45 protein-coding genes (1 of these 45 running past the window's edge) are annotated in these 57,671 nt (G+C 63.6%); 12 read left to right on the top strand and 33 right to left on the bottom strand.

Annotated features, from left to right (window positions below; translation table 11 throughout):
- From trbB to ACQR1X_RS24995, 11 genes are all read right to left on the bottom strand, one after another.
- Positions 1–749, bottom strand: partial view of a P-type conjugative transfer ATPase TrbB gene (gene trbB, locus ACQR1X_RS25045; RefSeq protein WP_434899791.1) — the 5' portion only. It extends 223 nt beyond the left edge of the window; only the first 749 of its 972 coding nucleotides appear in the window; the start codon lies at positions 747–749; its stop codon lies beyond the left edge, outside the window.
- Positions 750–1,024: 275 nt separating this feature from the next.
- A complete protein-coding gene (locus ACQR1X_RS25040) occupies positions 1,025–2,398 on the bottom strand; it encodes an MFS transporter (protein ID WP_434899790.1) in 1,374 nt (457 codons plus the stop codon).
- A 34-nt stretch (positions 2,399–2,432) separates the two neighbouring features.
- Entirely contained in the window at positions 2,433–2,972 is a 540-nt protein-coding gene (locus tag ACQR1X_RS25035) for a hypothetical protein (protein WP_434899789.1), read from the bottom strand.
- Positions 2,973–3,133: 161 nt separating this feature from the next.
- Positions 3,134–3,562: a CopG family transcriptional regulator gene (locus ACQR1X_RS25030; RefSeq protein ID WP_315716450.1), complete on the bottom strand. Its 429-nt coding sequence runs from the start codon at positions 3,560–3,562 to the stop codon at positions 3,134–3,136.
- Positions 3,563–3,572: 10 nt separating this feature from the next.
- Entirely contained in the window at positions 3,573–5,567 is a 1,995-nt protein-coding gene (locus ACQR1X_RS25025; RefSeq protein ID WP_434899866.1) for a conjugal transfer protein TraG, read from the bottom strand.
- A gap of 16 nt (positions 5,568–5,583) precedes the next feature.
- Entirely contained in the window at positions 5,584–7,344 is a 1,761-nt protein-coding gene (locus tag ACQR1X_RS25020; protein ID WP_434899788.1) for a relaxase/mobilization nuclease domain-containing protein, read from the bottom strand.
- 463 nt (positions 7,345–7,807) lie between these two features.
- On the bottom strand, positions 7,808–8,320 hold the full coding sequence (locus tag ACQR1X_RS25015; protein ID WP_434899787.1) for a S26 family signal peptidase: 513 nt from the start codon (positions 8,318–8,320) through the stop codon (positions 7,808–7,810).
- Positions 8,317–8,781: a DUF2840 domain-containing protein gene (locus ACQR1X_RS25010; RefSeq protein WP_434899786.1), complete on the bottom strand. Its 465-nt coding sequence runs from the start codon at positions 8,779–8,781 to the stop codon at positions 8,317–8,319. The genes ACQR1X_RS25015 and ACQR1X_RS25010 overlap by 4 nt, the downstream gene beginning before the upstream one ends.
- A 289-nt stretch (positions 8,782–9,070) precedes the next feature.
- The gene (locus ACQR1X_RS25005) at positions 9,071–9,952 is read right to left on the bottom strand and encodes a replication initiator protein A (RefSeq protein ID WP_434899785.1); all 882 of its coding nucleotides are present in this window, start codon (positions 9,950–9,952) and stop codon (positions 9,071–9,073) included.
- 2 nt (positions 9,953–9,954) lie between these two features.
- Positions 9,955–10,257 (bottom strand): helix-turn-helix transcriptional regulator, encoded by a 303-nt coding sequence (locus tag ACQR1X_RS25000; RefSeq protein ID WP_015664043.1) that lies wholly within the window; start codon positions 10,255–10,257, stop codon positions 9,955–9,957.
- A gap of 654 nt (positions 10,258–10,911) precedes the next feature.
- The gene (locus tag ACQR1X_RS24995; RefSeq protein WP_434899784.1) at positions 10,912–11,190 is read right to left on the bottom strand and encodes a DNA -binding domain-containing protein; all 279 of its coding nucleotides are present in this window, start codon (positions 11,188–11,190) and stop codon (positions 10,912–10,914) included.
- A gap of 1,318 nt (positions 11,191–12,508) precedes the next feature.
- Here ACQR1X_RS24995 and ACQR1X_RS24990 point away from each other — a divergent pair.
- Positions 12,509–12,802, top strand: coding sequence for a hypothetical protein (locus ACQR1X_RS24990; protein WP_434899783.1), 294 nt, complete (start codon positions 12,509–12,511; stop codon positions 12,800–12,802).
- Positions 12,803–12,921: 119 nt separating this feature from the next.
- On the opposite strand, the gene ACQR1X_RS24985 is transcribed toward ACQR1X_RS24990, so the two are convergent.
- A complete protein-coding gene (locus tag ACQR1X_RS24985) occupies positions 12,922–14,475 on the bottom strand; it encodes a winged helix-turn-helix domain-containing tetratricopeptide repeat protein (protein ID WP_434899782.1) in 1,554 nt (517 codons plus the stop codon).
- A gap of 109 nt (positions 14,476–14,584) precedes the next feature.
- On the opposite strand from ACQR1X_RS24985, the gene ACQR1X_RS24980 reads away from it, so the two are divergent.
- The gene (locus ACQR1X_RS24980; RefSeq protein WP_434899781.1) at positions 14,585–15,046 is read left to right on the top strand and encodes a cupin domain-containing protein; all 462 of its coding nucleotides are present in this window, start codon (positions 14,585–14,587) and stop codon (positions 15,044–15,046) included.
- Between the two features lie 293 nt (positions 15,047–15,339).
- Here the strand turns inward: ACQR1X_RS24980 and ACQR1X_RS24975 are convergent, their stop codons facing one another.
- Positions 15,340–15,861: a MarR family winged helix-turn-helix transcriptional regulator gene (locus ACQR1X_RS24975; RefSeq protein WP_434899865.1), complete on the bottom strand. Its 522-nt coding sequence runs from the start codon at positions 15,859–15,861 to the stop codon at positions 15,340–15,342.
- Between the two features lie 124 nt (positions 15,862–15,985).
- Here ACQR1X_RS24975 and badH point away from each other — a divergent pair, with 124 nt between their 5' ends.
- From badH to ACQR1X_RS24940, 7 genes are all read left to right on the top strand, one after another.
- Entirely contained in the window at positions 15,986–16,753 is a 768-nt protein-coding gene (gene badH, locus ACQR1X_RS24970) for a 2-hydroxycyclohexanecarboxyl-CoA dehydrogenase (protein ID WP_434899780.1), read from the top strand.
- Positions 16,754–16,777: 24 nt separating this feature from the next.
- Complete coding sequence (gene badI / locus ACQR1X_RS24965; protein ID WP_434899779.1) at positions 16,778–17,560, top strand: 2-ketocyclohexanecarboxyl-CoA hydrolase; 783 nt, start codon at positions 16,778–16,780, stop codon at positions 17,558–17,560.
- A 104-nt stretch (positions 17,561–17,664) separates the two neighbouring features.
- The gene (gene aliB, locus ACQR1X_RS24960) at positions 17,665–18,816 is read left to right on the top strand and encodes a cyclohexanecarboxyl-CoA dehydrogenase (protein ID WP_315801464.1); all 1,152 of its coding nucleotides are present in this window, start codon (positions 17,665–17,667) and stop codon (positions 18,814–18,816) included.
- Between the two features lie 32 nt (positions 18,817–18,848).
- Positions 18,849–20,498, top strand: coding sequence for a cyclohexanecarboxylate-CoA ligase (gene aliA, locus ACQR1X_RS24955; protein ID WP_434899778.1), 1,650 nt, complete (start codon positions 18,849–18,851; stop codon positions 20,496–20,498).
- Between the two features lie 84 nt (positions 20,499–20,582).
- On the top strand, positions 20,583–21,359 hold the full coding sequence (locus ACQR1X_RS24950; protein WP_315801466.1) for an enoyl-CoA hydratase: 777 nt from the start codon (positions 20,583–20,585) through the stop codon (positions 21,357–21,359).
- A 52-nt stretch (positions 21,360–21,411) separates the two neighbouring features.
- Positions 21,412–22,593, top strand: coding sequence for an acyl-CoA dehydrogenase (locus tag ACQR1X_RS24945; RefSeq protein WP_434899864.1), 1,182 nt, complete (start codon positions 21,412–21,414; stop codon positions 22,591–22,593).
- 61 nt (positions 22,594–22,654) lie between these two features.
- Positions 22,655–23,863 carry an ABC transporter substrate-binding protein gene (locus tag ACQR1X_RS24940; protein ID WP_434899777.1) on the top strand — a complete coding sequence of 403 codons (1,209 nt, stop codon included), beginning with the start codon at positions 22,655–22,657 and terminating at the stop codon, positions 23,861–23,863.
- A gap of 111 nt (positions 23,864–23,974) precedes the next feature.
- Here the strand turns inward: ACQR1X_RS24940 and ACQR1X_RS24935 are convergent, their stop codons facing one another.
- From ACQR1X_RS24935 to ACQR1X_RS24905, 7 genes are all read right to left on the bottom strand, one after another.
- The gene (locus ACQR1X_RS24935) at positions 23,975–24,295 is read right to left on the bottom strand and encodes a DUF736 domain-containing protein (protein ID WP_006611602.1); all 321 of its coding nucleotides are present in this window, start codon (positions 24,293–24,295) and stop codon (positions 23,975–23,977) included.
- A gap of 846 nt (positions 24,296–25,141) precedes the next feature.
- Positions 25,142–26,638, bottom strand: a complete 1,497-nt coding sequence (locus ACQR1X_RS24930; protein ID WP_434899776.1) for a sugar ABC transporter ATP-binding protein — start codon at positions 26,636–26,638, stop codon at positions 25,142–25,144.
- Positions 26,635–27,729, bottom strand: coding sequence for a hypothetical protein (locus tag ACQR1X_RS24925; protein ID WP_434899775.1), 1,095 nt, complete (start codon positions 27,727–27,729; stop codon positions 26,635–26,637). Before ACQR1X_RS24925 ends, ACQR1X_RS24930 begins: the two co-directional genes overlap by 4 nt.
- A complete protein-coding gene (locus ACQR1X_RS24920; RefSeq protein WP_315801471.1) occupies positions 27,726–29,843 on the bottom strand; it encodes an ABC transporter permease in 2,118 nt (705 codons plus the stop codon). Before ACQR1X_RS24920 ends, ACQR1X_RS24925 begins: the two co-directional genes overlap by 4 nt.
- Positions 29,844–29,922: 79 nt before the next feature.
- Entirely contained in the window at positions 29,923–30,936 is a 1,014-nt protein-coding gene (locus tag ACQR1X_RS24915; RefSeq protein ID WP_015663990.1) for a sugar ABC transporter substrate-binding protein, read from the bottom strand.
- A 42-nt stretch (positions 30,937–30,978) separates the two neighbouring features.
- The gene (locus tag ACQR1X_RS24910) at positions 30,979–31,950 is read right to left on the bottom strand and encodes an ABC transporter permease (RefSeq protein ID WP_434899774.1); all 972 of its coding nucleotides are present in this window, start codon (positions 31,948–31,950) and stop codon (positions 30,979–30,981) included.
- A gap of 23 nt (positions 31,951–31,973) precedes the next feature.
- Positions 31,974–33,851 (bottom strand): AMP-binding protein, encoded by a 1,878-nt coding sequence (locus ACQR1X_RS24905; protein ID WP_434899773.1) that lies wholly within the window; start codon positions 33,849–33,851, stop codon positions 31,974–31,976.
- Between the two features lie 255 nt (positions 33,852–34,106).
- On the opposite strand from ACQR1X_RS24905, the gene ACQR1X_RS24900 reads away from it, so the two are divergent.
- Positions 34,107–35,051 carry an AraC family transcriptional regulator gene (locus tag ACQR1X_RS24900; protein ID WP_315718536.1) on the top strand — a complete coding sequence of 315 codons (945 nt, stop codon included), beginning with the start codon at positions 34,107–34,109 and terminating at the stop codon, positions 35,049–35,051.
- A 405-nt stretch (positions 35,052–35,456) separates the two neighbouring features.
- On the opposite strand, the gene ACQR1X_RS24895 is transcribed toward ACQR1X_RS24900, so the two are convergent.
- The 7 genes from ACQR1X_RS24895 to ACQR1X_RS24865 all read right to left on the bottom strand — a co-directional run bounded on the left by ACQR1X_RS24895 (position 35,457) and on the right by ACQR1X_RS24865 (position 48,407).
- On the bottom strand, positions 35,457–36,392 hold the full coding sequence (locus ACQR1X_RS24895) for a DUF2493 domain-containing protein (RefSeq protein WP_434899772.1): 936 nt from the start codon (positions 36,390–36,392) through the stop codon (positions 35,457–35,459).
- A gap of 322 nt (positions 36,393–36,714) precedes the next feature.
- Positions 36,715–37,785: a DUF7146 domain-containing protein gene (locus ACQR1X_RS24890; protein ID WP_434899771.1), complete on the bottom strand. Its 1,071-nt coding sequence runs from the start codon at positions 37,783–37,785 to the stop codon at positions 36,715–36,717.
- Complete coding sequence (locus tag ACQR1X_RS24885; RefSeq protein WP_434899770.1) at positions 37,785–42,098, bottom strand: strawberry notch-like NTP hydrolase domain-containing protein; 4,314 nt, start codon at positions 42,096–42,098, stop codon at positions 37,785–37,787. The genes ACQR1X_RS24890 and ACQR1X_RS24885 overlap by 1 nt, the downstream gene beginning before the upstream one ends.
- Positions 42,099–42,309: 211 nt before the next feature.
- A complete protein-coding gene (locus ACQR1X_RS24880) occupies positions 42,310–44,433 on the bottom strand; it encodes a ParB N-terminal domain-containing protein (protein ID WP_434899769.1) in 2,124 nt (707 codons plus the stop codon).
- A 110-nt stretch (positions 44,434–44,543) separates the two neighbouring features.
- Entirely contained in the window at positions 44,544–45,500 is a 957-nt protein-coding gene (locus ACQR1X_RS24875) for an ArdC family protein (RefSeq protein WP_434899768.1), read from the bottom strand.
- Between the two features lie 219 nt (positions 45,501–45,719).
- Entirely contained in the window at positions 45,720–47,879 is a 2,160-nt protein-coding gene (locus ACQR1X_RS24870; protein ID WP_434899767.1) for an exonuclease domain-containing protein, read from the bottom strand.
- Positions 47,880–48,080: 201 nt separating this feature from the next.
- Positions 48,081–48,407 (bottom strand): SecDF P1 head subdomain-containing protein, encoded by a 327-nt coding sequence (locus ACQR1X_RS24865; protein ID WP_434899766.1) that lies wholly within the window; start codon positions 48,405–48,407, stop codon positions 48,081–48,083.
- A 363-nt stretch (positions 48,408–48,770) separates the two neighbouring features.
- On the opposite strand from ACQR1X_RS24865, the gene ACQR1X_RS24860 reads away from it, so the two are divergent.
- Positions 48,771–49,412, top strand: coding sequence for a hypothetical protein (locus tag ACQR1X_RS24860; RefSeq protein ID WP_434899765.1), 642 nt, complete (start codon positions 48,771–48,773; stop codon positions 49,410–49,412).
- Between the two features lie 223 nt (positions 49,413–49,635).
- Here the strand turns inward: ACQR1X_RS24860 and ACQR1X_RS24855 are convergent, their stop codons facing one another.
- The 5 genes from ACQR1X_RS24855 to ACQR1X_RS24835 all read right to left on the bottom strand — a co-directional run bounded on the left by ACQR1X_RS24855 (position 49,636) and on the right by ACQR1X_RS24835 (position 54,723).
- Positions 49,636–50,553 carry an MBL fold metallo-hydrolase gene (locus tag ACQR1X_RS24855; protein WP_434899764.1) on the bottom strand — a complete coding sequence of 306 codons (918 nt, stop codon included), beginning with the start codon at positions 50,551–50,553 and terminating at the stop codon, positions 49,636–49,638.
- Between the two features lie 72 nt (positions 50,554–50,625).
- Positions 50,626–51,831, bottom strand: coding sequence for an NAD(P)/FAD-dependent oxidoreductase (locus ACQR1X_RS24850; protein WP_316237289.1), 1,206 nt, complete (start codon positions 51,829–51,831; stop codon positions 50,626–50,628).
- Between the two features lie 38 nt (positions 51,832–51,869).
- Positions 51,870–52,859, bottom strand: a complete 990-nt coding sequence (locus ACQR1X_RS24845; protein ID WP_434899763.1) for an alpha/beta fold hydrolase — start codon at positions 52,857–52,859, stop codon at positions 51,870–51,872.
- Between the two features lie 99 nt (positions 52,860–52,958).
- On the bottom strand, positions 52,959–53,912 hold the full coding sequence (locus tag ACQR1X_RS24840) for a helix-turn-helix transcriptional regulator (RefSeq protein WP_434899762.1): 954 nt from the start codon (positions 53,910–53,912) through the stop codon (positions 52,959–52,961).
- 61 nt (positions 53,913–53,973) lie between these two features.
- Positions 53,974–54,723, bottom strand: a complete 750-nt coding sequence (locus ACQR1X_RS24835) for an SDR family oxidoreductase (RefSeq protein WP_434899761.1) — start codon at positions 54,721–54,723, stop codon at positions 53,974–53,976.
- A 138-nt stretch (positions 54,724–54,861) separates the two neighbouring features.
- Between ACQR1X_RS24835 and ACQR1X_RS24830 the strand changes: the two genes are divergently transcribed.
- Entirely contained in the window at positions 54,862–56,436 is a 1,575-nt protein-coding gene (locus ACQR1X_RS24830) for a winged helix-turn-helix domain-containing tetratricopeptide repeat protein (RefSeq protein ID WP_316237293.1), read from the top strand.
- A 388-nt stretch (positions 56,437–56,824) separates the two neighbouring features.
- Here the strand turns inward: ACQR1X_RS24830 and ACQR1X_RS24825 are convergent.
- Positions 56,825–57,671 (bottom strand): IS91 family transposase (locus ACQR1X_RS24825; RefSeq protein ID WP_434899760.1); only part of this gene is annotated, 847 nt, incomplete at its 5' end.

Below are 57,671 nucleotides of genomic sequence, written 5' to 3'. Positions count from 1 at the left end.
CCGATGCCGCCGGGATGGCCGGTGCCCCAGGCCTTGACGAGATCGAGCGCCTCGGGCCCGCGGACCTCGCCGATCGGAATGCGATCTGGGCGCAGCCGAAGCGCGGCGCGCACCAGATCCGAAAGCGACGCGACACCCTGCTTGGTTCGAAGCGTCACGAGGTTGGGCGCCGAGCATTGCAGCTCGAGCGTATCCTCGATCAGTACGATGCGATCGCCGGTCATCGCCACTTCAGCCAGCAAGGCATTGACCAGCGTGGTCTTGCCGGTCGAGGTGCCGCCGGCCACCAGAATGTTGCAGCGGTTGGCAACAGCCCGCCGCAACACGCCGGCCTGTTCTGCGGTCGCAATCCCGCAAGCCACGTAGTCGTCGAGCGTGAAGACGGCGATGGCCGGCTTGCGGATGGCGAATGTCGGGCCTGCAACGAGCGGCGGCAGCAGGCCTTCGAAACGTTCGCCCGTCGTCGGCAGCTCCGCCGACACGCGCGGAGAGCCCGCGTGGACCTCGAGCCCGACGTGGTGCGCGACCAGCCGGACGACGCGCTCGCCATCACCGGCAGCGAGGCTCTCACCGGTATCGGCCAAGCCAGACGCGAGCCGATCGACCCAGAGCCGGCCATCCGGATTGAGCATGATCTCCACGACGGATCGATCGTCGAGATGACGCGCGATGGCAGGCCCCAATGCCGTCCGCAGCATGCGGGCGCCACGCGTGATGCGCTGTGTCTGGACGAAGCCGGTCACTCTCATCTCCGATCATTGAAGCGCGGTCAGCAACGCTTGTGATGATCAAAGATGCAGACCTCCTGCAGCAGCAAGACCAACGGAGCTTCGGGTGTAGCCTGGCGCAGGAAAGCGTAGAGACAGGAGGGCTCTTTCGGGCGGGACAAGCAGATCACCAAGGCGGGGCAGCAGCTTTCAGAGCGCGGGTCGTGGGCCCGCAGCACCGCCCCCTCGCTGCCGAGAGCGACGGCGAACTCTGCTCTAGCGAAGGCGGAGGTCGCCACCGGCGCCGCGGCGTCGGCTCACCATCTGGCATGGCTTGGCGGCTCGCGGGAGAGAGCCGGGCGATCGCTTGAGGTCGCGGCGAGGTCGGCCATGACAAATTCGGTCCCGCTGCTCGCCTCCGATGATCGCGGCCTCTGCTCTCGTGGAGCGGCAAACCAAATCAGTGCTGCTGCCTGCAGCGCGAGGTTCACTCCGAAGGCAACCTGATAGGCGACGACAGGATAGTGCCCATTGGATTGCGGCCATTGGGCCAGCAAGACACCGATCCCGTACTGGGCCAGAAACCCCCACCCGAAATGCACCACGTTCAAGGCCCCGTTGGCGCGGCCAGCCAATTCCTTTGGGTAATAGTCCGAGATGATCGCAAAGCTGAGCACGGTGGCGGCGCCGACGATCGCGATGATCAGCCATGGCGCGATCGCCGGCAATGGCAGCCGCCATACCAGGGCCAGCTGCGCCGCCATGGAGAGCACTGCGATCAAAGCCAGCAAATGCTCTGGACCTACTCCCCTGCGTCGTGTCCAGTTGGCCAGCGCACCGAGCATCCACGCACCGACGCTGAGCATCAGGGCGGTCAGACACAGCGCTGTCACGACTTGGGCGCGGGTCATGCCCTCCACGTCGGCCAGCCACGCCGATGCCCATAAGCCCTGGAGCGACCACGCCGATCCGATGCAGGCACCGGATAGCGGCGCGACCCTCCAGAACCGGAGGTCGCGAAGAATGCTCCGCAAGCCACCTGCTTCCGACGCGGACGAGCCCTGCGTTTCGCGCTCCGGCACCAGGCAATAGATCAGGATCGCCGCTGCAGCTGTCGCGATCGCCAGAATGTCAAACAGGCCGCGCCATCCGGTCTTCACCAGGATCGCTTCGGCGGGCAGCGTCGCGCTGACAGCGCCAAGCGCCCCGAGCATGACCATGTACCCATTGACCAATGCCACCCGCTCGCGCGGAAACCACAGAACAATGGCCTTCAGGCCCGCCGTCAGAGCCGCAGCGACCCCGAGCCCGATCAGAGCGCGTGAGAGGAGCAGCGAGAGCGGCCCCGACGACCTTGCGAAGGCCTCCGCGCCAAAGGCCGCGACGACAAGAAGCGCGCTCTGAACCCGGCGCGGGCCATAGCGGTCGAGCATCATGCCGACCGGGATCTGGGCAGCCGCAAGGACCAGGAAGTAGGCCGCCGTGATCAGACCAAGATCGGCCGCGTTCAACCCGAGCTCTGAGGCAAGACTGGCAGAGACGAGTCCATTGATGGTGCGAAACAGATAGGACAGGAAATAGCCCATTGCGAAGGGCACAAACACCAGGGCGGCGAGCCGCCAGCCTGCGATCTCGGGATGGCCTTGGTCTCCGGCTTGGGTGCCCTTTCGGCCGAACGCATAGGCCGACAACGAACTGCCGTGATCTGCGTGCTCGCGGGATCGCTCAACGGCTTGATTGAGCCGGGAGGCGAAAGGGATCCTCGCCGCCCTCCCCGGCGGCAGGCACGCCCCAAGACACCTCGGCGATTGGAGGCTCGGCACGGCGAAGTTGAGCCGGAGATGGCTGGCTCACCTGACTGGCTCGCGCAGCGCCGTCGGGTCGCGTCTGTCGCTGCCTTTCCGACAAGTCACGCTGCAGCTGTTGGATCGCGCCAATCCGCATCGCCTGGTCGAAATCACGATCGCCGCCCCTTGCTGCGGCCGTGCTCTCCTGATCCGCCAGCGACGTCAACGCCAGATGGTATCGTGCATGAAGGGCGACCGTCTCATTGAGGGCCGCAATGTCGCGCTGAATCGTCTGCAGCTGCTGTTCCAGGCCCTGCAGGCGATCTTGCGCCGGCATCGGTCCGTCCAGCGGCTGGGCCAGAAAGCGTTCGAGCGCCTTTTCCACGACGATCGCGCGGTTCACGCATCTTTCCTCGGCCGCGCCGGCGAGGCGAGCGAGAATTTCGCTGGAGAGCTGGAAAGTGACTTTGTTCTTCATCGTTCGGACCTCATCTGGTCCGCCGATTAGGTCAGCTTCCCTGGCCTGGCACGCGCAAGATTCGATCGTTCGCAGCCCAGCGCGCGAAAAGAAACTCTGGCGTAGATTCCAAGCTCAGCCCCCCGCGCGCTGGAACGGTCCCGATCGACGCTTCCTCCGCGTCAGGAGCCGGGCTCGCTCGACGGCGGTCTGACGAAATCCTCCGGGATTTCGCGCAGGAAGCTCTGCCCCTTCTGCAGCCGGCGGCCGAGCGCCTCCACAAAGCCTTCGAAACGCTCGCGTCCCTTGACCTGCGCTGTGGCCTGCGCTTCGGATGGCAGCGGGGGCGTCACGGTCAGCCAGAAGCGAACGAACAATGCGTGCGTCTCGGCAAGGATGCCGACATCACGTTCGAGCCGCTGCATCTGCCGCGACAGCCTGTCGAGCCGGCGTGTGAGCGCCGCCTCGCGCCGATCAGCCGCATCCGGCGACAGGAACGACTGAACCGCCGCCTCGACGATGGCCGAGCGCGAAAGCTTCCTGCGATCGGCGAGCTCTACGATCTGCCGCAGCAGCTCCGGCGGGAAGTAGACATTCATTCGATCCCGCATTGGTCTGTCCTCACAAGCCCATGTCATCGCGCGGGTCGAGCGCAGCCTGACGCGCAATCCTCGTCGTGCTGGCATCGCGTAAGCCGACCAGCTGCGGCGTCCCATCATCGTCATCGAACACGACAGAAAACTCGTCCGTCGGATCTACGCTCGTGGTTTCGCTCGCGATCGCTTCGTGCGGCGGCAGCTCCGGCTCGCGTCGCAAGCCGCCATTGGCCTGCTCGTCCCTTGTCTCGGTGGGCACCGTCAGCCGGGATCCGGCGAGCACGGGCGTCAGGGGCGCAAGCGATGACCAGTCATCCGCACCCACAGACGCTCTGGTCCTGGCGATGTCCGGCGGCGGCAGGATGCGCGAGACCAGTCTCTCATCCTCGAAATATCGCACCTTCCTGGCGCGGATCGGTGGTGCGCCGGCGACCATCACGATCTCATCAGCCGCCGGCAATTGCATCACCTCGCCCGGCGTCAGGAGCGGACGCGGCGTCTCCTGGCGCGACACCATGAGGTGACCCAACCATGGCGCCAGGCGATGCCCGGCATAATTCTTCACGGCCCGCATTTCGGTTGCGGTGCCGAGCGCGTCCGAGACGCGCTTGGCGGTTCGCTCGTCGTTGGTCGCGAAGCTGACGCGGACGTGGCAGTTGTCCAGAATGGCATTGTTCTGCCCATAGGCCTTCTCGATCTGATTGAGCGATTGCGCAATCAGGAAGCTCTTGATGCCGTACCCAGCCATGAAGGCGAGAGCGGATTCGAAGAAGTCGAGCCGGCCTAACGCCGGAAACTCGTCCAGCATCATCAGGACGCGATGACGGCTCTGCTTTGCCTTGAGATCCTCGGTCAGACGCCGGCCGATCTGGTTCAGAACCAGACGAATGAGCGGCTTCGTACGTGAGATGTCGGATGGCGGCACGACGAGATACAGCGTCGCGGGCTCCTCCCCTGCAACCAGATCAGCAATGTGCCAATCACATCTCCCCGTGACAGCAGCCACCACCGGATCCCGGTAAAGACCGAGGAATGACATCGCGGTTGAAAGGACGCCCGAGCGCTCATTCTCGGATTTGTTCAGAAGCTCGCGCGCTGTCGATGCCACCACCGGGTGCGGCCCGGCTGCGCCCAGATGATGCGTCGCCATCATCGCCATCAACGTCGCCTCGATCGTGCGCCGGGGGTCGGAGAGGAACGCGGCAACGCCGGCCAAGGTCTTGTCGGGCTCGGCATAGAGAACGTGCAGGATGGCACCGACCAGAAGCGAATGGCTGGTCTTTTCCCAATGATTGCGCTTGTCGAGGGATCCCTCGGGGTCCACCAGCACGTCGGCGACATTCTGGACGTCACGCACCTCGGAGGGCCCTCGCCTGACCTCGAGCAGCGGATTGTAGGCTGAGGCACTCGGGTTGGTCGGGTCGAACAGAAATATGCGGCCGTGCCGCGCGCGGAATCCCGCCGTGAGCTGCCAGTTCTCGCCCTTGATGTCGTGAACGATGGCCGAGCCCGGCCATGTCAGAAGCGAAGGGACCACGAGACCGACGCCCTTGCCCGACCGCGTCGGCGCAAAGCAGAGCACATGCTCGGGTCCGTCATGGCGCAGGTAGCGCGTTCCCAAGCGTCCCAGGACCACGCCATCCGCACCGAGCAGCCCCGCCTTGCGCACCTCGCCCAGCTCGGCCCAGCGCGCGGACCCGTAGGTGGCTGCGGCTTTCGCCTCCCGTGATCGCCAGAGCGACATGCTGATCGCAACCGCGATGGACACGAGGCTGCCACCGACCGCGATAGCCGCACCTTCGGCAAAGATGGAGGGCGCATAGGCATCGTAGATGAACCACCACCAGAAGAACGTCGGTGGGAAGTAGATTGGCCAGCCGGCCAGCATGAACCACGGCATCCCCAATCGCGGTTGGAAGGCGAGTCGCCAGGCCGTCCACTCGGTCGCCGCCCAGATCGCGAGCAGGTTGATCAGCAAGACAGTGAGCAATTGGGTCCATTGGATTCGCGTCGCTGGCATGTGGTGTCTCCGACTGCTAAAGACCGAGATCGCGCTTGCGACCAAGCTGCCATTCGATGCCACCGGCTTTGCCGAGGCCCGTGACCTTCTGACCGAGGCGATGATCGATGTCGCGCGACCACGGGACGAGGTAGAAACCGAGACCATTGTCGATCATGGCGAAGCGGCCGGAGGCCAGGACAAGCCGCTGGCGGTAGATGCCCGCAATCTGTTGGCCGGGGTCGACCTTCAGCTGCGGCGCGCCGTTGGTCGCCGACAGCCGCGCGCCCACGGATTCAAGCTCCTGCCTGCGCAGCGTCTTCAGAAGATCGCGTTGCGGGACGATCTGCTGGCCATGTCTCTGCGCCAGTCCCCGGTCCGCGAGATACTCTGCCCGGCTGCGCAGCGCGCTCCTCACCTCCGCGCCAAATCCGCCGAGGGCCAGGGAGACAGGTTCACGCTCGACCAGCCGATGATCGAGCCAGGTCGCTCCCTCGGCCTTGATCTGATCGACCAGGGCCAGGTCCGAGCGCGTCGCCAGGACCAGGGTCGGCCGCGCCTCGTCCGCAGCGCCAAAGCGCCTGATCTCGACAATGCCGCCAAGCTGAGGCGCCTGCGCAAAGGCCTCGAGCCCGCGGAAGCGAACGTGGTGGGCGCGGCCGTCGATGCCATCGATCACGGCATAGGCTTCGCCGGTCAGCTCGTCGTGGAGTCCACGGTCGACCAACCGCCCCATGATCGATGATGAACCGTTGATCCCATCGATGACGTAGTCCGCAGCGCTCCGCTCCTCACCACGGCGAGCGAACGCCTGATGCATGGTCCTGATGATATCACCACGCGTGCCGAGCTCGCGAAGCTGTCGCTCTGCGCCAAGCTCGACCATCCACTCGTTGGGTCCGGCCGCCGCTGCCAGTCCCAGGCGCTCGAGATATTGCAGGCGCCCTCGCATCAGGCGGTGGACCTCGGGATCTGGACGGCCTGCCACGTGCTGACGGAGATCGATGGCACCCACCTCATCGGACGCCATGCGGATTTCACGATCGAGCCGTGTCCAGCGATCTGCCGTGATCTCTCGTTCGAGGACGTTGCGGATGTCATGCTCCGGCTTCGGACCGAGCTCGAGCGCCACCAGCTCCTCGGCCCGAGAGCGCAGGCCACGGGCGATATAGTCGCGGGCGATGACGAGATCAGCACCGGTCTCATCGACGCCACGGACGAGCAGATGAACGTGCGGATGGTCCGTATTCCAATGATCAACCGCGATCCACTCGAGACGCGTCGACAGATCAGCTTCCATCTGTCGCATCAGATCGCGCGTGAACGCTCTGAGGTCCACCATGTCGGCTGCATCCTCCGGCGAGACGATGAACCGGAAATGATGCCGGTCGTCGCTGCTCCGCGCCCCAAAGGCGGCCTCGTCGGCGTGATCAGCTCGCGCATCGAACATCCTTGCCGGCTCGCCGTCGCGGGTGACCCCCTCCCGCCTGAGATAGGTCAGATGCATCGCCAGCGGCGCCGACCGAAACGCGTGGCCCTTGTGCCTTGCGATGCGGGCCTTCACCGTGACGCGGCGGCCCGAGGCAAAGAGGCGCTCGCGACTGAAGCCGAGACGGCCGCGGCCGAAGGTCGAATGGGTGCGGGCCGGCCGGCGTCCGTCGATCACCGAGGGCAGTGTGACGTGCCCCGCGGCGTTCGCCGCGCGCAGGACGCGATTGATGAAGCTCCTGGCCTTCCTCTCACGCGCCTGGCGTATGCGCCCCGGGCGGATGCGGAATTCGCGCTCTCTGGTGCTCATGCGCGGCATCCCGCGGCAAGGATTGAGGCTATAGTGCCGAAGGCAGCATTGATGTTGTTGAGAAAGAGCATCAGCGCGACACGCGCTCCGACCGGACGGCACGGTTGAACGCGAGCCATGTCAATGGCTTGCTGATCAACAGGCGAGCCGCTTTTATCTTGCGATCGACCGTCGGCAGCTTGCGGCTGACTTTGGACCCTCGCCTCGGCTCTTGGTTTCACGCCCCGCGCCGGCGTGCCGGAAACAACAGCGAAGCAGCGGCGGCCGTGAGGACTGCGACGGACAATCATCATCGAGGCCGACGCATCGCACCGCACGACAACGTCACGAGGAACTCCGCTGCGGTCGGCTTTGTCATTCAAAGCCTCTCGTGCCAACCTCAATGACGACCGTTTCCGATCGCAGCGGCTGCTCATCAAAGTCGGCATGACGTTCGCAGGTCGTGCGCAGAATGCGTGCATCATCACGGCTGCCTCGTCCACACGGGAATGGCACGCCCGATGACGTCCGATGTCGCCGTCGGACCGAAATAGCGTCCATCCAGCGAACTATCCGATTGCCTGTTCATCAGAAAGAGCTCGTCCCCGCCGATGATGCGGCAGCCACGCCAATCCGGCAGCGGCCGGCCCCGTCTGTCGCTCTCTTGCGCGATGCCGACTTCGACTCCATCGATCAGGATGACATGCTCGCGACGACAAACGGCCTGGCCTGGAAGAGCAAGAATGCGCTTCAGCATCGGTACGCCCCTGGGCAGGTAGCCTTCATCCGCAAGCCATCCGGCCAACACGCCGTGGGGCAGGACAACGACGATCTCGTTGGTGACCCATTGCCGGACCGGCCGAACCAGATAGAGGCCGATCGGAACGCTGCCGGAGACATTCCAGATGAGCAGCGGACGCAACCTTGGTCGCCCGACCTCCGTCACGAGCCAAACCCCAGCGAGCATCGCGACGCCAATGGCAAGCCCTTTCGTCATGGCATGATCGTCCTTCGATGCAGCCAGGCCCGATGGCGCAAATCCGTGTAGGGACGCGGCGGTTGTCCGGCGGCCATGCGGTTCTGAACGTGCCACCAATGATCCGGTGCGACATCCGCCGGATCGATGCCGAGCGCCTCGATCGCGTCGATCTGCTTCAGCACCCGCTCGACCTTCGGCCAGCCAAACACCTGCAAAAGGATCGCTGCTCCCGGAGCGACGAAGGGCACGGTCGCACAGGCTTCTCCGGGGCCAACGGCCTGCAGAACGTTGATCCGCGACAGAACCGTGCCGTAGTCGTTCGACGACCAGCGCACGAAGGCAAAGATGCTTCCCGGCGTGAACGCGACCTCCCGGCGATACTGGTCGAGGCGGAGCTCCCGCACGGTTCGACCGAAGCGTATGCGGTTTTCGATCTTTCCCTGCAGCCATAGCAATTGGACACGCGTCAGCTCGCTCATTGGCAAACTCTGAGGTTGACGAAATCTGGACGGCTCTGCGGGCCGGGAATGAGGAACCCGGAGGCGTGTTGAGCGGTCTCCGCTGTCGACAGCAGGAGAAGCCAGCGTGCACCGGCGCCCCAAAGCGCGGGCCCGTTAGACAAAATCCGAAGGATTTTGCAGTTAGGTAAGTTAGAAGGCGGAAAGGACGCGCCAGAGCAAAGGCTTAGGGTCGATTTCGGTCCCCGATGGCACGATGATCCGGTCCTCGATGGCACGCGTCCTCCAGTCCCCGATAGCACGAGACAATTCACAGCTTGTCCCCTGCGGAGCTCGACGGGCGATGCCTGGCGAAACGCCTCGCGACCGGGTCAGTAACGGCGGCTGCGAAGTTCAGCCGTTCGGTGCCGTTTGGATCGCGGGTGAGGACCAGCTCGTAGCCCGGCAGGCGCTGGCGGCGGACGATTTCGCGAAGGTCGTAGGCGAAATGCTTCAGCGGCGAGAGGCTGCCGGACTTGGCATGCAGATAGCCGAGATCGAAGCTCCAACCGCCATCCTGATGACCGCCATGCTTGCGCACGAGCCGATAAAGCCAGCGCTCCAGCCCGCCTGTCAGCGCGAAATAAGCCCGATCGATCGTCAGCACGAGCGCATCGTCAATGACGCCCGAATAGAACCAGTCCGGCAGGATCAGCTGCAATCCGGACGGCCTGCCATGGGCATCCGCCGTCTCCTTCCACTCGTTGATCCAGGAGAAGCGGTGCCGCCGCCGCTCAGCCGGCTGACGAATCGAGGTGAGCACGGTCGTCGACTGCAGCCGATCGAGTCCTGCCTTCAGACGGTCGTAGTCACGCACGCCGGTGCCGCGACCGACAAACGTCAGGATCTCATACGGCGTGGCGGCCATCAGGCGCGACGTCTTCAGTCCGGCGTCGCGAGCCTCGACGATCTGTGACGCCGCCCAGATCAGAACATCCGCATCCCAGATCGTCGCCATGCCATGTTCGGCGACGGCCTCGACCCGAATGGCGACAGGCCCCGCGCGGAAGTCGATCGGCACGACTCGCTTGCTCTTGGCCAGTGAGAAGAACGGATAGGCCATCAGATCCTGCGCATCGCGCGGCGCCAGGTCGCCAGGCAGCGCGCGAAACAGATCGAGCTGATCGCGCTCGGATTTGCGCAAACCTCGCACGTTCAAGCCCGCCCAGCCCGCGACGCGCGACGCTCCTGCCCTGCATAGGGAATGAGACCTGGATGTCGCTTCGCCGGCAGAACGGTGCCCTGGCCAGGATCAGCCGTCGACGTCTTGGTACCGCGATCGGCCCAGGCCTTCAGATCGTCGAGCGCGTACACGACGCGGCCGCCGATCTTGCGATATAAGGGGCCGGTGCCGTAGGTGCGGTGCTTTTCCAGGGTGCGGCCGGACAGTCCAAGGTAACGCGCAGCTTCGGGTGTACGAAGAAAGCGCGGCGGGGGACCGGCTATCTGATCGGGCATCGAGCATCCTCCGGGACAGGTTCGCGCCCTCACGGGTCGTTCGGCGCGTCGACGGACATGATCGACGCGCAGGGGAGCCAGGGGGGATGCCGGAGATCGAGGGGCACGATTTCGGCACCCCCTCGCCTCAAGGAAGCGACTCGTCTTTGCCGCGGCGGGCACAGCCTCAGTGACAGCCCCTATCGGCCACGAGCCGTCTTTTCACCGGTGACTGGTGCGGCTGGGCATAGGAGGCCGATCGGTGGCATGCTGAATGCCGCGCTCAAGGGCAGTTCCGAAAATTCTTTGTTAGCGATCGCCCGCCCGCTGCCATTGGGCGAACTCGCAGACCACCGGCAGGATCAAGTGCGAGCGGCAGCCAGATGACGCCTCAGGCGCGGCCCAGGAACGCTCCGCGTGCGGCTTCCGCCCTGATCTCTTGTCCACGCCCTCAGTCGCCTGGAGAACGATCTGAGTGACGGCCAAGACCGTGGATCGCGGCGCATGCCGCAAGGCGGCTTCGAAGCTTGCTAAAGCTGCGCCGCATATTCGATCGCTTCTACCGCAACTTGAGTTCGGTTGCCTGATCTCGCAAGCCCGCTCAATCCATGCTCGCGACGGACCGCGGCTCGTTTCCAAGCCAAGCGGGACTGCCGTAGTCTCAGGAGCTCAGAGCTACGTCTGATCCGATCCGCGTAGCAAATGATGATAACCCTTCTCAGACATCCACCTCGCCCGCGCCAGATGGCTATCGAAGGCGCGGCGGGCACGCTGGGGTTCGTTGACCGGATCGATGTGCAAGACGAGGCGGGCAACCTCCTCCCAGTCCGCCCCCTCGGATGCTGCATCCAGAAGGCGGAGATAGGTCACAGCATGTTCTTCATCGTAGGCTGTCAGAACGGAATCAGTCGGCGCGAGGTCGGCGACAGTGGGATCGAGCGGCGGAATGGGCATTGGTCAGAACCTGTTCGGAGCGAACACAACCTGTCGACCTGAAAAAGCCGCACGGACCCCGTCGAGATCCGGGCCCGAGACCGCTTTCCAAACGTCTTCAGCTGTCGCTCCCGCATGAGAGAAAGATGTCCGTGTTGAAATGCCGGCAAAGCCGGAGCTGTTTGAGAAGACAATTCGACGCGTCTTTGCCGCCACCATGAAGCGCTTGCGTCTAATTCAAGGCGTTTTGCTGCAAGCGCTCGCTCACGCTTGGCTCGTAGCCTGCATTCGTGTAGCCGACGCAGGTCCAGATTTCATCCCGAGAATAGTACTCACGGCCGATGGTGCCAAAGCGCGCGGGACGCTCGCGTCGAATTCCCACACCACAGAGGACTGGCGATCGGTATCTGAGAACCGCAAACCCAAGTGCGAGTTCCGTGAGCGGCAGAATAGCCCGGATCTCTCGCCGCCGGGCAGGAATGCACACCGCCGTGCAATCCAAGCTATCGATCGAGCTCAAGACCAAGCGCTGCCATTCAGGTTCCCGAACCGCCCGGCCCAGAGATTGAGGACGGCGATGTAGTTGCACCCAAGGCGTAGCGGCTTTCCTTTCAGCCACCGGACTGGAATCAATGCGCCATGCCCATACTCACCCGTCGCCGCGATCCGCGCTCGCCAAACGAGACCTGGCGCATATGCTTCGGCGAAGCCGAGGCAGGAACGATCGCGGAGCGGCCAGAAGCCCCTCCGGTTCGCCCGTCTGGCAGGGTTCTGCGGCTTCTATCCAGGCAGTCATCCAGGCGAGCAACAACTCGGCCGCGCCGGCACCTATGAGCAGGCGCGCGACGCGTTCCAGGCCGCATGGAACGTCTTCCTATCGAATCGGTCACAGCAAGAATTTCGACGAATGGCGCCAGCATCAGGCCTTCGTCGCCTGGAAGGATCAGATGTGGGAGGCCGGATGTCCTCTGCCCACCCAGACCAAGTCAGGCCGCTCGCGCTGCTTCTGCGGCGCGATGATTGACCTGAAGACAAGTCCCGAGCACATCTCCACTCGTCAGATGCCAGCCGCGAGACCGCCTATTCCGGGATCATCATGATGATGAGCGATCTCTTGTCTGATTGCGAAATTCGGTGCAACCCTATCAGGATCCATTTTCGACCGATGAGTCTATATGCATACGTTGATCGAGCACTACCGATGCCGGTTGATTGGCTTGGATCTGGCCCACGTGTGGCGCGGCTACGGCTCGGCGATCTTTCTCGAGTTCGGCGAACTCCGGGAGCGGACACATAGAAACGGCGAACCACGTAGCCCAGGCGGGGCGAGTTTGGCGTCATGATCCAGTGGAGTTGGAGGATTGAACGGGGCAACTCTATCCTGTGCGGAAGTTCGAATGACGACTCCCTTTGGGAACCGATCTTCTTCGGCCTCAAGAATGCCAAGGCAATCGAACTTCAGCTGTTTGGACAGCTTGCCGAGATAGCGATCGGTCTTTCAAATGGGCATAGAATCGTTTCCTTCATGACCGCCGACGGAGATCCGCAATGGACGCTATTTGATCGGAGCTCTAAACCAGATCGCCGGCTCTGTGTCCGCGATGGGAAGGTACTGGAAGAAAGATCGACCTGACGCCCGCAAGGCCCGCTCTTGTCTACGAGGTCGGCTTGCTTGCCGTTCCCTGGCGATGGTTCGATGTCGAGCAGGCATTTACATGCTTGTCGATCAGAATGGTGAGCGTCAACGTCGCACTACTCAGGCAGCCCTACGGCCCGCAATGCAGCGCCAAGAACGTCCGCCAGCTCTGGTGCACAGTTCACGCCGGAAAACTGGCGGCTGTAGCGAAAGGTCGGATGAAGTTCGAGCACTCGCGCAGCAGCGACCCTCGCCTGCTCTAGTTGACCGAGTCTGACGAGCGCAGCAGCCAACTGCACATAGGTGATGCTGTGTGCTGGATTGGCCTGAACGGATTTGTAGGCAGCGCGACAAGCCTCCTGGTGGTGGCCCCGCAATAGATAACTCATCGCCTGCGCATCGAAGGCGGCGAAAGCCCATGGATCGAACGGACTAAGCCGCATGCCCTGCTCGCTCCACTCGATGGCCCGCTCTGCCTCTCCGCTCCATCCGAGAATCACGCTACCGAGAATGTAGGTCAGCGCCGATGACGGACTGATGGCAAGCGCGGCTTCGAAGGCGGCGAAAGCAGCGCCTCGATCATGCCCATCCATGCCGATCGAAAATCCTGCAAGCGTCAGCGCTGTCGCATCATCCTGACCGTGGAGGATCGCGGAACGAGCATGGCGTATTGAGGCGGCACGATTTGTTTCTTGCAGGCCGGCACGTAGGAAGAGGCAATGGTGGCACATTGCCGCGTTACCGTATGCCAGTGCGTACGCAGGATCGAGTTCGATTGCACGTTCGAGCGGCACGAGCGCACGCGTCACCCGCTCGGGCATCCCGGAATCGACGTCCAACTGGGCCCGCAATACGAGGTCATAGGCATCGAGGTTCTCGGGACGCTTGCGCTTCACTCGATCAATTTCGGCACGCCGCACACTCGGTGCGATCGCCCCAACAACCGACAGCGCGATCTCGTCTTGCAGCGCGAAAATATCGATGAAGCGGCGGTCGTAGCGCTCGGACCACAGATGCGCGCCGGTCGATGCGTCGATCATCTGAGCGGTCACGCGCAAGCTGCCGCCGGCCCTCCGCACGCTGCCTTCGAGCACATAGCGCACGCCGAGCTCGCGCCCAACCCGCTCGATGTCGACTGCTTGCCCCCGATAGGTGAAGCTTGAATTACGAGCGACCACGAACAGCGATTTGATGCGCGACAAACCGCTGATGATGTCGTCGACCATGCCATCTGCGAAATATCCCTGTTCGGGGTCGCCGCTCAGGTTCGAAAATGGAAGCACGGCCACGGATGCCTTCTCGGGCGGCACGAGCGCCGGACCTATCTGCCCACCGCGCGGGTCGCTGCGTGTGACCGCGGGACCGATATAGCGATAGCCACGGCGCGGTAGCGTTTCGATCCAGCTCTCGGCGTCCGCCGCCTCGGCCAACACCCGGCGTAGGGCCGCGATCTGAACCGTGAGGTTGTTGTCGGCAACCGCTCGTCCGCCCCAGCCGGCTTCGATCAGCGCATCCTTGGACACAGGCGCGCCCGCCAGGTCGAGCAGCAGCCGCAGCAGCGCGACGGAGCGCTGCCCGAGCATGATCGGCTCGCTTCCATACGAGAGGATGCCAGCCTCCGGATCGAGGCGGAACGGACCGAATTTGTAGACGTCGTCGCTCACTGCCATGCGAAGCTTTTAGCAAATTTTTGGCAGCTGTTTCACGACTCCGGGGCAGACCCGGCAGATTGTCGCGGCGGTTGCCGGCGCAAGGGCGCGGCCCGCGGAGGGAGCACAAATGAGCGCGAAACCAGTCATCCGCATGGTCGGCGAGACCAAGGGCGTCATGTTGCGTGGCCATCCGATGGTATTCCTCGTCACCGGCGAGGATACAAAACACACGAGCATGTTTGACTGGACAATCCCGGCGGGGTTCGCCACCGGGCTGCATGTTCACCGAGTGCAGGAGGAGACCTTCTACTTGCTTGAAGGTGAATGCGAGTGGCATGCCGGTGAAAATACCATCCGTGCAACGCCGGGAACCTATCTGTTCATCCCTCCGGGCGTACCGCACAATATCACCAATGTGAGCGACAAACCGGCCCGGGTGCTGATGACCGTCTCTCCGCCTGGTCACGAGCGCTATTTCGAAGAGCTTGCGAAGCTCACTGCTCACGGCGCCCCCGATCCGAAGGCGCTTTCCGAGCTGCGAGACCGCTACGATACCGACCAGTTATCGACGCTGACAACACGAACCTAAACCTGGTCCTGCGGCGCAATGGCCGCTTGTGCCTCGATACGGACCCGTAGGGTATGGCCAGGGCGTCCGATCCCGGATTTCAAGCGCAATTGAGTGGTGCGAGAGCAGGAAGGTCGCTCTGCCCCATCGCGGAATTGAGGACCGGAAGCTGGGTGCTATGAGCAGACCCAGCCGAATGACTACTAGCAGCTTCGCTCAGAGGTTCCGCGTTCCTAGCGAGGCTCATCGTTTTTTCTCCGCATTTGTCTCCGACGGGCTCTGAAGGATAGCGCAGCGGTTCGATCCATGTTGTCTCAGGCCTGCTCGTCTTCGGATTGATTGTCGCCCTCATCGAGCCTTTTCATGCTTTCAAGAATCTTCAGCAGATAGTGCAGAGCGTGCACCGTATCGTTGACGGAAAAATCCGCCAGCACGTGATCGTAATAGGTATGAATCTTCGGCAGCGCGAGCGTCTGCCAGACATGGCGCCCGGTCTCCGTCATCGTGACGAGCCTTGATCTACGGTCGCGCTCGTCCTGAGCGATTGTCACGTGTCCGTCGCGCTCCATACGGCCGACGAGTCCCGCGAGGTTCTGTCGGCTGACCATGAGGTACTCGGCAAGGTCGCCGATGCTCATCCCGCTCTGCGCCTTGGGGCGGGACAGCGCGCCCAGCACGGCCCATTGCTGGGTCGTCAGCCCCTCCTCCTGCACGGCCCTCGACCCCGTTTTATGCAACATATTAGCACATTGATAGAGCCTAAAAAACAATCGGTTAGCCAGCTGAATCTTGGTGTCTTGAGATTTTTCGCCTGAAAGCACAGGGTTTTCCATCATTGCTCCACTTGCATCCTCGGTCATCGCATGCTATTTAAGACAATATGTTGCATAAATAGTCACTGCTCAAGCGAAGATCGCTCAAAAAGGCGACTCCGGCAATTTCGACAGGGAGGATGCGAGGATGGCACGTTTCGACGGCAGGACGGTCATCGTGACCGGCGGCGGCGGTGGAATCGGGGGCGCGACATGCCGCCGGTTTGCGGCCGAAGGCGCAAGGGTCGCCGTGTTCGATCTCAACCCGGAAGCCGCCGAAACGGTCGCGGCCGGCATTCGCGGCGCTGGACAGACCGCCGAGGCCTTTCGCTGCGACATCACCGACCGCGCGAGCGTCGATGCCGCGCTCGCTGCCGCCGAGGCAAAGCTCGGCCCGATCGATGTCCTCGTCAACAATGCAGGCTGGGATATCTTCAAGCCGTTCACCAAGACCGAGCCGAAGGACTGGGAGCGCCTGATCGCGATCAATCTGACCGGCGCTCTGCACATGCACCATGCCGTCCTGCCCGGCATGGCGGCCCGCCGGTCCGGCCGGATCGTGAATATTGCATCGGACGCTGCGCGCGTCGGCTCGTCGGGCGAGGCGGTCTATGCCGCGTGCAAGGGCGGGCTCGTCGCGTTTTCCAAGACGATCGCGCGCGAGCACTCCCGCCACAACATCACGGTGAACGTGGTGTGCCCGGGACCGACGGATACGGCTCTGTTCGCCGACTACAAGCGGGGCGCAGGCAATCCGGAGAAGCTGGTCGAGGCCTTCACGCGCTCGATCCCGCTCGGCCGCATTGGCCAGCCGGATGATCTTCCCGGCGCCATTCTTTTCTTCGCCAGCGATGACGCTGCATTCGTGACCGGACAGGTGCTCAGCGTGTCCGGCGGACTGACAATGAACGGCTGAACAGGAAAAGACGGGAGGAATACCATGCAGTTTCAGGATCTGATCTATGAGGTCCGCAACGGCGTCGCCTGGATCATCATCAACCGTCCGGACAAGATGAACGCCTTTCGCGGCACGACCTGCGACGAGCTGATCAAGGCTCTCTACAAGGCAGGGTACGACAAGGATGTCGGCTGCATCGTGCTCGCCGGCGCCGGCGACCGCGCCTTCTGCACCGGCGGAGACCAATCGGCGCACGACGGCAACTACGACGGGCGCGGCACGATCGGCCTGCCGATGGAGGAGTTGCATACGGCCATTCGTGACGTTCCCAAGCCTGTCATCGCCCGCGTGCAGGGTTTTGCGATCGGTGGCGGCAATGTGCTGGCGACGATCTGCGACATGACCATCTGCTCGGAGAAGGCCATCTTCGGCCAGGTCGGTCCCAAGATGGGCTCTGTGGATCCTGGTTACGGCACCGCCTTCCTCGCCCGCGTCGTCGGCGAGAAGAAGGCGCGAGAGATCTGGTACATGTGCCGGCGCTATTCCGGCAAGGAAGCCGAGGCGATGGGCCTTGCAAACCTCTGCGTGCCGCACGACGAGTTGGACCGGACGGTGCAGGCCTGGGGCGAGGAGCTCTGTGAACGCAGCCCGACCGCTATCACCATCGCCAAGCGCTCCTTCAACATGGACACCGCCCACCAGGCCGGCATCGCCGGCATGGGGATGTATGCCCTGAAGCTCTATTACGACACCGAAGAATCCCGCGAAGGCGTGAAGGCGCTCACCGAGAAGCGGAAGCCGGAATTCCGGAAGTTCGTGAAGTAGCAGCACAGGCGGCATCGCTGCTGGCGATGCCGTGCCGTCTGCCCTTCGGAGACGTCTCCGAGGGGCAGCCATGCGAACGTGACCAGATCCGGGAGGACGTGCCGATGAATCCGTATCTCGACGAAGACCTCGTTGCGCTTGGCGACCAGGCGCGCCGCTTCGCGACAGACAGGCTGGTTCCGGGATTTCAGGAGCGCGACCGCACCCGCGTTCTCGATCGCGGCCTGATGAAGGAGATGGGCACGATGGGTTTCATCGCCCCCGAACTGCCCGAGCAATATGGCGGCCTCGGCATGGCGACCCTCGCGGCCGGCGTCATCCACGAGGAGATTGCCCGCGCCGACCTCTCGATGTCCTACATCAATCTGTTGGCCTCGCTGAACGGACAGATCCTGTCACAGCACGGCAAGCCAGAGATCGTGACACCCTGGCTCACGCGCCTCATGGCCGGCGAGGCCCTGTTCGCGATTGCGCTCACCGAGCCGCGCGGCGGATCCGACGCGGCCAATCTGCGGCTGCGGATCGAGCGCGATGGTGACGACTACATCGTCAATGGCGAGAAGACCTCGATCTCGGCTGCGGACCAGGCCGATGCGGCCGTCGTATTCGGACGGACCGGCACGGTCGAAGCCGGCGCACATGGCATCACCGCGTTGCTGATCCCGCTCGACCTGCCCGGAATCACGCGCTCGCGGTTCGACTGTCATGGCCAGCGCGCCATCGGACGCGGGTCGCTGTTCTTCGAGAACGTGCGTGTACCCGGCGCGCATCGCCTCGGCGACGAGAACAAAGGCTTCGTGCAGGTCATGCAGGGGTTCGACTTCTCGCGCGCGCTGATCGGACTGCAGGTGCTGGCGGTGGCGCGCGCGGCGCTCGACGAAACCTGGCAGTATGTCGCGCAGCGGCAGGCGTTCGGCAAGACCTTGTCGGCCTTCCAAGGCGTCTCGCATCCCCTCGCCGATTTCGATACGCAGGTCGAGGCTGCACGACTGCTCTGCCTGCAAGCGTTGTGGCTGAAGGACAAGGGCCTCCCCCACAGCGCCGAGGCGGCGATGTGCAAATGGTGGGCGCCGAAACTCGCCTACGACGTGATCCATCAATGCCTGCTGATGCACGGCCATGGCGGCTACGACCGTGGCGTGATGGAGCAGCGGTTGCGCGACGTCCTCGGCTTCCAGATCGGTGACGGCACGGCGCAGATCATGAAAACGATCATCGCACGCGCGCGCGCGGGACGCTCGGCCGTGCCTGCCTGACATCAAACAACGAACGAACGGGAGGGGAAGCCATGGAATTCGATGCCGTCTTGCTCGGGCCGCGCCGCGCGGCCAGCATTGCCAATGGCCACTGGCACGACCGAACCATCAACGACGATCTTGACGCCTGTCTGGCGACGTGCCCGGACAAGATCGCTTTGACCGCAGTCCGCCTCGACACCGACACCGACACCGTGCGTCGCTTCACCTATCGCGAGATGGCAGCGCTGGCGGACCGGATGGCGATCGGGTTGTCGCGCCTCGGCGTCGGCCGCAACGACGTCGTTGCCATGCAGCTTCCCAACTGGTGGCAGTTCACGCTGCTCTACCTTGCCTGCAGCCGGATCGGCGCCGTCATCAACCCGCTGATGCCGATCTTCCGGGAGCGCGAGCTCTCCTTCATGCTTCGGCACGGCGAAGCCAAGGTGATGATCGTCCCTAAGGCGTTCCGCAACTTCGACCATGAGGCGATGCTGAGGGGCCTCATGCCCGAGCTTCCGTCGCTTACGCGCCTCGTCGTCATCGGCGGCGGCGGTGCCGACGATTTCGACGCGCTGCTGACGTTGCCGGAATGGGAGACGGCGACGGATGCGAAGGCCATCCTCGGCTCGGCCCGCCCCGGCCCGGACGACATCACGCAGCTCATCTATACGTCGGGAACGACGGGCGAGCCGAAAGGCGTGATGCACAGCGCGAACACGCTGATGGCCAACATCATTCCCTATGCCCAGCGCCTGAAGCTCGGCGCCGACGACGTGGTCCTGATGGCCTCCCCGATGGCCCATCAGACCGGCTTCATGTACGGCCTGATGATGCCGATCATGCTGAAGGCCAGCGCCGTCCTGCAGGATGTCTGGGAGCCGAACCGGGCGGTGGACCTGATCCGCGCCGAGAAGGCGACCTTCACGATGGCATCCACGCCGTTCCTGACGGATCTGACCCGCACCGTGACCGAGACCGGCAAGCCGGTGCCCTCTCTCAGGAGCTTCCTGTGCGCGGGGGCGCCGATCCCAGGTCCGCTGGCCGAGCAGGCCCAGGCGGGCCTCGGCGCCAAGATCGTCTCGGCCTGGGGCATGACGGAGAATGGCGCGGTCACGCTGATCAACCTGGATGACGACGACAAGCTCGCCTCGACCACCGATGGCTGCCCTCTCCCCGGCGTCGAGCTGAAGGTGGTGGATGCCGACGGCAAGCCGCTGCCGCCGCGACAGTCCGGCAAGCTCCTCGTGCGCGCCTGCTCGAACTTCGGCGGCTACCTCAAGCGGCCGCAGTGGAACGGCACCGACGCCGAAGGCTGGTTCGATACCGGAGACCTGGCCTACATCACGCCCGCCGGCTACATCCGGATCAGCGGACGCTCGAAGGACGTCATCATTCGTGGCGGAGAAAACATTCCCGTCGTCGAGCTCGAGGCGCTGCTCTACAAACATCCCGCAGTCGCACAGGTCGCGATCGTAGCCTATCCCGACGAGCGCCTCGGCGAGCGGGCATGCGCCGTCATCGTACCCAAGGCCGGACAGACCATCGAGTTCCCCGGGATGGTCGAATTTCTCAAATCGCACAAGCTCGCGATCCAGTACATTCCAGAGAAGCTCATCGTGCGCGACGCGATGCCGTCGACGCCGTCGGGCAAGATCCAGAAATTCAGGCTGCGCGACATGCTGAAGGCCGGCGAGCTCTAGGCTCGCTCACGCGCCCCGCGCGTCCCGGCTGCACTTCTCGAATCTGTCAATCGAAACGCGCCGGCGGCGCGATGGAGAACGCGCGTGCAAGACGAAGTCATACTAATCGAACGCAACGGACGTGTCGGACTCGTCACGCTCAACCGTCCGAAGGTGATGAATGCGCTGAACGACGAGCTGATGGACAGGCTCGGCGCAGCGTTGCTGGATCTCGACGCCGATAACGCGATAGGCGCCATCGTGATCGCGGGGTCGGCAACGGCATTCGCAGCTGGCGCCGACATCGCAGCAATGGCGGACTGGGGCTACAGCGACGTCTACAATTCCAACTTCATCACGCGCAACTGGGAAACCATTCGCCGGGTGCGCAAGCCCGTCATTGCCGCCGTCGCCGGGCTGGCGCTCGGCGGCGGATGTGAGCTCGCGCTGGCCTGCGACATCATCGTCGCGGGCCGCAGCGCCAAATTCGGGCTGCCGGAGATCAAGCTCGGTCTCCTGCCCGGCGCGGGCGGCACGCAACGGCTTCCTCGCGCCATCGGCAAGGCGAAGGCCATGGACATGTGCCTGTCGGCCCGCACCCTCGACGCCGACGAAGCCGATCGCTACGGCCTGGTCGCCCGCGTCGTCGACGACGAACGGCTTCGCGAGGAGACCATGCGGCTCGCGTCGACCATCGCCTCGTTCTCCGCGCCAGCGCTGATGGCGCTCAAGGAATGCGTGAACCGCGCCTTCGAGCAGCCGCTGAGCGAAGGGACGCTCTTCGAACGTCGCGAACTCCACGCCCGCTTTGCAACTGCGGATGCGCGCGAAGGCATGAAGGCTTTCCTGGACAAGCGCAAGCCCGTCTTCGTCCACCGCTAGCTTTGGGCCATGTGATCCCTTCCATTCCATTCGACAGGAGCGCTCGATGTCCATGACGGCCCGCCAGATCTTCCAGTTTGACGATCCTCTTTCCCTCGACGGGCAGATCACCGATGAGGAGCGCGCCGTCCGCGACACCGCGCATGCCTATTGCCAGGAGCAGCTGCTGCCGCAGGTGCTGGACGCCTTCCGCCATGAGACGACCGACCCCCGTCTTTTCAGAAGCATGGGCGAGCTCGGGCTGCTCGGACCGACGACCCCATCGCAGTATGGCGGCGCGGGCCTGAACTACGTCTGCTACGGGCTGATTGCGCGCGAGGTCGAGCGGGTCGATTCAGGCTATCGATCGATGATGAGCGTTCAATCCTCGCTGGTCATGGTTCCGATCTGCGAGTTCGGCACCGAGGCGACCCGGCAAAAATATCTTCCCAAGCTCGCGTCCGGTGAATGGATCGGCTGCTTCGGCCTGACCGAGCCGAACCACGGCTCTGATCCGGGCGGCATGATCACGCGGGCGCGCAAGGTGGCCGGTGGCTACAGCCTGTCCGGCGCGAAGATGTGGATCACCAACAGTCCGATCGCCGACGTGTTCGTGGTCTGGGCAAAGGACGATGACGGCGCCATTCGCGGCTTCGTTCTGGAGAAGGGCTGGAAGGGCCTCAGCGCGCCGGCCATTCACGGCAAGGTCGGGCTGCGCACCTCGATTACCGGCGAGATCGTGCTCGATGACGTCTTCTGTCCCGAGGAGAACGCCTTTCCCGAGGTGCGCGGTCTCAAGGGACCGTTCACCTGTCTCAACAGCGCGCGCTACGGCATCGCCTGGGGAGCGCTCGGCGCTGCCGAGGACTGCTATCTGCGCGCCCGGCAATATGTGATGGACCGCAAGCAATTCGGCCGCGCGATCGCGGCGAACCAGCTGGTCCAGAAGAAGCTCACGGACATGCTGACGGAGATCACCATCGGGCTCCAGGGCTGCCTGCGACTCGGCCGTCTCAAGGACGAGGGGGCCGCCCCCGTAGAGATCACGTCGATCATGAAGCGCAATTCCTGCGGCAAGGCGCTCGAGATCGCCAGGACCGCACGCGACATGATGGGGGGCAACGGCATCAGCGACGAGTTCGGTGTCGCCCGCCATCTCGTCAATCTCGAGGTCGTCAATACCTACGAGGGAACGCACGACATTCACGCGCTTATCGTCGGGCGCGCGATCACGGGCATCGCTGCATTCAACTGAACGCCTCCGAGGCGCTGGCCCCAGTCAGATCAACCAACAACCAAATTGCAGGAGGAAACCTATGAACACTGTTCTAAAGGCAAGTGCCGTACTGCTCGCTCTCGTGCTCGGCGCTTCGGGCGCAGTCGCCCAGACACCGGTCAAGATCGGCGTGCTCAGCGATATGTCGGGGCCCTATTCCGATTTCAGCGGCCCAGGGTCTCTGGAGGCAGCCAAGCTGGCGATCGAGGACTTCAACGCGGGCTCGAAGAAACTGTCCGTCGAGCTCGTCTCGGGCGATGCGCAGAACAAGACCGACATCGCCGGCGCGATCGCTCGCCGCTGGATCGATGCCGAAAGCGTCGACATGATCATCGACATCCCGACCTCCGGCATCGCCCTCGGGCTTGCGGGCCTCGTGAAGGACAGAAACAAGGTCCTGATCGCAACCACGGCGGGCACCTCCGAGCTGACCGGAAAATCCTGCACGCCGAACACGCTGCACTGGACGTGGGATACATGGTCCAATTCCCACGGCACGGCCGAGGCCATCGTCAGGAACGGCGGCAAGAGGTGGTACTTTCTCACGGCCGATTACACCTTCGGCACGACCATGGAGAAGGAAGCTGGAGACGTCGTCAAAGCCAATGGCGGCGCGGTTCTTGGCTCCGTCCGGCACCCGCTCGACGCGATGGATTTCTCGTCCTTCCTGATGCAGGCCCAGGCTTCGAAAGCGGAGATCATCGGCCTCGCCAATGGCGGCACCGATACGATCAACGCGATCAAGACGGCCGGCGAGTTCGGCATCGTCGCCGGCGGGCAGAAGCTGGTCGGCCTGGTGCTCTTCATCAACGACATCCATGCGCTCGGCCTGAAGGCGGCCAACGGGCTCATGCTGACCACAGCCTATTACTGGGATCTGAACGACAAGACACGGACCTTCGCTGAGCGGTTCGCCAAGCGCAACAACGGCAAGGTGCCCTCGATGAGTCAGGCCGGCACCTATTCGGCCACGCTGGCCTATCTGCGGGCCGTCGAGACGGTCGGCCATTCCAAGGACGGCGCAGCCGTCGTTGCGGCGATGCGCGACGCCGGCACCTTTGACGATCCACTGTTTGGCAGGACCGCCGTGCGCGCCGACGGCCGGGTCGTTCACGACATGTATCTGGTCGAGGTGAAGAAGCCAGAGGAATCGAAAAAGCCGTTCGACTACTACAAGGTGATTGCCACGATCCCGGCCGATCGCGCATTTCGCCCTCTGGCCGACGGCAACTGCCCGTTGGCGCAATAACGTCTCGGTTGCTTCCCGACGTCAGACCAGCGAGGAGCAATCCGCGCAGCCGGAACGGCCAGCCGACTGCGATGCGCCCCGCCCAGCAGATCCGGACGGGGCGCGATCGGTTCACTCGGCGGTCTTGCGCGGCCGCGACCACAGGAGCGTGTAACCCTCGCCGCCCTCGTCGTCGAACAGGTTGGCGTAGATCGGGGCGTTGAAGGAGGGGTCGTCGAGCTTGAGCGAGAGATAGTCGCGTCCCTCCTCGGAGCGACGTGCCCAGGCGGCGCCGATCTCGACACGCCCGGCGTAGACGCGGTGGCTGGGCGCATTCTCGCTGGAGCGGTTGGCCTCGGGGACGATGCGCACGCCCTTGGCCTTGAGGCTCAGGGTGATGATCTCTCCCTGGAAATCGTCGCCGACCTTCTTGAAGGAACCGATGGAAGCCATTTTGTCTCTCCTTGGCTGTTTCGGGCCACGACCACCGCGGCCTCGATGGCGCATCTCGGACGAAAGGCGAGCGACGGCGCACCCGAAGGGCTGAAGCGGCAGCGGAGGACGGCGCCGGCCAACTTTCTTGTCCCGCGAGGAATGGGCTTCAGCCCAGGGGAAGAAAGTTGGCCGGCGGCGTTGCGCTAAGGCGATCGAGGCGCAGCCGGCCTTCGGCCAGATCAAGCCATCACGAGGCAAGGTACGTCGCAGTCTGATCAGCTCACGGGAGAGACATGGTACATTGAGGCTGCACAAGAGATCGGGATGATCAGGCGTAAGATCAGAAGCCACGGAGAAGAAAAGCGAGTGCTGATGTGTGCTCCTGGCTGCCAGACGTCCGTCACGCCCGGCGAAAGGCCGGGGACAGTCGAGATCCGAAAGGGGGTCCAGCCGTTTCAAGCAGGGTCGCGACTAGCTCTCCGATGGAGCTCGACGCCCCGTCGTTCAGCGCTAGCGATCCGATTAAGCTGCTTGAGAACGAGGCAAGAGGCCGTGACGAAAAGCAATTGTTGCGGGATTGCAGGGATCGTCGCCCAATCAGCGCGTCAGACGACCAAGGCGCTCCCACGCCACCACGTGCAACACGATTCGAGCAGACATGCATCTCGACGACGAGTGCAGAGAATCGCTTGGGATATCGGCGCGGGCCGCTTCAGCAAGAAGAGATTCAGAGTTAACGCGCTCACGCGCCGCCTTGGCCAGGAGTCCACACCGGAATGCCAAGCCTGCTCGCCTTGTCGGCGAGGTTGCCCTGGATCCCCGAGCCGAGAGAAAAGGGATCTGATCGATTGGAGGCCGCGCGCATCAGTGGATGGCGGCATACATGATCTTCTCTTCGGTCGCTTCGATCGCCGAGAATTCTTCGACGACCTTGCCTTGCCTTGATACCAGGATCCGATCGGATAGCGCGATGATCTCCGGCAAATAGGAGGATATCACGACCACGGCTCTGCCTTCATCGGCGAGCCTGTTGATCAACTCGTGAATTTCGACGATGGCCCCGACGTCGACCCCGCGCGTCGGTTCGTCAAAGATGATCAGCTCCGGTTCCTGAATCAATGATTTCGCGATGACAACCTTCTGCTGATTGCCGCCGGAAAGCTCGACAACCTTGACTTCGTCGCCGATGGCGCGAACCTTGAGACGTTCGATCCAGGTCTTACCGACCTCATGTCTTTCACGACGTGACAACCAGGCTCGCCCTACCGGAAACTTGGCAAGCAGACCCAGATAGATGTTGCGCGCGATCGAGGCCGTCTCGAAAAAGCCCTCCACCTTGCGGTCTTCGGTGACATAGGCGATTCCGGCCTTCACGGCCGGCGCGGGCACGCGGTATCGCACCGACTTGTCGTTGAGCAGAATTTCTCCACCGTGAAAGAAATCACGCTTCAGAATACCCGAGACGATCTTAAAGGTCTCGGTTCGGCCCGAGCCGACCAGTCCGAACACGCCCGTGATCTGGCCCGCGAACACCGACAATGAGTTGTTCCTGACCATCGGCGCCATTTTGAGATTCTGTATTGTCAACACGCGCCTGCCGGCCGGGCGCACTTTGTCCTTCCGCACACCGTAGAGCGTATTCGAGAGATTTCGGCCGACCATGGCCTGAACGATGCGCGCTCGATCGAATCCCGAGGCGTCGTCGGTGACGACGTGCTTGCCGTCCCGCAGGACAGTAATGCGATCGGCCAGCAGCAAGGCTTCTTCGAGCGCGTGCGAGATGAAGACGATCGAAACACCGCGCCTCTTCAAATCCCGCACCAAATCGAAGAAATACTTCTTCTCCTCTGGCGTAAGCGTCGCCGTGGGTTCGTCAAAGATGATGACTTTCGCCTTGTGCAGCACGGCGCGGGCGATTTCGACCATCTGCTTCTTGGCCGCGCCCAGGCCGCCGACGGTCGCCGTCGGCGCGACGTCGAAATTGAGAGATTGGAGGAACTGCTGAGCCGCGATGTAGATGCCACGCAGCCGATTATAAAATCTCTCCTGACCGAGAAACAGGTTTTGCGCCACGGTCATCGTCGGCACCAGACTGTTTTCCTGAAACACCATTGCGATGCCAAGATGCCGCGCCTCCAGCGGCGTTCTGGGAGACACCGCGACGCCATCGACCGTCATTGCACCTGACGTCAAGGCCACGACGCCGGCCATGACCTTGGTCAAGGTCGACTTGCCTGCGCCGTTCTCGCCGACCAGCGCGTGGATCTCGCCCCGCCGCAGCTCGAAATCGACGCCCTCGATCGCTGGCACGCCGGCATACAGCTTGGTTGCCTTCGACAGGGACAGGATGACCTCGCTCATGGAAGGACCTCCCGGCCAAGGGTTGCAAGAGGCAGCCTGAGCACCCTGCCCGGCCCCTTTGCGATCATGACGAGGTCGGCGCCGAATTCGACGGCAGCGACGATGCCGTGATTGACGCCATCAGCGCGGCTATGAAGCGAATAAACCGGCAGTCCGTCGGCACCGAGCCGGATGACGAGTCCGTACGACCGTGGGGGAGCCCACGGCTTCATGACACCCATGGTCTTGATGTGCGCTCCCTGCAGCGGTTCCTTGAAGGACTGGCCGGACCTGAGCCGTGGTGCCACCCAATAGTCAGGCTCGATCTCAGCAATCATGCGGCGCCGGTAGGCCGGTTCGCGCAGCACGAACTCGACCAATTGCGTGCGGGCGATAAACGCCGTCAGCCAGAAGCCGCCGCCATGCGCCGGTGCAAGCCGGGAGGGATAGACCGGCAGGTGACCGAGCACGACCGTGCGCGTGCCGCCGGGTGCGATCGAGACCAGACGGTGCCGCCAGCTTTCACTGACCAGCACGTCGTTGCCGTTTGCGACGGCACCGAAGGCGTAGCGAAGCCCGCCCGCAAGCTGCTGCATCGCCTGCGTCCGCGGATCGAGCCTGAAGACACGGCCGGTATCACCGAGCTCCATCAGGTCGCGCGCCCAATCGCCAACCTCATACGAGGACGAACCATCGGTTGCGATCAGGGCGCCGTCGCCTGCAGGCGCAAGCGCGTTGACGGCGCGCAACTCACCGGTAAATATCGAGACCGGCGTCTTGGCGGTGATGGCATCATAGATATGAACCTCAGTGCCGCCAATGGCAACGGCTAGACCGCCGGACGGAAGCATCGCCAACGCAGAGATCGGCCGCGCAAACCTGCGGATCTCCGCAGGCGACGACCCGGTCCAACGCAGGAGTCGCGCGCCGTCGGCGATGAGAAGGGAACGGCCGTCGGACGCAATATCCTCCGGTGCTTCACATTCGAGGAGCGTTTCGGCTGCCTCGAGCACCTGATTGGCCTTCAGCGCCCCGTCGAACGACGGAACGGTGATGGTCGCATCGCCACGGCCGAGCAAGCGGTTTGCGAATTCACGGATGGCGGCGATCACGAATGCCTCCTCCAGCGCGTATCGTAGTGTACGAAGTCCGGATCGGCGTTCTCCAGCTTGAAGCGCCCGATCCTGTTGTTGGCGATGCCGCCGAGATAGAGATAACCGCGGTGTTCCCGCATCGAGGTAATCATCGGGTGATTGACGCCCTTGAGGTCCCAGAGGGATTCCAGGATCTGGCCCTGCTCGTTGAACTTGACGACGCACCCGGTGTTGATGTTCGGAAATAGCCATTCGTCGATCGGCACCCGCTTGGCCATGCGCCGCCGGAAGCCCGGCATCTGCCACGCCAAGTCGAGCGAAGGGCTGCGCATGCCGACCAGCGCCAGCCAATAGTTGCCATCCGACGCCAGATTGATGTTGTCGGGATAGCCCGGCAAGTTATCCATGACGGTCTCGACCGCGCCTTTCTTCGGACCAGCGAACCAGTATCGCTTGATCGAGCAGCCGAAGGTCTCCGCGAACAAGATCGACTGACCGTCGCTGGCAACAGCGACGCCGTTCGGAAACTTAAGTCCGCGCAGCACGGTGTGGGTCATTCCACTCTTCGTGTCGTAGCAGATGATGCGACCGTTGCCGCGGGCCTCCAGCCCGTCGACCGGCCACTCATCCATCTCGTAGCGAACGGTCGCCTCGGAGAAGAAGATCAGTCCGTCATCGGTGATGTCGAGATCGTCGGCGAGCCGCAGACGGCTGTCGTCATTCACCGAATACAGGCTGCGGTTGGTCTCGTCGGTGGCCTTCTCCACGGTTCCGTCGGGCGTGATGCGGTAGAGACCCATACCGCCGATGCAGACATACAGATTGTCCTGGCGGTCGAACGCCATTCCGAGCGGCTGGCCGCCGATATGGGCGAACACCTCCATCCGCTCGTAGTCCGGCGGAAAGAACCGGATGATGTCACCGTGACGGGAGCCGGCATAGAGCACGTCGTTGCGGTCGAGAATGACATCCTCCGGCGCCTCGATCCGTCCGAGCCCGATGAGAGACACATCGCGAAGCTTGTCGTTCTGCTCGAACGGGCCGCCCTCGCCGATCTCGGTCGGGGGTGGCGGCGGCAGCGCATGATAGGTCGGGGCGACGTAGACCTTGCTGATTATCCGGTTGCGGTTCTTCTGCCAGCGTATATCGACCATGGCGGCCGCCAGGAGGATCGTCGCGAGCGCCATGCGGTTGACGCCGCCACGCGCGTTCATTGCCGTCAAGCCGTTGGTCATCAGGAGGACGATGAGCACACCGACCAGCGACTTGACGACCGAACCCTTGCCACCGCCGAGCGTGATCCCGCCGAGGACGGTTGCAGTCAGGACGATCACCTCGAGGCCGACGCCGATGTCGCCACCCACGGTCCCGAGGCGGGCGGCAAAGAACAACGCACCGATGCTGGTCAGAACGCCGCTCGCGACGTAGCAGAGCGCGATGGTCCGCCGCACCGGAATGCCAGAATTGTAGGCCGAGCGGCGCGATCCGCCGATCGCCGTGATGTGCCAGCCGGGCCGCAGCCGCGTCAGAAAGACATGGCCGACGATGGCGACGATGATATAGAGCAGCGCGACGCTCGGGATTCCCAGAACATCCCCGCCGCCGATGAAATCCCACGAGGGGATATCTGGAAGCGATGACGCGATCGCATTCGAATAGCGTTGAATCAGCAGATCGAACGCCGAGCGATAGATGATCAGCGTGATCAGCGTGGCGATGAAGGCGCGAAGTCTCAGATATCCGATCAAGACCCCGTTCACGGCACCGAGCAGCCCGCCGACGACCATGGTCGCCAAGACCACTGCCGGAACGGGCCAATTGAGAACGTCCAGGAGATAGAGCGCGCAGAAATCCGTCAGGGCAAACATCGACCCGACCGACAGGTCGATGCCGCCGACGATGACCACAAGCCCCATTCCGAGACCGATGAAACCGATCTCTCCGGCCTGGCGCGCAGTGTCGGCGAGACTCGCGGGGGACAGAAAGTGCTCCAGGACCCGGCTCAATGCGAAGCCGACGATCAGGAGCAGAAGCACAGGAACGGCGGTTTCGGTCCACCTCTTGGACAAGATCTCGCCGAGGAGATGGTCGGGCCAGTAGCGATATCGCAGCCGAGTCAATGTCTCGCGCATCTGCCTTCCATGGGTACTGCCTATGCAATCGTCTTGATGCGCGTCCCGGCCGAGCCGGAACGCGCGCCGCGGAGCGTCGTCACTTCTTGAGATCGGAGAGGTTCCAGCACGACGTCTGGGAGTCAGCGTTCTCCTTGGTGATCGGAATGAGCGTGCTGTATTCGAAGCCCTTGACCGACCCCGCCTTCACCCCCGAGGACAGCAGCCACTTGATCGTTCCGGCCATCTGCGCCGCCTGCGTCGGCACGTCGTAGCTCATGTTCAGATCGAACGAGCCGTTCTTCACGAGCTCGCAGGCGCCCTTGCGCTCTCCACCGCCCGATGTTGCCAGGAAGACCTTGCCGGTGAGCCCGGCCTCCTTGATCGCAGCGGCAGTGCCGATATCCATGCCATCCCAGAAGCCCACGATGCCGCACAGGTCGGGATTCTGCTTCAGGACGGTCTGCGTAATGGCCTTGGCTTTCGCCGCATCCCAATCGGCCGCCTGGCTCGACACCACCTTGATTTCGGGATGCTTGGCGAGAACGTTCTCCACGCCCTTGAGCGTGTAGGCACTGGCGGCCGCGGACAGCGCACCCTGAATGATCGCGATCTTGTTCGACTTGCCCTGGCAGGCCTTCACCACGCCTTCGGTCTGGCGTTCACCGATCTCGATCCAGTTCGCGCCGACGAACGCCGAGCTGCGATAGGCCGATCCCATGTTGATCTGGATAACGTAGATCCCTTCGTTTTCGGCGCGCTGCAACAGCTTGGCATAGGTCTGGACGTCGGGATTGTGGATCACCATGACCGCCGGCTTCTCAGAGATCAGCGAGGTGACGGCCTGCGCCCCCGCGTTGGTGTTCCAGTTGGGATCACGAATCTCAAACTTGACGCCGTAGGGTTCGAGCTCCTTCTTCAGGCCCGCGTACCAGCCCTCCGTCAGATCGAAATTCATGGCGACCGGCACGTAGGCAACCGTCTTGCCCGCAAGCGCCTCGCGAAAGGTCTTCTGAAAGGGCTCGTCAAGCCCCTGCTGCGCAAGCGCCGGCGCCGCAGCCGCCGCGAGCGTCACCGCCACCAGACTTCCAAGTGCTAAGCTATGCGTGCGCATCGTCGTTTTCTCCCGTTTGATGTTTTCATTTTTGGTACTGAGCTAGATGTCGCCTTGCTGGGCCGTTTCTTCATTTCGCGGATTCAAGATCGTATCCGTAATCACCGCGATCAGCAGGACGACACCCTTGATCAGGTTCTGTCCGGCGTACGGAATATCCAGAATCGTCATGCCGTTCAGCATGGTCCCGATCAGCAGCGTGCCGATGATGACGTTCACGACGCCGCCGCGGCCGCCGGACAATCCGATGCCCCCGAGCACGACGACGAGGATCACGTCATAGATCATGGTCGAGTTGAAGATCCGGGTGGGCATCGAGTTGACGGATGCCGCCATCACGAGACCGGCAAAGCAGCCGATCACCGCGGCAAGCACATATTGCAGCACGGTAATCGGGCGCGAGGGAATGCCGGTCACCCGTGCGGCGAACGGATTGTCACCAACCGCGTAGATAAAGGCCCCCCAACGGGTCTGACGCAGCAGAACGAACACAGCGATTGCGGCGATCGCAAACATCACGATCGACGTCGGAATGCCGAGGATGCTGCCCTGCCCGAGCCGCTCGAATCCCGCCATGCCGTCGCTCCATTGGACGACGTCGAGCTGGAACAGCGCCGCTTGCCCAAGTCCTGCAACAAACAGCCCGGTCGCGAGCGTTGCAAACAGCGGCGGCACCTCCGCATAGGCGATCAGCCAGCCATTGACGAGACCAATGGCGACGGCCAGGAGGCCGGCGGCGAGCAAGGAGGCCGGCAACGAGTGACCGTTCTGCACCATCTGCAGAACGAGCCCGCCGGGGACCGCGAGGGCAGCGATCAGCGACAGATCGATGCCGCGCCCGATGACGACAACGGCCATCGCCAGGCCGAGAATGCCGAGGACGGCGACGTTCTGCAGCAGGGTCAGCATGTTGTCGGCGGTCAGGAAGCCCTTGAGGAAGATCGAGAAGGCCAGGAATAGCGCCGCGAAGACGGCGAACACGATCTCCTGTTGACCAAGCCGAAAGTGCTTCATCGTTTGCTCTCACCAATTCCCAACTACGCCCGCCCGCGTGGCGGTGTCGCTTCAATACGATAGGTCTGCGGCAACGCCGACAGGCTCTCTGCAAGCCGGCCCAGCGCCACCTCGTCGATCGTTTCGACCGCAATGCAGACGACCGTGTTGAGCTTGTCGTCCTTGTTGACCTGGATGTCCGCCGCGGTTGCAGGACCGAATATCCGATCGACTTCCGTCCTGACCTTCTCCCGAACAGCGAGATCGCGAAGCGTCGGCTTGAAGATCTTGCCCACGGCGGTGACTGGAAGCGCGTCAAGCACCACCACGCGCTTCGGGCGAGCGGGGGGCTCGTGGACATTCTGCTCGAGGTAGTCGCAGAGCCGCGCGAGCTCGATCGTCTGCTGAGGCGACGGCACAACGAAGAGAATCGGTACCTCGCCAGCGTAGGCGTCCGGCATGCCAACGGCGGAGCTCATTTGCACGCCAGGATATGCATTGGCGACATCTTCGATGGCGGCGGGATCGATGTTGTGGCCGCTGCGAACAATGAGGTCCTTCTCCCGACCTGTGAGAACCAGCCGCTCGTCTGCGGTGAGGTAGCCGATATCGCCGGTCACGATCCAATCATCGTCGGTCAGGACGCCAACATTGTGCGTGGGATCGACGTATCCGGGGAATACCTGCGGGCCCTTGGCCAGCACCAGCCCGCTCGTGAGCGGAGGACACTCCTTCCTCAGCTCCGGGTCGCCCAGTGCCACGATCTTCGTTCGCGAGAACGGCGCCCTGAATCCGACGCTGCCCTGAAGCGGCTCGCCGCGACCCGGGTTGAACGCGATCGCCGCCGCGGTCTCCGTCATCCCGTAAGTCTCGAATAACCTCACTCCCGTCCTGGCCTGGAAACGGTTACCGACCGCCTTCGGGAGCACCGCACCTCCTGTCAGCGCCATCCGGACCGAGCTGATATCGCAGGACCCGATCGGCACCTCCGCCAAAGCCGCAATGGAGGTCGGCACGCCGCTCACGATCGTCACGCGATGTCGTTCGACAGTGTACCAATAGTCGCGGATGACCTCCGGGACTCGCAGACCGTAGGGTGACGGAATGATCACGTGGCCGCCAGCGGCGAGAATCGACAGACCTGCAGTCATGGTGCCGCCGACATGAAACAGCGGAAACCCGTTCAGCGCGGTGTCCAACTCGTCGAACCCGTGAACCTGGGCGAAGCCCCATGCGGCGTGGATCTGGTTGCCATGTGTCAGGCGGACGAGCTTTGGACGTCCGGTCGTCCCTCCCGTATGGAAGAGCGCGCACACCGACCGCCGATCATTTGACGGTTCGAAATCGAGCGCATCTCGGTGCCTCGAAGCGGCTTCGTCAAAGGCGGCCATTCGGCCGTTCGCGCCGCGACCCTCACCTAGAACGAGGATCTTCTGCAAGGATCCGACCCGTGCGGCGACCTTGTTCGCCTTGTGCCAGAGCGCCGGATCGTCGGCTTCCGACGGGATCACAAGCAACGCTGCATTCTGCGCTTCGAGGAGATCGACGATCGCGTCCTCGTTCAGCAGATAGTTGATCGAGCTCGCGACGCCGGCGACCTGGGCGCCGAGCAAGGCCGGAAAGACCTGCGGCAGGCTCGGGCAGAGGAATGCAACGGTTGGTCCATCCGGTCTGATACCGGACGCCCTGAACAAGTTCGCCGCGCGGGATATGTCGGCAAGCAATTGACGGTGAGTGAGGCTGATTTCGCGGGATTCACGAGGTGTCAGGACGGTCAGTGCCTGCCGGTCCGGATGCAATCGGGCGGTCGCCTCGAACAGGTGATACAGATTTCGCGCAGGTACGAGGGTGTCATATGGCAGCCGCTCCAGCGCCACGATATCAGCAATGGAGCCGACAGGGCGCGTGAACCTCGTCGTCATCGGTGAAGGCAGGCCTCCCCCCATTGCTGCAGTCCCTGGCACGGCAAATCACGCACGCCCGCATCGGCATCCGCGACTGCTTCCCCCCGTTTTTGTTCTCTTAGCTTGCCGCCCCGAGTGACGCTTGCCTCGGAGCGCAAAGCTTTTGCATGGCCGCGCAAAGTTGGCTTGCGTAGAGCCGCTGGGCAACTAGAATTGCGGAACGGTCCTTGTGCGATGCAAAATGCAGCTTGGGCTGCTCGCGATGGATGACCGATGGAGCTCGTGTTCACAACGGAAAGCCTCGAGCCTTCCAAGCGCTACGCTGCCTGGCAAGGCGCCATTTGCGACGTCTATGTCCATGTCGACGTCGAGGCCGAGCAACGGTCCGACTATCAGGGCTTCATCCGGGAAGCACGATTTGGTGTTCTGACGATGACCGACGTATTGCTGTCGGAGCAGCGGATATCGCGACGGGAGCGGCACATCGCCAGGCTCGACAAGGATTGCTACTACGTCGAATTCGTTCAACAGGGCAAGATCAACGTCCTGCAGGCCGGCCAGACGCTGAATACGAATCCCCACGTAGGTGCAATCTTCTCCGCGGCCGAAGCCTACGATCTGGAGTGCGTAGGGAAGGTTAGATCCCTCTATCTGGAGATTCCGCGCAAGGAGTTTTCGTCGCGATTCACCGAGAACCGGATTCCGGTTGCGATGACTATTGCGACCGGACGCGGTCTTGGCCGGATCGCCGCCGAATTCTGTTCGACGTTGGCATCGGAAGCATCGTCGGTCGATGAAGCGGCAAGGTCGCGGCTCGGCGACGAGCTGATGGATGTTTTGGCTCTCGCCCTGGACATGGGCGACAAGGACCAATTTTCCGAGGACGCCACGGCTCAGAAGGCCCGCCTGCGCTCTGTCAAAGCCTGGATCGAGGAGCATCTCACCGACCACGACCTTTCGCTCGAGAAGATCGCACGGAACAACGGGGTCTCGCTCAGGCACCTGCACTATCTTTTTCGACTCACGGACATGTCGGTGTCGGAGTGGATTCTCGACCGGCGCCTGCAACGGTCCTACGATATGCTGACACGACTTGAGCAGCGCGTGTTGTCGGTGACTGAGGTCGCCTACCAGCTGGGATTCAGCAGCTCGTCACACTTCAGCACCGTGTTCCGGCGGAAATTCGGGCATAGCCCGTCCGAGCTACGCCGACGATAGGCCGATGCTCAGTGGCCGAGCGGCGCATGAGGCACTCCGCCGAGCTCCAACACGTCCGCGCCGTCCACGCGACCATCAAACCTCGATTCACTCGACAGCTTGACCTTCCAGCAATTGTGCCGCCAATCGCAAGGCACATCAAGGTCGGCACAGCGACGAGAGGCTGATCCATTTGCAGGTAGCGGACCGTCGTCAAACACGAGAGCTGTTCGGGGATATTCCGGTCGAGAGGTAGCGCTGCCGTTGCAGGCATCGTCGCGGCGGTCAGCGACCACCATGCCCCCCTGCGCCACCAGGTCTGACGCATTCAAGCAGACAGACATGTCGACGCCGAGCGCAGGAGTCGCTTGGGATGTCGCCACAGCCGCTTGGACGAACGCAGTGGATCTGCACGGTTGACGGCGCTCACGCGCCGCCTTGCCCGAAGGTCCAGACCGGAATGCCGAGGCGGCGAGCCTTGTCAGCGAGATTGCCTTGGATCCCGGAGCCCGGGAAGACCATGGCGCCGATCGGCAGCGTCGCCAGCATGGCGTCATTGCGCTTGAAGGGGGCGGCCTTATTGTGTCTTGTCCAATCGGGCTTGAACGCGATCTGCGGCACCTTGCGGTTCGATGCCCATTTGCTGGCGATCAGCTCGGCCCCCTTCGGCGAGCCGCCATGCAGGAGGACCATGTCCGGATGCTTGGCGTGGACCTTGTCGAGACGATCCCAGATGAGTACGACGTCATTGAAGTCCGGTCCGCCGGTCAGTGCGATCTTGGGGCCTGGCGGCAGCATGACCTCCGTCTCAGCCCGATGCTTGGCAGCAAGGAAATCGCGGGAGTCGATCATGGCCGCCGTCAGCGTGCGATGGCTGACCTGCGATCCCGACCGCGGCCGCCACGGCGATCGCGTATGGAGCTCGAAGGCCTCGGCGGCCAGATCGCGGAACAGCTCCATTGCGTTGCGACGCTCGACCAGTGACAGTCCTTCCGACGTCAGGCGCTCGAGCTCGACCGAGCGCACCTCCGAGCCGTTCTGCTCGCGCTGACTCGAACGCTGCGCCTGCTCGTTGTCGTCAAGCTCGCGCTCGATGCGCATCGTGGCACGGTGGAACAGGTTGACCGTTGACCACAAGAGCTCCTTCAGCTCAGGCTCGAGGCGCGTCTCCGAGAGCGTCGCGACCAGGGCGTCGAAGATATCGGCGACCGCGCCGGCGATGACCCTGCCTTCAGGGAGCGGCCGAGGATCAGGCTCATCGTCGAAGGGGCGGTAGCCGTACAGCTGGAGTTCGGTCAGGGCGTTGTCGGTGCTCGACTGCGTATCGTGCGGCTCATGCATCTCGTCTTGCTGGTCGGACATGGGGACCTCGTCTATGTTCGGTGACCGCGTCGATCGCGGCCTTCCATGGCGATCTCCAAGACGGCGGGAGGACCGGACCAGAACCCGCTGATCTCTTCGAGCAGCGGGCCGGAGCGACAGCGGAGGATGGCGGTGTGCGCGGCTATTTTGCCTCGCGATGCAAAGGCCCGCTTGCGGGCTGGCGGAAAATAGCCACGCACCGCCATTGCCGGACCGGACCGCCCGCCGTCCGATCGCCTCTCAGAAGGCCCCGGCGCGGCTCTCCGACGCCCTGACGAGATCCCCTTGTCCCGACGATGCGCGGCGAGCGCCGAACGACTCTCTAGCGTCGAGCCGACGTTGAGGTCGCAGCCGCGCTCACGAAGCGCTCGGCATCTTCGGGCAGCAGCTGTTGAGCCAAGACGTCCAGGAGCTTGGCTGTCCCTAGACCGCGAAGGTCTTCGTTGAAGTCGTCCAGGCGAGGGCATAATGCGATCGCCTCGATACCGGCGTCCAGCGCGCGGGTCGTCAACGTCTCTGCGGCGGCGATACCAGCAGCATCAGCATCGACAGCGACATAGATCCGGCGCAACGTGGCCGGCCAGAGCAGATTCGCCAGATGGTTGGCCGAGAGCGCAGCAGCAACCGGCAAGGTCGGCAGCACCGTCCGCAACGACAGCATGGTCTCGATGCCCTCGCCGGCCGCAAGCACGTCCTTGGCGGTCCCGAAGCGCACGGCATGCCCAAGCAGATCGCCCATCGCCCGCCGCGGCGTGTCGATTGGCGCCTTGCCAAGCCTGCGATCGTCGAAGCCGTCGGGATCCAGCCAGGTGCGATGAACCCCGGTGATACGCCCCTCGAGGTCGGTCACAGCGGCAATCAGCGCGGGCCATGTCTCGACATCGGTGGCATCGTCCGGCCGATAATAGCAACGTGGATGAAAACGTAGACCGTCAGTGCCTGCGCGCGGGTCGATACCGCGATGAGCGAGATAGGCCTCGCCGCGCGTTCCAGACAGCGGCTGCCCCATCGCAAACAGCCGGCGAGCGGCTCTGGCGGAGTCGCGGGGGCGCACGGCGTTCACAGCACCGACTGGAGGCGTGCGTTCCCAGTCCGGCAGCTTCAGAAAACGGCGCGCCTCCTCGGCAACCGCGTGAAAGCTGCTCAGGCCACAAACCGAGCCGATGACGTCGAGCAGATCGCCATGCTCTCCGGTCGCAGCATCCGTCCATTTGCCGGCCGGCCCCTTCGATGAGGCGTGCAATCGCACGAACAATGATCGGCCCGGCGTGTTGTTGACATCACCGACCAACCAGTAGCGTCCCTGACGTCTGCCGCTGGACAGATAGTGACGGCACACCGCCTCGGCCTCACGCGCAAGGCGGCGCGCCAGTTCAGACGCGTCGTCTGACATCACGACAGCTCCCGCCCGCGGACCTCAGCAATGGGAAACCGCTCCAGAACGCTGGCTAGGATCGCCGGGCCGCTTGCATCGGTCGGCACGAACATCCGCAGCCTCCACGAGATGATCTCGCTGAACAGCCCGCAGGCCCTGAGACAATCCCGTAAGCCCGCAGGGAAGCCCAAGAGCTCGATTCGGTTGGCGCCCATGACGCGCACCCTCCGCAGCTGCAAGCCCTCATGAAGATCGAGTACGTAGCCGTCACGCAGCACGGATGTGAACGCGTCATCGGGAGCGAGCGAAGGTCGCTCGGTCGACGCTGCGGTGACCCAACTGAGTGGCACCTTGCGGCCGATGATGCGCTCGCCCGCATCGGTCTGGAGCCGGTAGACCCGCGCGGACTCCTGAGGGAGGCGCTTCCAGATCGGCAGCAGAAGCCCTGTGACGAGGTAGATCGTGGTGGTCGTGAACTCCGGAATGGATGCGAGCTCCGCACTCCAGCCAGCCTTGAACTGCTCGCGGTCTGCCTCGGCCCAATCATGCTCGGCCAGCCTGGCGAGCGGCAGAGTCTGGCGTCGCATCGGTCCGATCAGATGGACGCGCTGCTCGATCTCGCCATCGTCGAGCAACCAGCTCGGCGCCGGCACCTGGATCGCCGCTCGGCCCGAGCGGACGTGGATCACTGGAACAGCGCGGCGTTGCAGCAGCCGCTCCAAGGCCTCGTTCAGCGATATCGGCCGGTTGCGGTCACGCTGGGCGATGGTGACGAGATGCGTCTCGGCACCTGTCGCCGGATGGGTGTTGATGGTGCGCCGCTCCATGACGACGAAGCTTTCTGCACGCAGCGTCTCCAGACCGGCATCGAAAGTCCCGGATGCGATCGCGCCCTCGATCCGCGCCGCGAGCAACTGCTCGAACACCGTGAACAGGATGTTCTGCAGCTCGATGGTCAGCGCCAGCAGCCGGTTCAGGAACGTCGTGATCGGCGGCAGCTGGTCGCGAAGGCCGTTCTCGTCCGTGAGCTTCAATCCCGTGGCCTGCTCGAACCGCTGCAGCGAGCAGCTCCCCAATTGCCCACGGGCGAGCAGCCCATAGAACTGACGCAGGGCATCGCGGGCGTGCGGGCTTTCGAGGTTGTCCTCCGGCCGGAACAGTCCCTGTCCGCCGGTCTGGCGCTGGCCACGGGTGATCGCGCCCAACGTGTCGAGCCGGCGCGCGATCGTCGACAGGAAGCGCTTCTCGGCTTTCACGTCGGTGGCGATAGGGCGAAAGAGCGGTGGCTGCGCCTGGTTGGTACGATTGGTCCGGCCAAGCCCCTGGATCGCGGCATCCGCCTTCCAGCCTGGCTCCAGCAGATAATGCACCCGCAGCCGCTTGTTCGTCGCCGAGAGCTCGGCGTGGTAGCTGCGGCCTGTGCCGCCGGCATCCGAGAACACCAGGATGCGCTTCCTGTCATCCATGAACGCTGCGGCCTCAGCGAGGTTGGCAGAGGTCGCCCTCGTCTCGACCACCATCCGATCGCGGACGCGGACGATCCGTCTCGACCTGCCCGTGACCTCAGCGACCATGTCCGTGCTGAAGCGCTGAACGATCTGGTCGAGCGCACCCGGCACCGGCGCGAGCGAAGCGAGATGTTCGATCATCCGATCGCGGCGAGCGACCGCTTCGCGGCTCTCGACCGGCCGGCCATCGCGAGTGACCGGACGCGACAACAGATTGCCCTCGCGATCGGTGAACGGCTCGTAGAGCTGGACCGGGAAGGAATGGACGAGATAATCGAGGACATATTCGCGCGGCGTGATGTCGACCTGGACGTCGCCCCACTCCGCGGTCGGGATCTCGGCCAGCCGGCGCTCCATCAGGGCTTCACCTGTGGAGACGATCTGGACGACCGCGGCGTGGCCAGCATCGAGATCGCGCTTGATCGCCTGAATCAGCGTCGGCGTCTTCATCGAAGTCAGGAGGTGCCCGAAGAAGCGCTGCTTGGCCGACTCAAAGGCCGAGTGCGCGGCCGATTTGGCCTGGGGGTTCAGCGTGCCGGTTGCGCCGGTGATGTTGGCCGCCTGCATCGCGGCCTCGAGGTTGTTGTGAATGACCGCGAACGCCTCGGCATAGGCGTCATAGATCCTGACCTGCTCGTCCGTGAGCCGGTGCTCGAGCGGCTCGTATTCGACGCCCTCGAAGGACAGCGAGCGCGCCGCATAAAGCCCGAGGGCCTTGAGATCGCGCGCCATCACCTCCATGGCCGCGACACCGCCCTGCTCGATCGCCGCCACGAAGTCCGCCCGCGTCGCAAACGGGAAATCCGCGCCGCCCCACAGTCCCAGCCTCTGGGCATAGGCCAGATTGTGAACAGTGGTCGCGCCTGTCGCCGAGACGTAGACGATGCGGGCATTAGGCAGCGCGTGCTGCAACCGCAATCCGGCGCGGCCCTGCTGTGAAGCCACCTGATCGCCCCGATCGCCCTTGTGGCCTGCGGCGTTCTGCATCGCATGGCTCTCGTCGAAGATGATCACGCCATCGAAATCCCGTCCCACCCAGTCGACGATCTGGCGCACGCGGGAAAGCTTCTTGGCCTTCTCGTCGGTCCGCAGCGTGGCATAGGTCGTGAAAAGGATGGCCTCATCGAGCCGGATCGGCGCCCCCTGGCGGAAGCGCGACAGCGGCGTGACCTGAAGCCGCTCCATACCGAGCGCTGCCCAGTCGCGCTGCGCGTCCTCGATCAGCTTGTCGGACCTGCTGATCCAGACCGCCCGGCGCCGGCCCTTCAGCCAATTATCGAGCAGGATGCCCGCGACCTGGCGGCCTTTTCCGGCGCCCGTGCCATCACCGAGGAACCACCCGCGCCGGAAGCGGACCGCCCTCTCCGTGTCCTCGCCGACCGCACGGACCTGGTCGAAGGTCTCGTCGACCGTCCAAAAGCCGGTGAGGAGTCCACCATGCGCTTCGCCGGCAAAGATGAGACTCTCGAGCTGCGCGCCGGACAGCACGCCTTCGGTGACGATCCTGGCCGGGAGATGCGGCCGATAGGACGGCTTTGGCGGTGCGACGGAGGCCATCGCCGCCGACTGCACGAGCTTCGTGGGATGAGGCTGCGCGCCCGGAATCCGGATCGACTGCAACTGATACGTCTCATAGAGCGCGTCAGTCAGGCGAGTTCCTTCGTCGGAGACTTCATCGACGGTGTCGTAGGCGAGTTCGCAGCCCTCAGGCTCACCGGACGTCGGCAATGGCGAGGAGCGTGCGGGATCCAGATCCCGTCGATCTCTCGAACAAACTTTTGCACGCCGGCCTACCTGAGCGACAAACCGGCTGGCCATCGGCGACCGCGGTGGCACGAGCGCCGAGATCCAGCCGAGCAAGGTCCTGACATCAGGTGCCACGCCGGCAGATCGCGGAAACACACGAGCGTCCGGCGCTGGGCGCTTGTCGATCACGAGCATCCGTGTGGCGGTCGTCGTGCCCTGCCGCGCATAGACTGCGCCATCGATCGCCGCGGAGAACACCAGACGACCGCGCTCCTGCAGGTGCACGAAGGCATCCGTCCAGCTCGGATTGTCGGGCGCAAGGCCGGCGGCCGTGATTGCGACCAGTCGCCCCCCGTCTCCAAGCCGTGCGAGGGCCGAAGACACATGGCGCAACGCCGTATCGGCCAGCGGACGGTCCACACTCGCGGTCGCCGAGAACGGGGGATTCATCAGAACCACGCTTGGAACGAAGGCCGCATCGAGATGATCATCGATCTGCGCGGCGTCCAAGCGGGTCACGATCAGACCCGCGAACACCAGATCGAGCAAGGCTGCGCGACTTGCAGCGAGCTCATTGAGCAGAAGCGAGCCGCCAGCAAGCTCCGCAAAGACGGCCAGGATTCCTGTCCCCGCCGATGGCTCGAGCACCCGATCGGCCGAGGTCACTTGCGCCGCCGCGGCCGCAGCGAACGCCAATGGCAGCGGGGTCGAGAACTGCTGAAGACTCTGGCTCTCGAGCGAGCGCCTGGTGTGGCTCGGCAGTAGGCCCGCGACCTTTGCGACCATCGCCAGCATGGCCGGGGGAGTGCCTTTGCTGGCCTTGATCATCGCTGGACCGTGCTTGACGAGGAATTGGACAGAGGCGATCTCACAGGCTTCGTAGGCGGTCTTCCAATCCCAGCTTCCATCGGCGTCACTGGCGCCGAACGCGGTCTGCATGACCAGGCGCAGGCACCGGGCATCGATCCGCTCGCCACGGGTAAGGTTTGGCAGCAGCAGCTCGGCCGCACGAAGGACGGCCTTGGCGCGCGCAAGCAGCGCGAAGGGCGCCGCAGGTGAGCTCGTCTCGGTGATCATGTCGAGGAACCTTCAAGGAGAGCGGAACACGGAAGAGCACCGCCGAACGCTCTCTCCGGTCCGGCGGACTCAATCGCGCTGCTCCGCCTCTCTCACTCTCGAGCTGCTCGACGCGACAGTGATCTCCATGAAAAAAGCCCGGCCGATCTGACCGGGCTTGCACTTCGGTTTCTTCAGGTTGGGGTTGGGATCGGCCGCGAAGGCAAGCTGATCATTCCGCGGCAACGGTCTCCTCTACGTCGTCACCGCCTTCCGTCGCCTCCTCATCCTCACTGAGGAACGCCGGCAGGCTGGCGGCATCGACGCCATCGGCCGCCTGCGTTACCTCGGCATCCGCGCCACGCAGCGGCTCTGGCAACCAGCGACTGCCTTCGAGCAACCGCTCGGCTTCGCGCGCCATGTCCGGCTTCTTCAGATGCTCGATGAGCTGCGCCGACGCTTCGCCCTTCGCTTCTCGCACGGCCTGCAGGATGCGGTGCTTGGTGACGCGACCGAGATAGGTGTCGACGGTGGGCTTCCAGCCGGCGCTGGTCATGTCGAGCCCGACGGCGCGCGACAGATGGTCGGCCTGTTCGAGGCGCCCGCGGACGCCGTGGGCGGACAGGCGGCCTTGATGCACGTGGCTGGCCGGCTCAACGATCGCGTTCACCGCTTGCGCGGCACAATGGGCGAACAGCTCGGCCTGGGCCGCTCCGTCCATCGTCGTCAACGCTGCCCAGAGGTCCTTGTCGTTGGCCGGCAGCTTCGCCTTCCAGGCCGCGTGACGCGCGGCGATCGCCTTTGCCGGAGCGCTGTCCTGCAGGCCCGGCGGCTGCGCCGGGAAGCTCGGGGTGCGCAGCGAGATCTCCAGGCAGTTGAGGACTGATCCGTAGGGATAGAAGGCCGCGAGCACGAAGGTGTGCAGCACCGCCTGGAAGGCGATGGATGGCTCTCGGCCGAGTGCCTCACGAAGGGCGAGCGTGCGATACGCCGAGAGCTCGCTGATCAGCCGGTCGGGCAGCGGCCGCTCGACATCCTCCGCGTCGGCGGGCGCGTCCTGCTCGCCGTGACCGATGACGATTGTCGCCGCCGGCACCCCGCCCTCCCTATCCGGAATGGCGGCCGCAGTGGCCCTGTCGTGACCAGCTTCGGTCTCCGGCTCATCTTTTGACACCACGGCCTCATCCTCGGGTCGGACGAAACCGCGGGCGACGCGCAGTCGGCCTTCCGAGCCGATGCTGACGAACGCGCCAGCACGCGCCATCTCGGCCGCATCGAAGGTCGTCGGCCGCTCGTCAAAGGACTGCAGCGCCGCCTCGATCTCACCGAGACGCTGATCGATATCCTCAGGCAGTTCATCCGCCTGACCGTGTTCGGCCTCGAGCCCGGCCTGTTCGGCCCGCAGCGCTTCCATGGTCGCCCGCTCGTCGGCGGTGAGCTCTGCCGGCTGCCCGTGAAGCTCGCGCAAGCCATGGGTATGCCCGAAAGGGAAGTCCACGGCGGCCGCGATCCACTTCCAGCCCTCAAGGCCTATCCGTTCCGCTTCAGCCTTCAGCTTCTCCGCCACGAGCCGATCCAACAGCGCGACATTGTGGAGCCAGCCGCCATCGTCGGCCTCGAACAGATCCCGCAGCACAGCGCCGCCGGCCATCTCATAGGCAGTCAGTCCTATGAACTGGACCCTGCGATCGAACGCCCGAACCGTCTGCTCGGTGAGCTGCCGCCGGATCTGGTAGGGCGTATCGCCGCCGGAACGGCTGACCTTGTCCCAGACCTCCTGTTGGCGTGCATGATCCGAAGTCACCGAAAACGCCATCAGCTGCTCCAGGGTCATGCCGTCGGCGGCATACACGTCCAGAAGCGCCGGCGAGACCGCGGCCAGCCGCAGCCGCTGCTTGACGACCGCAACGGTCACGAAGTGCCGCGCCGCGATCTCCTCCTCTCCCATGCCGCCGTCACGCAGGGCCTGGAATGCCTGAAATTGATCTAGCGGATGCAGACCGACACGCTGGTCGTTCTCGGCGAGCGAGTCGTCCAGCGCCGAACCGGAATCGCGCACCACGCAAGGCACGGCTTGCGTTTTCGCCATTCGCTTCTGCTTCACCAGGAGCTCCAGCGCCCGGTAGCGCCTGCCGCCCGCGGGCACCTCGAACATCCCGGTCTCCCTGCCCTCGGCATCGAGGACAGCCCGAACATTCAGGCTTTGCAGCAGCGTCCGCTCGGCGATGCTCTCGGCCAATTGCTCGATCGAAACGCCGCCCTTGATCCGGCGCACATTGGACTGGCTGAGCACGAGTTTGTTGAAAGGAATGTCGCGCGACGGCGACAGCGTGACCTTGTGAGCGGCCTTGGTCATGTCTTCGTTCTCCACGACGGGCGGCCCGGAGCCTCTCTCTCAGGCCTTCAACCCGTCGCTGAACACCTCTCGCCCTCTCCCTCTCCACTGTTCACCCAGGCGTGCAAGGTTCACGCGAGTACGCGATCCGGAGCGCTCGGCTGAGCGAGGCCACCAGCACTCGGCGCAAAGCCGAGGAGATAGTCGGCCACGCGGCTCGCCTGGCTTGCCGCCCGGACAATGGCGCGACTATCCTCGCGCAGGACGTCGAGCCAGAAGCCGAGATAGTCGGCGTGGCGCACGGTCGGCACGATGCCGAGCGCGGCGCAGCTGAAGGCGGCCGCGATCTCGGCGATCAGCTCCTCGAAGGCGTATTTGCGGCTGCCGAACCGACCCGAGAGATCCCGATTCAGCCGAGAGGCATGACCGCTCGCATGGGCGAGCTCATGCAAAGCGGTGCGGTACCAGTTGATCGGCTCAAAGAACGCCGCTGGCAGTGGCACCTGCACGAAATCTTCGACTGGCGCATAGAACGCACGATCCCCCCCGATCCGGAAGTCGACGCCGCTGTTGACAATCAGGGTCTCGACCACAGGCTCCATGACACCCGGCGGCGGAAGCGGTGGCACGGTTGCGATATCATCTGGCAGACCATCGCATTGGTCGGTGTTGAATACAGTAAACCGCTTCAGGAACGGAATTGCTTGCGCCTCCTCGCCGACCTCCCGGGCACGTTGCCGCTCATCCGATGGCACAAAGCGGTCGGCGTAGACGACAGAGACGCCGCGCTCGCCCTTGCGGACATGACCGCCAAGCGAGAGAGCTTGCCGGAAGGTCAACCAGCTCTGGCCCGTCAACCCGTGCTCGATGACTGCCCCCCAGAGGATGAGAACGTTGATCCCCGAGTACGCCCGACCCGTAGCCCCATTCCGTGGCAAGGCCAGCTGAGCCTTTGCCGCTTGCGTCCCCCATGGCCGAACCCAGGGCACCCGGCCAGCTTCCAGCTCACCGATGATCTTGCTCGTGATCTCCTCATAGAGGCTCGCCCGACTCTCGCCAGCGCGCGCACCAAGTCTCCGTCCCTGCATCGCGGATCTCCGCGACGGGCGCGGCGGAACTCTCTCGCCACTTCCAACCCGTCACGGCCAACCCGGCCTGCACTCTTGCTCTCAACGAGCTTCACGCCCATCCAGAGCCGACGGCTCATGAAATCCCTCCGGAGCTTCCGGGAGGACATCGCCGTTTGGCGTCCACCGGGATGATGAGCTGTATGCGTGTATTGCCTCTCTGGGGACAACACCGCATCTTTAAGCGGCCTGTTCCTCCGCCAGCGGGCCCTCACTTTCGCGCTTCCTGTTGATCAGATTGAGCAGCTGGCCGGCAGCCTTCGCATCGCAGAGTGCGCGATGATGGCTCTCGAGTTCGATGTCATAGATCTGGCATAGATTTCCGAGCCCGTAGGAGTTATGGCCGGGATAGCGCCGTCGCATTCCGGCGCAGGTGCAAAGCTTGGGAAAGCGGAACTTTCGATCGAGACGGCTGAACTCGTAAGCGATAAAGCCATAGTCGAAATTGACGTTGTGCGCGACGAAGACGCCGTCACCCATGAATTCGAGAAAGCTGTCTGCAACAGATGCGAAAACCGGAGCATCGCGAACCATCTCGTTCGTGATTCCTGTGAGCCGCATGATATTTGCCGGAATGGCACGCTGAGGATTGAGCAGGGAGTGCCACTCATCGACAACCTGATGATTACGGATCTTGACCGCGCCAATCTCGGTTATGCGGTCGCCAGACGCCCAGCTCCCGGTCGTCTCGATATCGACAACAATGTAATCCTGCCCTGGGTCGAAGCAAAACTCGACCCTGCAAATCTCAGCCTGGAGCCCGGCTGATTGCAGTTGCCGCAGGCGCGTGAGCTGGTTGCGGCGGATGACGTCACCCTCTGCCTTGATCTCCAAGAATGAGACCGCGCCATCGCGAAGCAGCATCAGATCAGGGAATCCGTCACACATCGCCCGAAAATCCTCGCACATCGCGTGCAAGATCGCGGCAATGCCATGAGGGCTGGCGTGATCGAGAAGCGTACGGACAGCCTCGATCTGAAAGCGATCCCAGTTGAAGATGCCATTGGGCCGCCCCCAGCGCGCAGCAAGCGCACGCAAGATCAGCGGAAGGGCATTACCCGATCGGACGGCGGTAAGCTTCACATTCACCTGGGCCTTGAACATCCGAATGAACGTGCGATCCTTGAGACATTGAGGGACCCAGTCGAAGCCGCTGTGCAATTGACCGGATTCGAACAGCTCGTCCCAGAACAGAAGGCCGAACAGGGTGTGCCACAAGGCGTTCTCGGCAAAATATACTTGGCTGCCCTGACGCCGCATGACCCCAGCGACACCGGCCTCCGGGGTGCCCCGGTGTGTGTCGTCGACCGCGACGACGCGCCCCGAGCGCAGGAGTTCGGTGCAAAGCCCCGTTCGCCGACCGCCGAACTTGCGCGCATAGAAGTCAACCGCAAAAACGTGCTCTTCGTCGCTCGCCGGATCATCAATGATCTGGCGCAGAAGTGCTTCAGATTCGCTTTTCGCGCCCAGACTGTAGTGAAGGCGCACGAGGCGCTCGCGGCATTCGGGGGACGAGCCGGCACGATAGAGTTGAAGTGCGAGCGCCGTATCGGCGCCCTTCTCGAAGAACTGGCCAAGCTTGAAGGCGGCACGGCTTCTCAGGTCCTGAGCGTAATCTGTCGGACCTGGCGGCCCGCCGAGCAGGTCGACCACTCCCTGGCGATAGACAGCCTCGGCTTCGGTCTCGAGTTGGTCGAGCAGGCTACTATAATGAAAGCAGGCGTGGGCTTCATCGCCATCCGCAAAGCGTGCACTGAACGAGGTCGCATTGTTGGTGCGCATGATGCCGAGATCGCGTAGCGCAAAGGTCTTGAGATCCCGCTCCGTCTTGCCAAAATAGAGATAGAGCATAAATTCGATCGGCCGCGTGTTGTGAAGCGCGATGAAGTTCTTCCCACCACAATGCCGAGCAGCGACCTCGAAAGGAACATTGGCGAGAAAGTATTCGATGAGCTTGGACTTCGACCAGGATTTGCGAATATCGGATCTTCCAGATGCATGCGCCGCCGTCACAAGGATGTCTTTGGGCAAGCATGTTACGAAAGCGGCGTAGTCGTCGACCTGCAGAACACGAGCATGGGCGCTGGCAAGCAGATGCCGAGCCGCGGCTTCAACATCTGCAATCTCTGGATATTTGAAGAGCGCGCGATTGAAGATCGCTCCCCGCCGATTGACCATGCGGACAAGAAGGCATTGTGCATCCCTGGGAAGACCGTCAAATTGCTCGATGAAGAGATGGTGCTCCGGGGTCAGGACAGCACCGTAAGTCTTCTTCACGAAGCCAAGCACCTCCGTAAAATGATCAAGGTAGTAATAGACAGGAAGAACTTGCGGCTTCATCCGGAGCGCTCTCTTGATGCCTTCTCTTGCATAGCGTAGCGCTGTTCAGTCCGAACCCTTCTTCCCGAGGTGAGGGCGAAGCATTGGGGCCTACTTGACGTTGCGGCTATTCTGTTCCACTTTCGTTCTTTTAGCCTCGATTCGTCAAGTGAGTGCCCGCGACAATCACGACCGAATCCGTCGAAAATGACCCGACAGATACTACTTCGGCTCCGCCAACGATCGGATTTCAATTTCCCCTGCTGGCATGTCGGAGAGTTGTTTCGCCAGCTCAAGCACCACTTGGTCCGTCCAACTGGGATCGCTGATCTGCGCCGTCCCGGCTGACATGGGCTCTCTCAGAACCGGCATAAAAAGCACCCGTCCATGAAGGCAGAACTCGACCTTCTCGCCAGCGTGGTTGTTCCCAAAGTTGCGCATCTTCTCATTGGACGCCTCTGCAAAGGAGAGTCTTAAGATCGGCCTTCCTGTCCGTTGGTCATGATCAGCAACCGCTCCGACGAGCGGAACTACAATTTGTTCGGCCATGCATCCTGGAATCCATAGGACGCTGGTGAGTGCGATGAGAAGTGTTCGAGACGCGCATGACTTCATTGCCTGGCTCCAAGTTCGGATGCTGACATGACGTCCAATTTATTGCGAAGAATGCGGTTATTTGCCTGTAATTGTGCCTTTCGGCGCCAATCCGGAGCCCCAAGGGCTGTTCAAAGCGGCGTCACCCGCGATGAAACGTTTTCACGCGGCCAAGACCTAAAGCGGACTCGCCCGGTTTTACCAGCAAATCGACGAGGCGACTTGTTGTAAGCTCTTTCGTAGGCAGAGAGTCGTCTTATACCATCCGCAACATCTTGTGCCGTGTGGATGCGGTCAACAGAACACCGGGGTTGCCGTATGAAAGGCGTCGAGATCCTTTCGGAAGACGAATGGCACGCCGAGTGGCGGCAGGAACGCCGGTTGACGCTATTGTTTGAACCGTCGATCATGGAGGACGCGTGGTGCGGACCGCTCGTCGAAGAGTTCTGGTTGCCCCATTGGCAGAATCGGCTCGATTTCGTCACGCAGGCCGCTGACTTCTCTGCCGGCGAAGACGCGTACAGATTGAGGGACCTGGACAAAATTGTAATCCAGCGACGTGCAGGGAATGCCGAGTTGGAAGGCAGCGCCTTCCATCTCTGCGAGCTCAATGAGGCCAGAGAGCTTGGACTGCAGCACTATTCGAGTCATACCCCCGTCTTCGCCGACATCCGCCTCACCGCAATCACATTCGATCACCTCAGAGAACGGTTGCAAGCCGCTGTAATCGAGAAACCAGAAGCGGATCGCGTGCTCTTGGCGTGCGGCTTCATGGCCGGCGACATCGCCATTCCGCGTCCGAGACCCGTCATGCCTCATCAGACGCTTCCCAACGCGATCTCTATCGCCCGGAAGACGCCGCGCATCTGGTTCGAGATCGCTCGCGCCAGCGAGACGAAATCGCGCTGGGCACCGCTGGAAATGAAAAGCCTCGGACGCTGGATGGCAATTGAGCGGTAAGTCGCGCTTGAACCGTCCACGAATCCATCCATCGAATGATCCCAAGCGCGCCGGAGAGGCAAGTCCGCTTCTGGCCCCAAAGCCGACTTTCTTAATTTGTTCACTCTACTGGCAACGTAAATTCATTTGACACCGCCGTCATCGAATAACTGAGCAAACTGCGGCGCAGGCGCACTTCCTGGTGATGTCCTGCACCGCAGCCCGGCTTCAATCCGGCGAACGATTAGTAGTCCCAGTAGATCGGCACGAACCGAAACACGTTACCTTCGCGCCCGACGCGCCCGATGGACGGGAACGGCATATGGGTGGCGACCAGCAACTCGCCCGTCTTCGCCAAGTCCCGCAGCAATCCCTCGCGAACGCGCGTTGCCTCGTCCGGGTCGTGCTCGAAGCCGTTGTGCCAGTCGGGATGTTCGAAGCCGACCGTGAACACGGCGTCGCCCGCGAAGGTCATCGCTTCGCCGCCGGACGTCAGGCGGACGATGCTGTGTCCCGGGGTGTGACCGCCGGTGCGGCGGACGACAACGCCCGGCGCGACTTCGTGCTCCTCGTCGAACTGCCGGATCTGGTTATGGTACTCCTTCGCGAACCGCTTCGCGGCTGTGCGCAGCGCGTCCGGGAAGCCTTCCGGCATCGCCGTTCGCGAGAAATCCGGCGCGCGCCAGAATTCGACTTCGGCGGCCGCAACGTGGATTTGCAGGTCCGGATGCAACCGGTCCTTCACGCCCTCGACGAGCAGGCCGCCGACGTGATCCATGTGCATATGGGTCAGCACGACGTCGGTGACGGACGCGAGATCGATACCGGCGGCTTCTAGGCGTTTGATCAGCTGTCCGGCTCGGGGCAGGTTCAGGTCGGGATCAGACCCGAGCCCCGCGTCGATCAGGATGGTCTTCCCGCCGCTGCGGACGACGACGGCATTCAGGGCCCAATCGAAGGCGTCGGTCGGCAGGAACATGTCCTTGAACCAGGCGGCTCGCGCCGACGGCGCGGCGTTGTGCCCGAGCATCGTTGTCGGCAGCGGGAGCACCCCGTCGCTGATAACCAGCACGTCGATCTCGCCGACTTTCAGGGCGTAGCGCGACGGCACCAGTTCATCCGGCTTCGATGTGGCGAGGTGAGAGGTGTTTTGCAGATTCATGTTGGTCTCCTGTTGCAGGTCATTGAAGGATGGTTCATCCCTGAGCACGTCCGGCTCGTTCGGTTGAGGCGGTCAGAGATTGGTGACGCGTTCCGGATCGGCGGAGGCGAGTGCAGCGGCACGTTCAGCAAGCGGCGGGTAGATCCAGACGGTGTTGATCTCCCGTTTGGTCTTCTTCGCCTGGTCGCCGACCATCTCGACCGTCCGATCCCAGCCGCGTGTGAACAGAGCGCCGGCCTCGCCGAGATCGAGGCAGGTGACGTAGGCCTCCTGGTGATAAGGCGTGGTCGGAACGCCGAGCAGTTCGGCGGCGGCATTGTTGCCGGCGAAAGCGCCCATCCGCGTGGCATGCTGGCACGACATCAGCGCATAGTTGCCGTCATCATCACAGGCGGCGCGCGCAGCGTCGCCCGTCGCGAAGATGCCCGCCGCGCTCGGCACGCGCAGGTCGCGGTCGACCAGCAGCCGCCCGAAACTGTCGCGCTCGGCAGGAATCTGCTCGGTCAGGGGCGCGGCACGCATGCCGGCGGCCCAGATTACGGTTTCGGCTGCGATGCGCTCGCCGCCCGACAAGGTCACGCCGAACTGGTCGAGCGACGCAACGCCGACTTCGAGCCGCGTTTCCACGCCGATCCGCTTCAGCGCATCCTCGATGACGAGACGCGCGGATTCGGCCATATCGGGAGCGATGACCGGATTGCGCTCGACGATGACGACGCGCGGCCGCGCATCGGGGCCGAGAATGGCGCGGAGCCGCGCGGGTATCTCGGTGGCTACTTCGATACCCGTGAACCCGCCGCCGGCGACGACGACCGTGTCGCGGCCATTCCCGGCCGGCCGGCCGGCCAGTCCGTGCAGGTGCCTATCGAGGGCCACCGCGTCGTCCAGCGAGTCGACGCTGAAACCGTGCTCGGCAAGGCCGGGAATGCTCGGACGAAATAGCCGGCTGCCGGTGGCCACGACCAAGCGATCGTAGGTGAGCCGCGTTCGTTTGCCCCCGGGTGCCGCTATGCTCGCTTCGCGTGCCGCAGCATCGATCGCCTCGGCGGTGCCTTGCACATAGACCACGTCGATCGCCTTGAGCACATCCAGCAGCGGCGCCGTCAGCGCTTCGGGGTTTGGTTCGTAGAGCCGCGGACGGACGACCAAGGTCGGCTCCGGGGCGATCAGCGCGATCTCCAGCGCCTCGGGCGAAACGCCGTGAATGTCGCGCAGCCGGGCAGCGGACAATGCAGCATACATGCCGGCGAAGCCGGCACCGATGATGACCAGTCGCATTTGTATCTCCTGTGATTGGATTGGATCGATGCAGAGGATCAGCCGGCGATGAAGGCCGACAGATCGGCATTCACGATCGCTGCATGGGTGGTACAGATGCCGTGCGGCAGGCCGTCGTAGATTTTCAGCGAGCTGTTCTTCAGCAATTTCGCCGACAGCGGCGCCGAGTCCGCGACCGGAACGATCTGATCGTCGCTGCCGTGCAGGACGAGGGTCGGCACCGCGATGGCCTTGAGGTCTTCGGTAAAGTCGGTTTCGGAGAAAGCCCTGATGCCGTCGAGATGCGCCTTGGCGCCGCCGCTCATGGCCTGACGCCACCAATTCCAGATCACCGCCTGCGACGCCGTGGCACCGGGGCGGTTGTAGCCAAAGAACGGACCGCTCGCGAATTCCAGATAGAACTGCGCCCGGCCGGCGGCGAGTTGCCGGCGCACCTCGTCGAGAACGGTGACCGGCAAGCCGCCGGGATTGTTTTCTGTCTTGACCATCAGCGGCGGCACGGCGCTGATCAGCACGAGCTTGGCAACGCGGCCGCGGCCGTGACGCGCGACGTAGCGGACGGCTTCGCCGCCGCCGGTGGAATGTCCGACATGGATCGCATTCCGCAGGTCAAGATGATCGACCACCGCGGCAGTATCGGCCGCGTAGTGATCCATGTCGTGGCCGTCGCCGACCTGGCTAGAGCGGCCGTGACCGCGGCGATCATGGGCGATCACGCGAAACCCCTTGCCGACGAAATGCAGCATCTGCGTATCCCAGTCGTCGGAGGAGAGCGGCCAGCCGTGATGGAAGACGATGGGCTGGCCCGATTTCGGCCCCCAGTCCTTGTAGAAAATCTTCACGCAGTCTTTGGTCGTCACGAACGCCGTTGGATCCGCCGGCTGCGCGGCGATGGCCGGGCTTCTCGACTCGTCGCCGATCGCGGTCGTGGAGCGGACGCTGAGCGAGACGGCGGACATCACCGAGGTCGCGAGGATCTTCCGGCGCGTAGTGTTCGCAATCCGGTTGAGCGGCTTGTTAAAGGGCATTGGTCATCTCCGGTTGGCGGGCATGGACACGATGATGATCTAACGAGCCCTGTGTGCTGGTGCCCCAGCGCGGTTGCGGCGACTAAAGAGCAATTGCTGCTAACGCGCCCGCCGGCGCCAATCGGTAGGGGTGTCCCCGGTCAGCCGCTTGAATGCAGCAGCAAACGCGGTCTGCGAGGCGTAGCCGAGCGCTGCCGCGACCGTGACCACGGACACGTCCGTGTCACGCAGCATCTGCATCGCCTGCTCGAGCCGGCGCTGGCGGAGCCAGGCATGCGGCGAGAGCCCGGTGCTTTCCTTGAAGGCGCGGCAGAAATGGAAGCGCGACAGGCCGGCGTCCGCCGCGAGCGCCGCAAGCGAGACGTCCGCTTCGCTCTCCGAGCGAAGCCGCTCGATGGCGCGCATCAGCACTCTCGGCGCCAGACCGCCGACGACGGGATGGACCGCGGTCGGCGCGCCGGCGTGCGCGGCCAGCAGACGCGTGGCGAGGAGGTCGGTGAGTTGCTGCCTAAACAGCGAGTCAAGAGCCTCGTTGCCTTCGAGGACGTCCGCGGCGCTCAGCAGCAGGCGGGACGTGATCGCGTCGGGATGCGCGGTCCGTTCGAGGAGATCGGCCGGCCTCGTGGTTCCGGCTTCGTCGGCCACGCGCACCAGCGTGCTGTGCGGAAGATAGAGTTGCACGACATCGACCGGCTTCGGGATGTCCCATCGCGAGCTTGCGCCTTCGGGAATGATGATGACGACACCGGGACGAAACGTGCCTGCCGAGACGAAACGTCCCGACCGCCGCTCCATGCGCTGAACCACGCCGTTGTAGGCCATGATGACGTGGTGGGTCATCGGCTCGACGACGTCGTGGAGCGGGTCGTGCTTCCAGTGCGTCACCCCGCCGCCGGTCGCGTCCAGTGCCATGCGAAATGGCTCGGTGCCGAGCACGCGGGCCATCTCGGCGTCCGCGAGAGGGCGGTTGGCCGACGGGCGAACGGCTTCGCGCGGTTCGGGCGCGGCCGCCGTCTCCTCTCCCTCAAGATCGTGTGGAACAGCCTTGGTCATGTTCATCTCGCACGAGGAGCGGCGTGGCGGTTGCCGGAGAGCACCGCCGGCCGCGCTTGCGTTACTGGCGAAGGAACGAAAGCCAATCTCCGAAGCGGATGGCGCCGAGCCGCGGATGGTCGCCCGGCGTGAGCGATCGGTCGTCCAGCTCCGTGCCGAAATAGCGGGCGTGGATATCGGCGACGACCTTGCGCGGGTCATTGATCGCGGCGAGGTATCGGCGGCCGAATTCGTCGAGGCTGAGCTGCTCCGGGCCAGCCAGTTCGACGATGCCGTTGATCGGCGCGGCCGGCGCCACATCGGCGAGTGCGGCAGCGACATCGTCCGCGGCCACCGGTTGAAAAAGCGCCGGCGACAGCCGGGCGACTTGCCCATGTGTGGAAGTCGCGACGATATGGCCGGCAAACTCGAAGAACTGGGTGGCCCGGAGAATGCTGTAGGAACGACCTGAGCTGCGGATCAGATGCTCCTGAGCGAGCTTGCCGCGGAAATAGCCGCAATCCGGAAGGCGATCGGTCCCGACGATGGACAGTGCGACGTGGTGCTGGACGCCCGCGGCGGCCTCGGCCGCAAGCACGTTACGGGTCGACCTCCTGAAGAATTCCAGAACCGCATTGTCCTCGAACGACGGTGAATTGGCGACATCGACGACGACGTCCGCGCCCGACAGCGCAAGGTCGAGCCCCTCACCGGTGAAGGCGTCGACGCCCGTGCGGGGGGAGGCCGAAACGACCTCGTGACCCTTGCGACGCAACAGGCCCGCCAGTTTTGTCCCGATCAGGCCGGCTCCCCCGACGACAACGATCTTCATGCTGATTTTCCTCGACTTTCCCGGCCGGAGACGACCTGGTTACAACAGCGAGGATGGGCGGATGCAGGCAGGAAAGCCTTGCGGAAGGCTTGAATTGGCCTTCAATTCTCGTTGGATTGTCGTCCAAGCGGAGCGGCCTTGCGTTTCCTGTTCGAAGATTGTTGCCTGGATGCGGAGAGGCGCGAGCTGACGCGGGGCTCGCAGCTCGTCGCGGTCGGGCCCAAAGTTTTCGACCTTCTGCTCTACCTGGTTCGCAACCGGGATCAGGTCGTGACGCGTGACGATCTGCTGGGCGCCGTTTGGGACGGTCGCATCGTCTCCGAATCGACGATGACGAGTCACGTCAACGCGGTGCGCCGGGCGGTCGGCGATAGCGGCAAGGAGCAGCGCCTGATCCGGACGATTTCGCGCAAGGGACTGCGCTTCATCGGCCGGGTCCGGCAGGACGAGGTGTCCGCGACCGTCCCAGATGCCCGATCGCATTCTTCGGTCGATCAGCTGCCGACGCTATCACTCCCGGATGCTCCCTCCGTCGCGGTGCTGCCGTTTCGAAACCTCAGCGGCGATCCCGGGCAGGACTATTTTGCGGATGGCGTCGTCGAAGACATCATCACCGCGTTGTCACGGATCGGCTGGCTGTTCGTGATCGCCCGCAATTCGAGCTTCACCTACAAGGGCCGCACCGTGAACGAGCAGCAGGTCGGCCGTGAGCTCGGCGTGCGCTACGTCGTCGAAGGCAGCGTGCGGCAATCCGCCAACCGGGTGCGCATCACCGGGCAGCTCGTGGATGCGACGACCGGCACTCATGTGTGGGCGGACAAATTTGAAGAGACCATCGACGACCTGTTCGAGCTTCAGGACCAGATCGCAACCAGCATCGTCGGGGTGATTGCCTCGCAACTCGAACGCGCGGAAATCGAACGCGCCCGGCGAAAGCCGACCGGCAATCTGAGCGCATATGATCACTATCTGCGCGCCATGCCGCATCTGCATCGCGGGACGCGAGACGCGATCGACGAGGCCTTGTTGCTGTTTGAGAAGGCGCTTTCGCTCGATTCCGGCTTTGCCTCGGCGCATGCGATGGCGGCGTGGTGCTATTGCCTGCGCAAGATCAACGGCTGGATGACCGATCAGTCCCGGGAATACGCCGAAGGCATCCGGCTGGCCCGCTTGGCGATCGAATTGGGCAGGGATGATGCCGTCGCGCTCACCCGGGCTGGGCATACGCTGGCCCATCTCGCCGGCGATCTGGAAGGCGCGGTTGCATTGCTCGACAGGGCTCTGCTGCTCAACCCCAATCTGGCGGCGGCCTGGTTCCTGGGCGGCTTCCTGCGGGTCCTACGCGGCAATCCCGAGAGCGCCATCGAATTCTTCTCACGCGCGATGCGGTTCAGCCCGCTCGATCCGGAGATGTTCCGGATGCAGGCCGGCATGGCAATGGCGCATCTTTTCGCGGAGCGGTTCGATCAGGCTCTGGCCTGGGCCGAGCGGTCGTTCCAGCAGTTGCCGAGCTCGGGGTTCGTCGTGCTGATTATCATCGCGTCGCACGCGATTGCCGGCCGAATGGCGCAAGCGAAAGATGCAGCCGCTCATTTGCTCAAGCTGCATCCCGCGTTTCGTATTTCCAATCTGGAGAGTTGGATACCGATCCAGCGGCCTGAGCATCGGGCTACGTTCAAGAAGGGGCTGCGGCTGGCAGGCCTGCCGGAGTGAGAGCCCAGCTTTACGACCCGTCAATCGATCGCTGAGGTCTGTTTCTGTGAAGGGTTTCGGATGCCGGCCGCATGATTGACGGCGCGGCATATTCGGGCGGCCGGCGTCCGAAAGCCTCCAAGGGAGGAAACCGCGCATGGTGGGCAGGACCGGTGCGGCGGGCTCTATGGGGATTTGAGCGCTGCAGGCGAGCTGGCCGATTTGGTTTGAGCCGGTGCAGCGAGCTGCGCGACGGCGACGCGGCCGATGAATGAGCGGTAGGCTGCGTCGAACGCAATCAAATGTCGGCCGATCGGCGACGAAAGAGGAAAGCCTGCGTGCGCTCCGCCGTGGCCGATCGATGAGCGGCGGGCACTGCGAGCAACTTTGCAGAATGGCGGTTGCGCGGTCACGACGTGTCGATCCTGATGGCGCTGGTTGGTGCGGTCGATCGGTGACGCGGCGTTGCGCCTCGCTCAAAGACCTCGATGACGATCATGCGGCCGCCACAGCATGGACAGCGCGGCTTGGCCGTGTCGACGGTGGTCTCGGTCGGCTCATCCTCGCGATCCTTGACAGCGAGCAGCTCGCGCGCGCGTGCGACGTTGTCGGCGCAGGTTCCCCGCGCAAGCAGCCCGTAGTGGCGGATGCGGTGGAAGCCCTTTGGCAGCACGTGGATGAGGAAGCGGCGGATGAACTCGTCTGTCGCGAGCGTCATCCGCTTTTGACGGTCGCGGCCCTCGACGCGGTAGTCCTTCCACCTGAAGGTGACGCCGTGCTGGTCGAAGGCGATCAGGCGTCTGTTGGCGATGGCGACGCGGTGGGTATAGCGCGACAGATAGGCGAGCACGGCTTCAGGGCCGCCGAACGGACGCTTGGCATAGACGACCCATTCCGTCTTGCGCGACGCTGCAAGCCATGCGGCGAATGATCGTGCTCCGGCGAGATGGGCGTCGTTGCCGAAGAAGCTCAGGCGCCCGGCCTGGTGGAGGGCGGCGAGGCGCTCCAGGAATAGCCGCCGGAACAGGCGTGAGAGCACGCGCACCGGCAGGAAGAAGCCCGGCCGGCAGGACACCCAGCGCTGGCCGTCGGGCGAGATGCCGCCGCCCGGCACGATCATGTGCACATGCGGGTGGTGGGTCATGGCCGAGCCCCAGGTGTGCAGCACGGACGTGATGCCGATCCTGGCGCCGAGATGCTTCGGGTCGGCGGCGACCGTCAGCATCGTCTCGGCCGAGACCTTGAACAGCAGATCG

It is taken from the genome of Bradyrhizobium sp. HKCCYLRH3073 (assembly GCF_051167995.1).
Classification (GTDB): Bacteria; Pseudomonadota; Alphaproteobacteria; order Rhizobiales; family Xanthobacteraceae; genus Bradyrhizobium.
The sequence above is the reverse complement of the archived record's forward strand: the minus strand, read 5'-3'. Positions and strand labels throughout refer to the sequence as shown.

Excerpts from the sequence above, each read along its gene's own strand:
- ACQR1X_RS25035 (WP_434899789.1), bottom strand. The coding sequence starts at position 2,972 with ATGAAGAACAAAGTCACTTTCCAGCTCTCCAGCGAAATTCTCGCTCGC.
- ACQR1X_RS25030 (WP_315716450.1), bottom strand. The coding sequence starts at position 3,562 with ATGCGGGATCGAATGAATGTCTACTTCCCGCCGGAGCTGCTGCGGCAG.
- ACQR1X_RS25025 (WP_434899866.1), bottom strand. The coding sequence starts at position 5,567 with ATGCCAGCGACGCGAATCCAATGGACCCAATTGCTCACTGTCTTGCTG.
- ACQR1X_RS25020 (WP_434899788.1), bottom strand. The coding sequence starts at position 7,344 with ATGAGCACCAGAGAGCGCGAATTCCGCATCCGCCCGGGGCGCATACGC.
- ACQR1X_RS25015 (WP_434899787.1), bottom strand. The coding sequence starts at position 8,320 with ATGACGAAAGGGCTTGCCATTGGCGTCGCGATGCTCGCTGGGGTTTGG.
- ACQR1X_RS25010 (WP_434899786.1), bottom strand. The coding sequence starts at position 8,781 with ATGAGCGAGCTGACGCGTGTCCAATTGCTATGGCTGCAGGGAAAGATC.
- ACQR1X_RS25000 (WP_015664043.1), bottom strand. The coding sequence starts at position 10,257 with ATGCCCGATCAGATAGCCGGTCCCCCGCCGCGCTTTCTTCGTACACCC.
- ACQR1X_RS24995 (WP_434899784.1), bottom strand. The coding sequence starts at position 11,190 with ATGCCCATTCCGCCGCTCGATCCCACTGTCGCCGACCTCGCGCCGACT.
- ACQR1X_RS24990 (WP_434899783.1), top strand. The coding sequence starts at position 12,509 with ATGATCCAGTGGAGTTGGAGGATTGAACGGGGCAACTCTATCCTGTGC.
- ACQR1X_RS24985 (WP_434899782.1), bottom strand. The coding sequence starts at position 14,475 with ATGGCAGTGAGCGACGACGTCTACAAATTCGGTCCGTTCCGCCTCGAT.
- ACQR1X_RS24980 (WP_434899781.1), top strand. The coding sequence starts at position 14,585 with ATGAGCGCGAAACCAGTCATCCGCATGGTCGGCGAGACCAAGGGCGTC.
- ACQR1X_RS24975 (WP_434899865.1), bottom strand. The coding sequence starts at position 15,861 with ATGATGGAAAACCCTGTGCTTTCAGGCGAAAAATCTCAAGACACCAAG.
- badH (WP_434899780.1), top strand. The coding sequence starts at position 15,986 with ATGGCACGTTTCGACGGCAGGACGGTCATCGTGACCGGCGGCGGCGGT.
- badI (WP_434899779.1), top strand. The coding sequence starts at position 16,778 with ATGCAGTTTCAGGATCTGATCTATGAGGTCCGCAACGGCGTCGCCTGG.
- aliB (WP_315801464.1), top strand. The coding sequence starts at position 17,665 with ATGAATCCGTATCTCGACGAAGACCTCGTTGCGCTTGGCGACCAGGCG.
- aliA (WP_434899778.1), top strand. The coding sequence starts at position 18,849 with ATGGAATTCGATGCCGTCTTGCTCGGGCCGCGCCGCGCGGCCAGCATT.
- ACQR1X_RS24945 (WP_434899864.1), top strand. The coding sequence starts at position 21,412 with ATGACGGCCCGCCAGATCTTCCAGTTTGACGATCCTCTTTCCCTCGAC.
- ACQR1X_RS24940 (WP_434899777.1), top strand. The coding sequence starts at position 22,655 with ATGAACACTGTTCTAAAGGCAAGTGCCGTACTGCTCGCTCTCGTGCTC.
- ACQR1X_RS24935 (WP_006611602.1), bottom strand. The coding sequence starts at position 24,295 with ATGGCTTCCATCGGTTCCTTCAAGAAGGTCGGCGACGATTTCCAGGGA.
- ACQR1X_RS24930 (WP_434899776.1), bottom strand. The coding sequence starts at position 26,638 with ATGAGCGAGGTCATCCTGTCCCTGTCGAAGGCAACCAAGCTGTATGCC.
- ACQR1X_RS24920 (WP_315801471.1), bottom strand. The coding sequence starts at position 29,843 with ATGCGCGAGACATTGACTCGGCTGCGATATCGCTACTGGCCCGACCAT.
- ACQR1X_RS24915 (WP_015663990.1), bottom strand. The coding sequence starts at position 30,936 with ATGCGCACGCATAGCTTAGCACTTGGAAGTCTGGTGGCGGTGACGCTC.
- ACQR1X_RS24910 (WP_434899774.1), bottom strand. The coding sequence starts at position 31,950 with ATGAAGCACTTTCGGCTTGGTCAACAGGAGATCGTGTTCGCCGTCTTC.
- ACQR1X_RS24905 (WP_434899773.1), bottom strand. The coding sequence starts at position 33,851 with ATGACGACGAGGTTCACGCGCCCTGTCGGCTCCATTGCTGATATCGTG.
- ACQR1X_RS24900 (WP_315718536.1), top strand. The coding sequence starts at position 34,107 with ATGGAGCTCGTGTTCACAACGGAAAGCCTCGAGCCTTCCAAGCGCTAC.
- ACQR1X_RS24895 (WP_434899772.1), bottom strand. The coding sequence starts at position 36,392 with ATGTCCGACCAGCAAGACGAGATGCATGAGCCGCACGATACGCAGTCG.
- ACQR1X_RS24890 (WP_434899771.1), bottom strand. The coding sequence starts at position 37,785 with ATGTCAGACGACGCGTCTGAACTGGCGCGCCGCCTTGCGCGTGAGGCC.
- ACQR1X_RS24885 (WP_434899770.1), bottom strand. The coding sequence starts at position 42,098 with ATGATCACCGAGACGAGCTCACCTGCGGCGCCCTTCGCGCTGCTTGCG.
- ACQR1X_RS24880 (WP_434899769.1), bottom strand. The coding sequence starts at position 44,433 with ATGACCAAGGCCGCTCACAAGGTCACGCTGTCGCCGTCGCGCGACATT.
- ACQR1X_RS24875 (WP_434899768.1), bottom strand. The coding sequence starts at position 45,500 with ATGCAGGGACGGAGACTTGGTGCGCGCGCTGGCGAGAGTCGGGCGAGC.
- ACQR1X_RS24870 (WP_434899767.1), bottom strand. The coding sequence starts at position 47,879 with ATGAAGCCGCAAGTTCTTCCTGTCTATTACTACCTTGATCATTTTACG.
- ACQR1X_RS24865 (WP_434899766.1), bottom strand. The coding sequence starts at position 48,407 with ATGGCCGAACAAATTGTAGTTCCGCTCGTCGGAGCGGTTGCTGATCAT.
- ACQR1X_RS24860 (WP_434899765.1), top strand. The coding sequence starts at position 48,771 with ATGAAAGGCGTCGAGATCCTTTCGGAAGACGAATGGCACGCCGAGTGG.
- ACQR1X_RS24855 (WP_434899764.1), bottom strand. The coding sequence starts at position 50,553 with ATGAATCTGCAAAACACCTCTCACCTCGCCACATCGAAGCCGGATGAA.
- ACQR1X_RS24850 (WP_316237289.1), bottom strand. The coding sequence starts at position 51,831 with ATGCGACTGGTCATCATCGGTGCCGGCTTCGCCGGCATGTATGCTGCA.
- ACQR1X_RS24845 (WP_434899763.1), bottom strand. The coding sequence starts at position 52,859 with ATGCCCTTTAACAAGCCGCTCAACCGGATTGCGAACACTACGCGCCGG.
- ACQR1X_RS24840 (WP_434899762.1), bottom strand. The coding sequence starts at position 53,912 with ATGACCAAGGCTGTTCCACACGATCTTGAGGGAGAGGAGACGGCGGCC.
- ACQR1X_RS24835 (WP_434899761.1), bottom strand. The coding sequence starts at position 54,723 with ATGAAGATCGTTGTCGTCGGGGGAGCCGGCCTGATCGGGACAAAACTG.